The sequence below is a fragment of the Thalassospira sp. HJ genome, assembly GCF_000948415.1.
GTDB lineage: Bacteria > Pseudomonadota > Alphaproteobacteria > Rhodospirillales > Thalassospiraceae > Thalassospira.
The window spans coordinates 519,045-576,715 of record NZ_JYII01000010.1 but is presented as its reverse complement, the minus strand read 5'-3'; the positions used below and the strand labels follow the sequence as shown (position 1 = coordinate 576,715).

The 57,671-nt window shown below is 54.8% G+C and carries 47 protein-coding genes and 2 tRNA genes (2 of these 49 cut by a window edge); 16 read left to right on the top strand and 33 right to left on the bottom strand.

What is annotated here, in order from left to right:
* The 4 genes from ppdK to UF64_RS21055 all read right to left on the bottom strand — a co-directional run.
* Window positions 1-2,167: the 5' portion of a pyruvate, phosphate dikinase gene (gene ppdK, locus UF64_RS08025; RefSeq protein ID WP_044828054.1), read on the bottom strand. 494 nt of this gene lie to the left of the window's left edge; the window shows 2,167 of its 2,661 coding nt (coding positions 1-2,167); it begins with the start codon at window positions 2,165-2,167; the stop codon falls past the left edge of the window.
* Between the two features lie 75 nt (window positions 2,168-2,242).
* Window positions 2,243-4,306, bottom strand: a complete 2,064-nt coding sequence (gene glyS / locus UF64_RS08020) for a glycine--tRNA ligase subunit beta (RefSeq protein ID WP_044828053.1) — start codon at window positions 4,304-4,306, stop codon at window positions 2,243-2,245.
* 3 nt (window positions 4,307-4,309) lie between these two features.
* On the bottom strand, window positions 4,310-5,200 hold the full coding sequence (locus UF64_RS08015) for a glycine--tRNA ligase subunit alpha (protein WP_044828052.1): 891 nt from the start codon (window positions 5,198-5,200) through the stop codon (window positions 4,310-4,312).
* Window positions 5,201-5,394: 194 nt separating this feature from the next.
* Window positions 5,395-5,520, bottom strand: coding sequence for a hypothetical protein (locus UF64_RS21055; protein ID WP_255353090.1), 126 nt, complete (start codon window positions 5,518-5,520; stop codon window positions 5,395-5,397).
* On the opposite strand from UF64_RS21055, the gene UF64_RS20880 reads away from it, so the two are divergent.
* On the top strand, window positions 5,519-5,677 hold the full coding sequence (locus tag UF64_RS20880; protein WP_235285001.1) for a hypothetical protein: 159 nt from the start codon (window positions 5,519-5,521) through the stop codon (window positions 5,675-5,677). The genes UF64_RS21055 and UF64_RS20880 overlap by 2 nt on opposite strands.
* A 221-nt stretch (window positions 5,678-5,898) precedes the next feature.
* Here the strand turns inward: UF64_RS20880 and UF64_RS08005 are convergent, their stop codons facing one another.
* The 3 genes from UF64_RS08005 to UF64_RS07995 all read right to left on the bottom strand — a co-directional run bounded on the left by UF64_RS08005 (window position 5,899) and on the right by UF64_RS07995 (window position 9,085).
* Window positions 5,899-7,581 carry a methyl-accepting chemotaxis protein gene (locus UF64_RS08005; RefSeq protein ID WP_052657503.1) on the bottom strand — a complete coding sequence of 561 codons (1,683 nt, stop codon included), beginning with the start codon at window positions 7,579-7,581 and terminating at the stop codon, window positions 5,899-5,901.
* A 425-nt stretch (window positions 7,582-8,006) separates the two neighbouring features.
* Window positions 8,007-8,789 (bottom strand): tRNA1(Val) (adenine(37)-N6)-methyltransferase, encoded by a 783-nt coding sequence (locus UF64_RS08000; protein ID WP_044828050.1) that lies wholly within the window; start codon window positions 8,787-8,789, stop codon window positions 8,007-8,009.
* Window positions 8,790-8,827: 38 nt separating this feature from the next.
* The gene (locus UF64_RS07995; protein ID WP_044828245.1) at window positions 8,828-9,085 is read right to left on the bottom strand and encodes a DUF2007 domain-containing protein; all 258 of its coding nucleotides are present in this window, start codon (window positions 9,083-9,085) and stop codon (window positions 8,828-8,830) included.
* Window positions 9,086-9,338: 253 nt separating this feature from the next.
* Between UF64_RS07995 and UF64_RS07990 the strand changes: the two genes are divergently transcribed.
* The 3 genes from UF64_RS07990 to UF64_RS07980 all read left to right on the top strand — a co-directional run bounded on the left by UF64_RS07990 (window position 9,339) and on the right by UF64_RS07980 (window position 10,840).
* Window positions 9,339-10,376, top strand: a complete 1,038-nt coding sequence (locus UF64_RS07990; protein ID WP_152630639.1) for a polyprenyl synthetase family protein — start codon at window positions 9,339-9,341, stop codon at window positions 10,374-10,376.
* A gap of 99 nt (window positions 10,377-10,475) precedes the next feature.
* Window positions 10,476-10,552, top strand: a tRNA-Pro gene (locus UF64_RS07985).
* A 211-nt stretch (window positions 10,553-10,763) separates the two neighbouring features.
* Window positions 10,764-10,840: transfer RNA gene (locus UF64_RS07980), tRNA-Pro, on the top strand.
* A 199-nt stretch (window positions 10,841-11,039) separates the two neighbouring features.
* Here the strand turns inward: UF64_RS07980 and UF64_RS20875 are convergent.
* Window positions 11,040-11,216: a hypothetical protein gene (locus UF64_RS20875; RefSeq protein WP_235285000.1), complete on the bottom strand. Its 177-nt coding sequence runs from the start codon at window positions 11,214-11,216 to the stop codon at window positions 11,040-11,042.
* Window positions 11,217-11,349: 133 nt separating this feature from the next.
* On the opposite strand from UF64_RS20875, the gene UF64_RS07975 reads away from it, so the two are divergent.
* The 3 genes from UF64_RS07975 to UF64_RS07965 all read left to right on the top strand — a co-directional run bounded on the left by UF64_RS07975 (window position 11,350) and on the right by UF64_RS07965 (window position 14,519).
* On the top strand, window positions 11,350-12,411 hold the full coding sequence (locus tag UF64_RS07975) for a TRAP transporter substrate-binding protein (RefSeq protein ID WP_044828049.1): 1,062 nt from the start codon (window positions 11,350-11,352) through the stop codon (window positions 12,409-12,411).
* Window positions 12,412-12,521: 110 nt separating this feature from the next.
* Window positions 12,522-13,106: a TRAP transporter small permease subunit gene (locus UF64_RS07970; RefSeq protein WP_044828048.1), complete on the top strand. Its 585-nt coding sequence runs from the start codon at window positions 12,522-12,524 to the stop codon at window positions 13,104-13,106.
* A gap of 21 nt (window positions 13,107-13,127) precedes the next feature.
* Window positions 13,128-14,519, top strand: coding sequence for a TRAP transporter large permease subunit (locus UF64_RS07965; protein ID WP_044828047.1), 1,392 nt, complete (start codon window positions 13,128-13,130; stop codon window positions 14,517-14,519).
* 155 nt (window positions 14,520-14,674) lie between these two features.
* On the opposite strand, the gene UF64_RS07960 is transcribed toward UF64_RS07965, so the two are convergent.
* A complete protein-coding gene (locus UF64_RS07960) occupies window positions 14,675-15,811 on the bottom strand; it encodes a DUF2336 domain-containing protein (RefSeq protein WP_044828046.1) in 1,137 nt (378 codons plus the stop codon).
* Between the two features lie 472 nt (window positions 15,812-16,283).
* On the opposite strand from UF64_RS07960, the gene UF64_RS07950 reads away from it, so the two are divergent.
* Complete coding sequence (locus UF64_RS07950; RefSeq protein ID WP_044828044.1) at window positions 16,284-16,682, top strand: cytochrome c family protein; 399 nt, start codon at window positions 16,284-16,286, stop codon at window positions 16,680-16,682.
* A gap of 88 nt (window positions 16,683-16,770) precedes the next feature.
* Here the strand turns inward: UF64_RS07950 and UF64_RS07945 are convergent, their stop codons facing one another.
* From UF64_RS07945 to UF64_RS07905, 9 genes are all read right to left on the bottom strand, one after another.
* Window positions 16,771-17,511 (bottom strand): hypothetical protein, encoded by a 741-nt coding sequence (locus UF64_RS07945; RefSeq protein ID WP_044828243.1) that lies wholly within the window; start codon window positions 17,509-17,511, stop codon window positions 16,771-16,773.
* Window positions 17,512-17,645: 134 nt separating this feature from the next.
* Window positions 17,646-18,404, bottom strand: a complete 759-nt coding sequence (locus UF64_RS07940) for an SUMF1/EgtB/PvdO family nonheme iron enzyme (protein WP_235284999.1) — start codon at window positions 18,402-18,404, stop codon at window positions 17,646-17,648.
* A 414-nt stretch (window positions 18,405-18,818) separates the two neighbouring features.
* Window positions 18,819-19,205 carry a hypothetical protein gene (locus tag UF64_RS20870; RefSeq protein ID WP_235284998.1) on the bottom strand — a complete coding sequence of 129 codons (387 nt, stop codon included), beginning with the start codon at window positions 19,203-19,205 and terminating at the stop codon, window positions 18,819-18,821.
* A 44-nt stretch (window positions 19,206-19,249) separates the two neighbouring features.
* Entirely contained in the window at window positions 19,250-19,678 is a 429-nt protein-coding gene (locus UF64_RS07930) for a universal stress protein (protein ID WP_044828041.1), read from the bottom strand.
* A gap of 14 nt (window positions 19,679-19,692) precedes the next feature.
* Entirely contained in the window at window positions 19,693-22,296 is a 2,604-nt protein-coding gene (locus UF64_RS07925; RefSeq protein WP_044828040.1) for a TRAP transporter permease, read from the bottom strand.
* A gap of 198 nt (window positions 22,297-22,494) precedes the next feature.
* The gene (locus UF64_RS07920) at window positions 22,495-23,472 is read right to left on the bottom strand and encodes a TAXI family TRAP transporter solute-binding subunit (RefSeq protein WP_044828039.1); all 978 of its coding nucleotides are present in this window, start codon (window positions 23,470-23,472) and stop codon (window positions 22,495-22,497) included.
* Window positions 23,473-23,678: 206 nt separating this feature from the next.
* Window positions 23,679-24,509, bottom strand: a complete 831-nt coding sequence (locus tag UF64_RS07915; RefSeq protein ID WP_044828038.1) for a 3-keto-5-aminohexanoate cleavage protein — start codon at window positions 24,507-24,509, stop codon at window positions 23,679-23,681.
* Window positions 24,509-25,897, bottom strand: a complete 1,389-nt coding sequence (locus UF64_RS07910; RefSeq protein ID WP_044828037.1) for an aspartate aminotransferase family protein — start codon at window positions 25,895-25,897, stop codon at window positions 24,509-24,511. The genes UF64_RS07915 and UF64_RS07910 overlap by 1 nt, the downstream gene beginning before the upstream one ends.
* 22 nt (window positions 25,898-25,919) lie before the next feature.
* A complete protein-coding gene (locus UF64_RS07905) occupies window positions 25,920-26,795 on the bottom strand; it encodes a MurR/RpiR family transcriptional regulator (RefSeq protein ID WP_044828036.1) in 876 nt (291 codons plus the stop codon).
* A gap of 278 nt (window positions 26,796-27,073) precedes the next feature.
* Between UF64_RS07905 and UF64_RS07900 the strand changes: the two genes are divergently transcribed.
* The gene (locus UF64_RS07900) at window positions 27,074-28,153 is read left to right on the top strand and encodes a response regulator (RefSeq protein WP_044828035.1); all 1,080 of its coding nucleotides are present in this window, start codon (window positions 27,074-27,076) and stop codon (window positions 28,151-28,153) included.
* On the opposite strand, the gene asnB is transcribed toward UF64_RS07900, so the two are convergent.
* Both asnB and UF64_RS07890 read right to left on the bottom strand, forming a co-directional pair.
* Window positions 28,121-29,980, bottom strand: coding sequence for an asparagine synthase (glutamine-hydrolyzing) (gene asnB / locus UF64_RS07895; protein ID WP_044828034.1), 1,860 nt, complete (start codon window positions 29,978-29,980; stop codon window positions 28,121-28,123). The genes UF64_RS07900 and asnB overlap by 33 nt on opposite strands.
* An 11-nt stretch (window positions 29,981-29,991) precedes the next feature.
* Window positions 29,992-30,264, bottom strand: coding sequence for a ribbon-helix-helix domain-containing protein (locus tag UF64_RS07890; protein WP_044828033.1), 273 nt, complete (start codon window positions 30,262-30,264; stop codon window positions 29,992-29,994).
* 74 nt (window positions 30,265-30,338) lie between these two features.
* Between UF64_RS07890 and UF64_RS07885 the strand changes: the two genes are divergently transcribed.
* Window positions 30,339-31,118: a phosphodiesterase gene (locus UF64_RS07885; protein ID WP_044828032.1), complete on the top strand. Its 780-nt coding sequence runs from the start codon at window positions 30,339-30,341 to the stop codon at window positions 31,116-31,118.
* Between the two features lie 6 nt (window positions 31,119-31,124).
* Here UF64_RS07885 and queG read toward each other — a convergent pair whose 3' ends face one another.
* From queG to UF64_RS07850, 7 genes are all read right to left on the bottom strand, one after another.
* Window positions 31,125-32,279, bottom strand: coding sequence for a tRNA epoxyqueuosine(34) reductase QueG (queG, locus tag UF64_RS07880; RefSeq protein WP_044828031.1), 1,155 nt, complete (start codon window positions 32,277-32,279; stop codon window positions 31,125-31,127).
* Between the two features lie 123 nt (window positions 32,280-32,402).
* Window positions 32,403-32,870: a preQ(1) synthase gene (gene queF / locus UF64_RS07875; protein WP_044828030.1), complete on the bottom strand. Its 468-nt coding sequence runs from the start codon at window positions 32,868-32,870 to the stop codon at window positions 32,403-32,405.
* A 3-nt stretch (window positions 32,871-32,873) separates the two neighbouring features.
* Window positions 32,874-34,016, bottom strand: a complete 1,143-nt coding sequence (gene tgt, locus UF64_RS07870) for a tRNA guanosine(34) transglycosylase Tgt (protein ID WP_044828029.1) — start codon at window positions 34,014-34,016, stop codon at window positions 32,874-32,876.
* 6 nt (window positions 34,017-34,022) lie between these two features.
* Entirely contained in the window at window positions 34,023-35,075 is a 1,053-nt protein-coding gene (queA, locus tag UF64_RS07865; RefSeq protein WP_044828028.1) for a tRNA preQ1(34) S-adenosylmethionine ribosyltransferase-isomerase QueA, read from the bottom strand.
* Between the two features lie 133 nt (window positions 35,076-35,208).
* Window positions 35,209-35,754, bottom strand: a complete 546-nt coding sequence (locus UF64_RS07860) for a VUT family protein (RefSeq protein ID WP_044828027.1) — start codon at window positions 35,752-35,754, stop codon at window positions 35,209-35,211.
* Between the two features lie 232 nt (window positions 35,755-35,986).
* The gene (locus UF64_RS07855) at window positions 35,987-37,513 is read right to left on the bottom strand and encodes an inorganic phosphate transporter (protein ID WP_044828026.1); all 1,527 of its coding nucleotides are present in this window, start codon (window positions 37,511-37,513) and stop codon (window positions 35,987-35,989) included.
* Between the two features lie 171 nt (window positions 37,514-37,684).
* Window positions 37,685-41,251, bottom strand: coding sequence for an AsmA family protein (locus UF64_RS07850; RefSeq protein ID WP_044828025.1), 3,567 nt, complete (start codon window positions 41,249-41,251; stop codon window positions 37,685-37,687).
* Between the two features lie 460 nt (window positions 41,252-41,711).
* On the opposite strand from UF64_RS07850, the gene UF64_RS07845 reads away from it, so the two are divergent.
* The gene (locus tag UF64_RS07845; protein WP_044828024.1) at window positions 41,712-42,548 is read left to right on the top strand and encodes a DUF2189 domain-containing protein; all 837 of its coding nucleotides are present in this window, start codon (window positions 41,712-41,714) and stop codon (window positions 42,546-42,548) included.
* Window positions 42,549-42,820: 272 nt separating this feature from the next.
* Window positions 42,821-43,909, top strand: a complete 1,089-nt coding sequence (locus UF64_RS07840; RefSeq protein WP_044828023.1) for a lipid A deacylase LpxR family protein — start codon at window positions 42,821-42,823, stop codon at window positions 43,907-43,909.
* A 66-nt stretch (window positions 43,910-43,975) separates the two neighbouring features.
* Here UF64_RS07840 and UF64_RS07835 read toward each other — a convergent pair whose 3' ends face one another.
* Both UF64_RS07835 and UF64_RS07825 read right to left on the bottom strand, forming a co-directional pair.
* Window positions 43,976-45,379 (bottom strand): FAD-binding oxidoreductase, encoded by a 1,404-nt coding sequence (locus UF64_RS07835; protein ID WP_044828022.1) that lies wholly within the window; start codon window positions 45,377-45,379, stop codon window positions 43,976-43,978.
* Window positions 45,380-45,643: 264 nt separating this feature from the next.
* Complete coding sequence (locus UF64_RS07825) at window positions 45,644-46,351, bottom strand: TIGR00266 family protein (protein WP_044828020.1); 708 nt, start codon at window positions 46,349-46,351, stop codon at window positions 45,644-45,646.
* 331 nt (window positions 46,352-46,682) lie between these two features.
* On the opposite strand from UF64_RS07825, the gene UF64_RS07820 reads away from it, so the two are divergent.
* The 4 genes from UF64_RS07820 to UF64_RS07805 all read left to right on the top strand — a co-directional run bounded on the left by UF64_RS07820 (window position 46,683) and on the right by UF64_RS07805 (window position 50,319).
* Window positions 46,683-47,621, top strand: a complete 939-nt coding sequence (locus UF64_RS07820; protein ID WP_044828019.1) for a sensor domain-containing diguanylate cyclase — start codon at window positions 46,683-46,685, stop codon at window positions 47,619-47,621.
* A gap of 154 nt (window positions 47,622-47,775) precedes the next feature.
* Window positions 47,776-48,252, top strand: a complete 477-nt coding sequence (locus tag UF64_RS07815; protein ID WP_044828018.1) for a GNAT family N-acetyltransferase — start codon at window positions 47,776-47,778, stop codon at window positions 48,250-48,252.
* Between the two features lie 232 nt (window positions 48,253-48,484).
* A complete protein-coding gene (locus tag UF64_RS07810; RefSeq protein ID WP_044828017.1) occupies window positions 48,485-48,742 on the top strand; it encodes a YjhX family toxin in 258 nt (85 codons plus the stop codon).
* A gap of 143 nt (window positions 48,743-48,885) precedes the next feature.
* Window positions 48,886-50,319 (top strand): hypothetical protein, encoded by a 1,434-nt coding sequence (locus UF64_RS07805; protein WP_044828016.1) that lies wholly within the window; start codon window positions 48,886-48,888, stop codon window positions 50,317-50,319.
* A gap of 27 nt (window positions 50,320-50,346) precedes the next feature.
* On the opposite strand, the gene UF64_RS07800 is transcribed toward UF64_RS07805, so the two are convergent.
* The 4 genes from UF64_RS07800 to UF64_RS07785 all read right to left on the bottom strand — a co-directional run.
* Complete coding sequence (locus UF64_RS07800) at window positions 50,347-52,023, bottom strand: FMN-binding glutamate synthase family protein (protein ID WP_044828015.1); 1,677 nt, start codon at window positions 52,021-52,023, stop codon at window positions 50,347-50,349.
* A gap of 310 nt (window positions 52,024-52,333) precedes the next feature.
* Window positions 52,334-55,975, bottom strand: a complete 3,642-nt coding sequence (locus UF64_RS07795) for a hydantoinase B/oxoprolinase family protein (RefSeq protein WP_044828014.1) — start codon at window positions 55,973-55,975, stop codon at window positions 52,334-52,336.
* 68 nt (window positions 55,976-56,043) lie between these two features.
* The gene (locus UF64_RS07790; RefSeq protein WP_044828013.1) at window positions 56,044-57,345 is read right to left on the bottom strand and encodes a TRAP transporter large permease; all 1,302 of its coding nucleotides are present in this window, start codon (window positions 57,343-57,345) and stop codon (window positions 56,044-56,046) included.
* A 9-nt stretch (window positions 57,346-57,354) separates the two neighbouring features.
* Window positions 57,355-57,671, bottom strand: partial view of a TRAP transporter small permease gene (locus UF64_RS07785; RefSeq protein WP_044828012.1) — the 3' portion only. It continues 196 nt past the right edge of the window; 317 of the gene's 513 nt are visible here — the last part of the coding sequence; its start codon lies beyond the right edge, outside the window; it ends in the stop codon at window positions 57,355-57,357.

Genomic DNA, 57,671 nt, shown 5'->3' with positions numbered 1-57,671 from the left:
CAACAATCAGCGGAATCATGATTTCCGGAATAACCGGATCGCCACCATCCTTGGTCACCTCGATCGCGGCTTCAAAGATGGCACGTGCCTGCATCTCGTAGATTTCCGGATAGCTGATCCCCAGACGGCAGCCGCGATGACCCAGCATCGGGTTGGCTTCGGCAAGATCAAGCAACCGGCGCTTGACGATGGCTTCGGACACACCGGCAGCCTTGGCCACCTCGGCAATTTCGGCATCGCCATGCGGCAGGAATTCATGCAGCGGCGGGTCAAGCAAACGAATGGTGACCGGCAGCCCCTTCATGATGCGGAACAGATCGATGAAGTCCTGACGCTGATAGGGCAGAAGTTTTGCCAGCGCCGAACGACGGCCCTGCTCGGTTTCAGCCAGGATCATCTCGCGCATGGAGATAATCCGTTCCGGATCAAAGAACATGTGTTCCGTACGGCAAAGGCCAATGCCCTCTGCCCCGAAACCACGTGCAGTTTCAGCTTCTTCCGGGGTTTCGGCGTTGGTGCGGATTTTAAGGCGACGCAAAACATCCGCCCATTCCATCAACTGCGAGAAATCACCGGAAAGATCGGGTTTCAGGGTCGCAACTTCGCCCAGCATGACTTCACCGGTTGCGCCATCAAGGGTGATGACGTCCCCTTCCTTAAGGGTCACACCGCCCGACATCATGGTTTTGTTGGCGTAGTCAATTTTGACTGCACCGGCACCACAAACGCAAGGTGTGCCCATGCCACGTGCGACCACAGCAGCGTGGCTGGTCATGCCACCGCGTGACGTCAGAATGCCCTGGGCTGCATGCATGCCCGCGATGTCTTCGGGGCTTGTTTCGATACGCACCAGAATGACCTTGCGGCCCTTGCCTGCCCATTCTTCGGCAACCTCGGCCGAGAAAACGATCTGGCCGGACGCCGCACCGGGTGATGCCGGAAGGCCCATGCCAACGACCTTGCGGTCTGCTTCTGGATCAAGGGTCGGGTGCAGCAGCTGATCAAGCTGTGCCGGATTGACGCGCATGATGGCGTCTTTCTGCGAGATCACACCATCACGGCACATTTCAACAGCGATCCGCAATGCCGCCTTGGCCGTGCGTTTGCCCGCACGGGTCTGAAGCATGTAAAGCTTGCCGGACTCAACAGTGAATTCCATGTCCTGCATGTCGCGATAATGGGATTCAAGCTTTTCGCGGATATCACAGAGTTCCTTGAATACACGGGGCATCGCGGCTTCCATCGAAATCAGGTCCGAACCGGATTCCTGTTTTTCGATTTCGGTCAGCGGGGCTGGCGTACGGATACCGGCAACAACGTCTTCGCCCTGCGCATTGATCAGATATTCGCCATAGAAACGGTCTTCGCCGGTCGACGGATTGCGCGAGAAGCACACACCGGTCGCACAGTCATTGCCCATATTGCCAAAGACCATCGCCTGAACGTTGACCGCAGTCCCCCAGCTGGCCGGGATGTTGTGCAAACGGCGGTAGGTGTTGGCACGTGCGTTCATCCAGCTGCCAAAGACAGCACCAATGGCACCCCACAGCTGTTCACGCGGGTCTTGCGGGAACGGCTGCCCCAGTTCGCTTTGGACTTTTTTCTTGAACGCTTCGACGACTTCGGCCCAGTCATCGGCACTCATGTCGGTATCAAGGGTAACGCCCTTGTCTTCCTTGACGGTCTCAAGGATATCTTCGAAGTGATAGTGATCAACGCCCAGAACGACGTCGCCATACATCTGAATGAAGCGGCGGTAACTGTCATAGGCGAAACGACGGTCACCCGACACGCTTGCAAGCGCTTCGACCGTTTCGTCATTGAGACCAAGGTTGAGGACCGTATCCATCATGCCGGGCATGGATGCGCGGGCACCGGAGCGCACGGAAACAAGAAGCGGGTCCTTGGCGTCACCAAACGAACGACCGACGAGCTTTTCAACTGCCGCCAGCGCCGTTTCGACTTCGGCATTCAGACCATCCGGGTAAGCACGATCATTGTCATAAAACGCCGTGCAGACTTCGGTTGTAATGGTAAAGCCGGGCGGGACCGGAAGTCCGAGATTGCACATCTCGGCAAGGTTTGCGCCCTTGCCACCCAGAAGTTCACGCATATCCGAACGGCCCTCGGCGCTACCGCCACCGAAACCGTAAACCCATTTGGTCATCTTGCCTTTTCCTCATCTGGTCGAGGCCCCGATGGGCCTCCCCGGATGGGGAAAGCCCCGCAACCTTGACCGTATTTATGATTCGATCTTCGAGAAGTCGGCAATATCGTGCAATGCCGTGCGAATTTGTGCCAACAGCTTCAAGCGGTTGGCACGTTCATCAGCATTGTCGCTATTGACCGTAACCTTTTCGAAGAATGTATCGACCGGTTCACGCAACCGCGCAAATTCGGTCATAGCCGCGGCATAATCCTCGTCACGCAGAAGTGGCAAGGCCTTGTGCCGGACATCAATGAGCGCCTCATACAGTTTGCGTTCTTCTTCCAGGCTCAGAAGATCCGCGGAAACGTCCGCGTCATAGGACATATCGTCCTTTTTCTCTTCGATGCGCAGGATGTTGGACGCACGCTTGTATCCGGCCATAAGGTTGACGCCGCTTTCACCGGAGACAAAATCGGAAAGCGCTTCAACACGGGCCAACAGGCGGACAAGATCGTCCTCGCCATCAAGTGCAAACACGGCCGACACCAGATCATGGCGCACACCCTGTTCACGTAGATGGACTTTGAGACGGTCTGCAAAGAAGGCCAGAAGGTCTTCAACCGCCTCATCACGACGAATGGTTGCCGGGTACTGGGAAACCGCGAAAGCAAAGATGCGCCGCAGCGGCAAACGCAAACCGTTTTCCAGAACCAGACGAATGACACCCAGTGCCGCACGACGCAAAGCAAACGGGTCTTTTGAACCGGTCGGCTTTTCATCAATCGCAAAGAACCCGGCAAGGGTATCAAGTTTCTCAGCCAGAGCGAGGGCAACCGAAACCGGGGCGGTCGGGCACATGTCCGACGGGCCGGCCGGTGCATAATGCTCGGCAATTGCATTGGCGACTTCCGGGGCTTCGCCGTCATTCTCGGCGTAGTATTTACCCATCAGCCCCTGAAGTTCGGTGAATTCAAACACCATCTGCGACACCAGATCGGCCTTGCCGATTTCTGCTGCGCGGTCGGCCAGTTTGGTATCACAACCATCAATATCGGCAGAGACTTCACGCGCCAGACCGCGCAGGCGCAGAACCCGCTCTGCCAGCGAGCCAAGTTTGGCGTGGAAGACAATGTTATCAAGCTTCGGCAGACGCGATTGCAGCGTCACTTTCCGGTCCTGATCCCAGAAGAACTTGGCATCATGCAGACGCGCACGCAGAACACGCTCGTTCCCGGCGATGATCTTGGCGTTGTTGTCGGCGGTGATCATGTTCGAAACCGTGATGAAGCGCGCGGCAAGCTTGCCGGCCTTGTCTTCGACCACAAAATATTTCTGATGTTCACGCATCGAGGTTTCAAGAACCTCGCGCGGGATGTCCATGAACTGGTCATCAACCTTACCCATGACCGGCACCGGCCATTCCACCAGACCGCAAACTTCTTCAAGAAGTCCGTTGTCTTCAAGAAGTTCAAAGCCCTCGGACGCGGCAAGTTTCTTGGCACCGTCAAGGATGACTTGTTTGCGCTGTTCGCGATCAAGCATAACCTTGGCGGCAAGCATCTTTTCCTTGTAGTCGGCGGCATTCGTGACACTGAATTCTGCCGGGGCCATGAAACGATGCCCACGGGTGGTATCGCCCGCAGTGACCGGGCCATATGTGACCGGAATAACCTTGCCATCGAACAGGCACAGAATGCGGTCAAGCTGACGCACCCAGCGAATTTTCTGATCTGCCCAGCGCATCGATTTCGGCCAGGGCAGCTTGTTCATCGCATCTTCAATGATGTCCTTGATGACATCCGATGCCGCGCGGCCTTTCTGTTCGACAATCGCAAACAGGAAGACGCCCTTTGGCGTTTCGCGCTTTTCGCACTGATCAAGGGTGACACCATTGCCGGTCAGGAAGCCATTGATAGCCTTTTCCGGGGCATCGGCACGCGGACCACGGCGCTCTTCGCGCAAGTCAGGCTGTTTTTCCGGCAGACCATCAACAATCAAAGTCAGACGACGCGGGGTGACCAGCGCTTCCACCTTATCAAAGCCAAGGTCGGCGGCCTTCAGGCCATCGGTGACCAGTTTGGACAGGTCTTCAGCAGCACGCGCCTGCATGCGGGCCGGGATTTCTTCGGAAAACAGTTCAAGCAGCAATTCGGCCATGACTTAAGCCTCCTCGTTCAGATGGCCACGCGACCGCAGCCACGCTTCGCAGCAGGATTTCGACATGTCACGAACACGGCCGATATAGGCCGCACGTTCGGTCACGGAAATCACACCGCGCGCATCAAGGAGGTTAAACAGATGGGATGCCTTCATGGCCTGCTCATAAGCCGGCAGCGCCAGACCGCGTTCGATATTCACCGCACATTCGGCCTGCGCATCCTTGAAGTGCTGGAACAGCATGTCGGTGTTCGCGACTTCAAAGTTATAAGTCGACTGTTCGCGTTCGTTCTGCAGGAACACGTCGCCGTAACTTACGCCAGCGCCGTTGTAATCAAGATCGTAAACGTTCTCGACACCCTGAATGTACATCGCCAGACGTTCCAGACCATAGGTCAGCTCGACCGGAACCGGGTTGCATTCAAAACCACCAACCTGCTGGAAATAGGTGAACTGAGTGACTTCCATACCATCAAGCCACACTTCCCAGCCAAGGCCCCAGGCGCCCAGCGTCGGGCTTTCCCAGTCATCCTCGACAAAGCGGATGTCATGGGCCATCGGGTCAATGCCCAGATGCTTCAGCGAGCCAAGATACAGATCCTGTGAATTGGCCGGTGACGGCTTCATCAGAACCTGGAACTGGTAATAGTGCTGTAGACGGTTGGGGTTTTCGCCATAACGACCATCGGTCGGGCGACGGGACGGCTGCACATAGGCTGCATTCCAGGTTTCCGGACCCAGCGCGCGCAAGGTTGTCGCGGTGTGGAAGGTACCGGCACCGACTTCCAAGTCATAAGGCTGCAGGATGACACAACCCTGATCGGCCCAATAGCTTTGCAGTCGAAGAATGATTTCCTGGAATGAAGGGGGACGTTGCGACCCGTCGAGCGCCATGGCGCGAACTCTCTGTTACTGTTTCTGTAAATTTATGGCGGCAAGCTACCGCCCTGCCCCCACTTGGTCAAGAAGGCAAAACCCCTGAGATGCGCTGAATCTGCAACCCTTGTATCTGCCCGCACTTTGTTATGCCGCATTGCAGCGACATACATCTTCGATCCGCGGATGGATTCCAAGGGAAATAAGGCGACTTACATCCAAAGTCGTAAATGGCTGATCAGCGGGACCTGCGCGGCAAAGCCCTGATCAATCGTCGCAGCGATGGGCGTTGCCTTCGGCATGATAAACGCCGCAATCCGGGCATTTTTCCAACTCATGCGCAACCGGATTTGCTTTTTTGCTGGTTTTGCTTTGGTCTTTGGTTTGCTTTGGCTGCTCGTCGGCTGCGACCTGCTTGCTGCGGTTAAACAGCTTGAAGCCCTGCCAGACGACAACGAAGACCAAAGCGGTAAAGATGATTTTCGAAAAACTTAGCAAGATTTACTTTCCGGAGCAGAGGTCTGGGAAACGAAGCTGGATCAGCCCCTATTAATTCCACGTGCGCTGAATATAAGCAAGCTGTGTCGTAAAGCATTCAAATAGCAATAACGAGATGAGCCTCATATCAGCCTCGCCCCCCACAGAACCCCTGCAGCCAAGGCGCGGGAAAAGAGGTTTGTGTGGGGGGAAGCTGGTTCAAGATTAACGTCGGGCTTCTATGCTGCGCGAACCTCTTTGAGGAACGCTGTTATCAACTTCCTCATTTTTTCCGCCTCTTCAGACATAAGAGTTGAGGCGTCCTGAACGTCTCGTGCAACATCCCCAGACGAAAGAACGGCAGCTGAGACGTCTTTCATGTTGGACGTTACATCCTCTGTACCGACAGCAACCTGATCAATGTTTTGCGCGATTTCTTCGGTTGCGGATTTTTGTTGATCAACTGCAACCGAAATATTTGCGGCAATTTCATTAACGCGCTCAATCGTCGTTGAAATTTCTGAAATTGCGGACACCGCATCATCTGTTGCCTGACGGGTGCCATTAATCTGTGCAGCAATTTCTTCCGTCGCCCGGGCCGTTTGATCTGCCAGATTTTTGACCTCCGCGGCAACAACAGCAAATCCCTTACCTGCCGCACCCGCGCGTGCAGCCTCAATTGTCGCATTGAGCGCAAGTAAATTTGTTTGTCCGGCAATGTCGCTGATAAGCTCGACGATTTCGCCAATTCTTCCCGCAGCACCTTGTAAATTCTCGATGACTTTTCCCGTGCGTGCGGCCTGCGACACAGCCTCGCCAGAAACCCTCGTTGCCTCTGAAACATCACTCGTGATCTGGGAAATTGAAACCGATAATTCCTCAGCCGAAAAGGCGACTGTTTGAACATTGGATGAAGCTTGCTGCACCGCTGTGGTGACTTCTCCAGATCGTCTTTCCGCATGATCAACTGCTATCAAGAGCTTTTCGGACCCTTCTTGCATAGATACTGAAGCGCTCCGGACGCCCTCAAGAGACGAGGCCGCATCTTTGTCAAATTGCTTGGACAGGCTGTCGACACGTTCTGCCCGCTTCAGTTGCTCGGCCTGACGCTGTTCGCGTTGCGCTGCCAATTCATCCGCTTGGATCATGCTTTCTTTAAATACGGTGACCGCTTTTGCCATAAACCCGATTTCATCAGCACGCTGCTCACCGGGAACCTCGACGCTCTTGTCCCCACTGGCAAGTGTTCGCATAACAGCGGTAATTTCTTTTATGGGCTTCGAAATTGTTCCGGATAAATAGTAGGCAAGGAATATATTGAGCAAAAACACAATAGCCGTAACTACCAAGGTGGTATTTCGAGCGGAAATGTATTCGAGATATCCTCGCTGAGATTCCTCAGCCCCCATCCTCGCATTGACGGCAACCAGCTCATCCAGCAACGATCTAGCCTGGCCATTTAGAGCACCTAGCTCATTGACGATAATAGACCGATATTGGCTGTCATTTCCTTTGTCCCGCTCCAACACCACACTCAATAGTTGATTATTGTGTTGCGTCAAAAGTTCATGTGCGCGTTCCCAGATATCTGCAATTTCGGGGAAGGTCGCGTACTCCCGATAATCTCGTGACATCTCTTCAAGAGCGGCAATGTCACCCTGAATGTCTGATTTTAGTGTATCTAAAGTGGCCTCTTCGGTTGCACTAACGTACTCCAATGACCCAATACGAAGCGCACTGAACTTGTCATTTATTGCTGCAGACGTTGTAATCGCTGGAATCCACTTGGTCTCGATTGCCGTCGCCACATCGTTGATCTGTCTCTTTTTATGAACAGCAAAAAAGCCCAGAAAAAGGCCCAAAACCATCACAGCAGCAAATGAAACCATAAGCTTCTGTGATATCTGGATGTTTGTGTTCATCTCTTCCCCCAATGCTCGTTACACTTAATGCCCCCCTCTACGCTCCCAACTCAAAATAGAAGCGCTGTAAAGAAGAGAGTCACCCGACATTGGAAGTTTGCAAATGAAAACAGTTATCACGTCAAATGAAAAATTTGAAAACCTAATATAATCATATGAATATTACAAAAATGAGCTGAAAAGCAGTCTAATTCCCTCGCACAATCAATCCTGGGTTAATCCTCCAAATCAAACACAGGTTAAACTATAATTCGATTCGAGTTGTTCTCTTGGAAAAACAGGATGCCTTGGGAAAGCCAATCTTTTCATTCTGGGCATCAGATCGCTGCAAGTCCCCAAAGGCACAGCTCATAAGTGAATGTTCAGCGCAACTGCCAACCACACGTGTTAAGAGCTCCAATCGTTTGATAAGACAAACAATAACGTTAAAGCATCAGTGGCTGCGAATTTCGCAGAACCTCTTGGACCTGCGGTAAAAAATCTCCGACTTCATCATGCAAAACAATTCCGCGACGAAGTTTGAGTGGCGATGAAACGCCTTTGCGGCACGATACGATAACGCGCAAAGGCGTTTGGGAACTTTCTTTGCTCCAGATCGGATAGACCGTCATATCTCCGGCGCGCCCATGCAAAAGCCCAATGATCCGGTCCAGATGATCCGCGCGATGCACCAGCGTGATGCGCCCCTTTTGCCGGACCATCTTAAGGCAAAAGGCAATCCAGTCCTTAAGGTCGGCGGTGCCTTCCTGATGGGCCTTCGCACGGCTTTCATTACTCGGGCGCGTGCCACCGGCATAATAAGGCGGGTTGGAAATCACCTGATCAAAGCTTTCAGCGACCAGCGGCAAGCGACCACCATTGATATCACCGTGGATCGGCGTGACCCGCCCGGCGAAATCATTTTCCATCACATTGCGACAAAACAGCGCATAGAGATCATCTTGCAGCTCAACACCCGTGACCTTCGCCGTTTCAAGACGCCGGGCAACACACAGCCCGGCACTGCCAACAGCGGCCCCGACATCAAGGATCTTTTCATCACGACGGGAATTGATCGAAACCGATGCGGCCAGCAACACGGCATCGACCGCCGCCCGGTATCCGTCGACGGGTTGCTTGAGCACAACCGATCCGCCAAGAAGGTAATCATGACTGATCCGCTCTTCGGGGAAATCGGGCACTTCAATGCCTGTGGCTGCACTCACCATCAATGGTCCTGATCTGTCGTTCCGAGTTGTTTGCAATGTTATTCGGACGCCACGGCGTCCGAACCATCACTTTTGGCGTTATGCGCATCAAGCTCGCGTCTGGCAACATCAAGAACGTATTTCGCGCGACTTTCCTCTTCGCCATCGACCATCAATCGCCGTGGCAGCGCCCCGATGGATCCTTCGATGATGCTGGCATGATAGTCAAAGATATGACTGTCGATGCCTTCATCGGCCAAAACAGCCTGTGCCCAGCTCAGTTCGATCGGATCGTTACTGCGAAATAGTTCGATCATCGGCATTTTCCTTCAAACTGTGATCAGGCTTGTCATACGTTTTGAACTTTGAAGAAATCCAAAAAACAATAATATCTCTATAATGTAGGGGTTTGCAGTTGTGGTTTACAAAATCCTTTGCAAGAAACCCTGAATTATCTGAGGTTAAAGCAGGACTGGAACCGCATTTGTCCACTTGACCACAACAGCTTGGCCTATCTATGTTGAGGCCGCCTGCTGTTATTTGCAGTCTTCGCCCAAGCAGGCAGCGAAGATGCCATTTGAGAAGTCGGAATACAGCGTGACCAATACCGCACCGCAGCCAAAGACTCAGCCGAGCCTTGATTCACTGGTCAACCTCGTCGACGGCGACATGAAGCGCGTCAATCAGGTGATCATCGACAACATGCACAGCGAAGTCGCCCTGATTCCGCAATTGGCAACGCACCTTGTCGCTGCTGGCGGCAAACGCATGCGCCCGATGCTGACATTGGCATCTGCGCGGCTTTGTGGTTATGGCGATGGCCCGCATGCCGTTGATCTTGCAGCCTGTGTCGAGTTCATTCACACAGCCACCCTTCTGCATGATGACGTGGTTGATGAAAGCCAGCTGCGCCGGGGTCAGGCATCGGCCAACGCCCTGTTTGGCAACGAAGCCAGCGTTCTGGTCGGCGACTTCCTGTTTGCGCGCGCCTTTGTCGTCATGGTCAAAACCGGGTCGCTGCGCGTTCTTGATATTCTGGCACAGGCATCTGCCGTCATCGCCGAGGGCGAAGTCCTGCAGCTGTCGACCGCCAATGACATGGGCACCACCGAAGAGGCCTATCTCGAAGTGATCACTGCCAAAACCGCAGCCCTGTTTGGCGCAGCATCGCAGATTGGTGCGGTGATTGCCGAACGTTCGGCCGAGGATGAAGAAGCGCTTCGCCTTTACGGCATCTATCTTGGCACGGCCTTCCAGCTGATTGACGATGTTCTGGATTACTCCGCCCATCAGGCGACCCTTGGCAAAACGGTTGGCGATGACTTCCGCGATGGCAAGGTGACGCTTCCGGTGATCATTGCCTATGCCAATGGTGACGAAGACGAAAAGGCTTTCTGGCGCCGCTGCATGGAAGATCAGGACTTCCAGGAGGGCGATCTGGATCGGGCACAGGAACTGATCCGCAAATATGATGCGCTTGATGCATCGATGGATCGTGCACGCGAATTCGGGCAAATGGCCATCGATACACTGTCACGCTTTGATGATGGCGCGATTAAGGATGCGATGGTTGAGGCCGTCGAGTTCTGCATTTCGCGCCCATATTAATCGATATTCCCGTTGCGCATGTCCGGGTCGCATCGGCAGGGCGCAAAAATATCTTGCGTCGCCTGCGATAAACCATTATCACCCGGCTTCGCAGAATGACGGAGCGTAGCTCAGCCTGGTAGAGCACTGTCTTCGGGAGGCAGGGGTCGGAGGTTCGAATCCTCTCGCTCCGACCATCATTCAAAGGCCCTGAAACGGTTATTCGTTTCAGGGCCTTTTGCGTTTCCAGACGCAGTTTGCGGCCCATCCCCTCCCCGCAGGCGCAAGGTTTTCAATCGCTTGTTCAACTGCCCTTCCAACATGTCTCCGAACTGACATTTTTTCCGCCGGAACGTCCGGTTTATGCTTGATCCGCGCCGAAAGAAGGGCTAAACCTCCGCCCACTGACGGAGCGTAGCTCAGCCTGGTAGAGCACTGTCTTCGGGAGGCAGGGGTCGGAGGTTCGAATCCTCTCGCTCCGACCATCAGTCGGGCGGTCTTTCATTGAAAGGCCGCCCGTTTTCGTTTTCGCACATGAAAACCTTCGCTGGTGCCGAACTCTGCTGCATCTGCACGTTTGCAAGGCAGCACCAGACGGCCAGCATGCTCTTTCACGAATGACACGGCAGAACGCCCCTAAAGGATAGCGAATCCCCATAAAAAAAGTAGGGTGATGCGATCGCATCACCGTAAACGACGAAGATCATAGAGCTTTTTCGCATTCAACTTTCGGACAAGATTAAAGAGCACCAAATGCGCATTCCCATGCGGAATTCCTGCTTTTGCGCCCGACAGCAAGTTGCGATTTTGCACTGCAATAAAGATATTTTCTTTCGCAAACAAGGAAACAAACTTGCTCATCCTTGCGAAATACGCTTATGCTTCGCCCTGCAACATAAAAATCGGGGAGAAAACCGCCCAATAATAAAAGCAAAAGGCGGTGGTCGGCCTCACGTGGTATTACCAATTTCGGACTTCTTAGGGAGGAAGACGAATGACTTTTTCTAAAGTGCTTAAATCGGCAACTTGCGCTGCCGTTCTTGCTGCGGCTGCGTTCACGGCAGCCCCGTCTGATGCGGATGCCCAGGAGCGCGTTCGCTGGAAAATGGGCTCCACCTATCCGGGCAGCCTGACCCAGCTTGGTACGCTTGGCAAACGCGTTGACGACAAGATCGACGAAGTTTCCGGTGGCAACATCAACATCAAATTCTATGAGCCGGGCGCACTTGTGCCGGCACTGGAAGTTTTCGATGCCGTTTCGACCGGCTCGATTGATGCGGCTTTCTCCACCCCGGGTTACTGGGCAGGTAAAGTTCCGGCCCTGCAGCTGTTTGGTGCCGTTCCGTTCGGCCCGCAGGCTGGTGAATATCTGGCATGGGTCAAGTTTGGCGGCGGTCAGGAAATCTTTGACAAGCTTTATGCCGAACATGGCATCAAGTCGCTGTTCTGCGGCCTGATCGCACCGGAAGCATCGGGTTGGTTCTCCAAGGAGATCAATTCGCCGGAAGATCTTAAAGGTCTGAAGATGCGCTTCTTCGGTTTGGGCGCAAAAGTGATGGAAAAACTTGGCGTTTCCACCCAGCTTCTGGCTGGCGGCGATATCTATCCGGCACTTGAGCTTGGCACCATTGACGCCACCGAGTTCTCCATGCCGGCAATTGACCTGAAGCTCGGCTTCCACCAAGTCGCGAAATACTACTACTTCCCGGGCTGGCATCAGCAGTCGACCCTGTTCGATCTGATGATGAACAAGGAAAAGTGGGATGGTCTTTCCGACACCCAGCGGGCCCAGATCGAATCCGTATGTAACGACAACCTTGCATATGGTTTCGCTGAAGGTGAAGCAATCCAGTTCAATGCCCTGAAAGAACTTCAGGAAAAAGGCGTGAACATCAAAAAATGGTCGCCGGAAATGCTCGACGCCATGCGTGGCGCCTGGGAAGAAGTTGCAGCCGAGCTTTCGGCAGAAGATGCAAACTTCAAAATGGCTTACGAAAGCCTCCAGAGCTTCCGCGCAAACTACAAGATCTGGAAAGACATCGGATATCTCGATTAATCCAACAGGTCTGAACGACTGCTAAGCCAGTCGACAAAACAAGTCTCGGCAAGGCCGGGTGCTCCGTGCCCCGGCCTTGACCGCGATAAGAAGACCCCGGGAGACCTTCTATGGAAGCGCTACTGAAATTTAGTGACGGCATCGACGCCATCGTGACCCGTGTGGGAAAGTGGGCCAGCCTGCTTGCCATACCTTTGATGATCGTCATCCTTTATGACGTGATCCAGCGTAAATTCGGCGGACAGGGATCCATCAAGCTTCAAGAGCTTGAATGGCACCTGCATACCGGCCTGTTTATGCTGTGTTTCGGGTTCGCCTATATTCGCGACTCACACGTCCGCATCGAACTTATTCGCGATAACCTTCGCCCCCGCACCCGTGCAATCATCGAGATGATCGGCGGACTTGTTTGTGTCCTACCATTCTGTGCGCTGGTGCTTTATTTCGGTTTTGATTTTGTTGCCCGTTCCTTTGAGAGCAACGAGGTATCGGCCGCGACCACCGGCCTGACCCATCGCTGGATCATCAAATCAACCATTCCCATCGGCTTTGGCCTTCTCGCCATGGCGGGGCTTTCGATCTTCCTGAAATGCTTCGTCTTTGTCTTTGGCCCGATCAACCTGCACAAGCGCGCAGGTTATTATGTCGGCACCCACCATCTAGAAGACCTTGGCGCGGCCAAGATCGAAGACTGAGCGGAACAGGGATAAATCCAAATGGGTAACTTCTATATCGAAGACTGGTTTCCGCTGTTCATGTTTGCCTCGCTGGGCATTCTTGTCTTCACGGGACTTCCGGTTGCTTTCGTCATTTCCGGCATCGGGATTGCCTTTGGCTTCCTGGGCATGGCCTATGACGTTTTCTCCTTTATTGAATTTTTCAATATCGTCTCGCGCATCTGGGGCGGCATCTCCGAAAATATGGTGATGGTTGCTGTGCCCATGTTCATCTATATGGGCACGATGCTGGAAAAAAGTGGTGTTGCAGAAGACCTTCTGGAATGCCTCAACATGCTGCTGCGCAAGGTTCCTGGCGGTCTTGCCCTGTCGGTCACCCTGATGGGCACGATCATGGCAGCAACCACCGGCATTATTGGCGCATCGGTTGTCATGATGACGCTTTTGGCCCTGCCGGTCATGATGCGTCGTAATTATGATCCGTCGCTTGCCACCGGGACAATTGCCGCATCCGGGACGCTGGGTATTCTGATCCCGCCATCGATTATGCTGGTTCTGATGTCCGACCTTCTGTCGGTATCGGTTGGCAACCTGTTCCTGGCAGCCATCATTCCGGGCTTGATCCTGGCCGGTCTTTACACCGTCTATATCTTTGTGCGTTGTCAGATTAACCCGTCCCTTGCACCGCCCCTGCCGGAAGGCGAAGCGGTTCATGGCAAGGACCTCGCCATGATGGTGGTCCGCAGCTTTGTGCCGCCGGTCTTCCTGATTGTTCTGGTTCTGGGTTCGATCTTTGCCGGTTTTGCCACCCCGACCGAGGCTGCAGGCGTTGGCGCAGTTGGTGCGACCTTCCTTGCATTGGTCAAGGGTCGCCTGAAATGGCCGGTCCTTAAGGATGTTTGTGAACGTTCGGCGCTTACGGGCGCGATGCTGTTCTTCCTGTTTGCTGGCGCGACGGTGTTCTCTTATGTGTTCCGTTCGCTTGGCGGTGATGATCTGGTGATCGATCTGGTTGAGGGTGCCGGTCTGGGTCCGTGGGGCATTTTGCTTCTGCTGATGCTGATCATCTTTATCCTTGGCTTCTTCTTTGACTGGGTCGAGATCACCCTGATCGTGCTGCCGATCTTTGCACCGGTCATTGCCCAGCTTGATTTCGGTCATCACCTTGATATCGGTGGCCTTGAAGCAAGCGAAGCACAGGTTCTGACCTGGTTCGCAGTCCTTGTGGCGGTAAACCTGCAAACAAGCTTCTTAACCCCACCCTTTGGATTTGCGCTTTTCTATCTCAAGGGTGTGGCACCGAAATCGATCTCCATCCAGCAGATCTACAAGGGCATCATTCCTTTCGTCCTTCTGCAAGTTCTGGGTCTCCTGCTGGTGATGTATTTCCCGGAACTCGCACTCTGGATGCCAAATACGCTGCTTGAATAGCGTAGAGTTCAAAACCAATGACAAAGGGCGCTGTTTTATCAACGGCGCCCTTTTTTCGTTCTGGCGGTGATTGCCCCAAAGAAAACCGCCCGGATCATGGATCGGGCGGTTCTAACGTCTTTGTGACCTGAATCGGTCCAGATCGGCGCGTGCGATCAGTGATGCATCGGCCGTTCGCCGGGAAGCTGCAGCATGCGACCCATCAGATAATCGACATCGTCTGAATCAAACTCGACGCCCAGATCACCATACTGGGTCAGAACCCGTTCGATCATGCGGCGCGAATAGCGTTCCTTGTCGTGCTCTTCACCATCAAAGGTGGTTTCGCGCGCAACTTCGATCGCGGCACGGACACCCGGGAAGAAATGCTCCGGCATGCCAGCCTTGTTATAGATCGCTTCAAGGCCGAACGGACCGCTATCGTGAATAAGGATGCGGGTATTGATCAGCGAGACACCGGCACGTTTGGCAAGGGCTGCTTCAAAGAAGGACACATCGCCCATGCAAAGCGCGCGCAGGATCAAGCCACTGGTCAGGCGATTATTGTTGTGCAGATGTTCAACAAGCAGCTCGACATCGCGTTCTTCAACCCCGTCACCCAGCAGACCGATGGTCGCGCTTTCCTGTGACTGGGTCATCACCGCATTGACGATGCCTTCGGGGATGTGACCGCGTGAAATCAGCTGGGAACGCATGCGTTCAGACACCAGCGTCACCATGCGTTCGGCAATCGTGATCGGCAGATGGTTGCGCTCGATCATCGGTTTCTGGATGCGCTCATTGTCGCCGAAATCATCAACGACCTTCTGAAGCGACACCTCGCTGATCTCGGCCCCCTGGTTTGACATCAGATCGACCATCACGTCTTCATGGCCGATATCAACCAGCGTTGCCGAAACGACCTCGGACACATAGGCACGCGAGGCAATCGCGCGCTGCTTTTCGACACTGTCAGCGTTATCGCCAATGATATCGACAAGATCGTCGTCATTGAGAACTTCGGAAAATTCAAGAACCGGAAGTGCGACTTCATCGACGTCGCGCGCAAGCGTCGCTGCAACATCGTGGGGCACAAGCGGTGTCTGGGCGAGGTTTTTGGCAAGGGCCTTACGCACGCGGACTTCCGCGTCGCGGATCATCAGACGGAAAATATCTTCGGCCAGAACACGTTCGCTGTCCGTCAGGGTTTCGGTCGTGAATTCACGACTGATCTTTTCCGCCGTATCGGCACGGTTTGCGCCGGACGGGTCCTGAACCAGCTTGCTCAGATCTTCTTTGGTGATACGTGGCAATAGATATCTCCTGGCACGCTTCTCACATGGCTGCCAAATTTCTGCGCAAGATTATACTTCTGGCAGAGAATCGACAAACATATTTTCCTTAGTTGGGGCACAAGACCCTGATTTTCAACCATCCTGTCGATCAATTCTATACCGGGTATTTTCCCGATCAGAAAGGTTATCATCAGACCATCTGCCACCATGGCGCAAACACACTATTTCAGTCGCAATTCAGACGCCAGCAATCAGAGGCTGCGAAATCTGGCAAATTCCGACAGCAAAGGCGAAAAATTGACTAAACTCAAATTCTTCACCATCACATTATGATAAATCTGGTTACCAGTTTTTGAAGATCAAGCAATCTCGCACCATCTAAGACGATGACAAGAGACTGTTTTTGATCTTACGGTTACCCGCATATGCGCCGCGCAACGGTGCATCGTCCCGATCACCGGGCACTTCGAAATAAGAGAGAGGCTCCATAATGACGTTCTCGCGTAAACTGGTTCTCGTTGCCAGCTCCCTCGCCTTCCTGTCTGCGGCTCCTGCAATTGCCGGTGATGCGGCAAAGGGTGAAAAACTTTTCAAACGCTGCGCTGCCTGCCACAGCCTTGATGCTGGCGTAAACAAGGTCGGCCCGAGCCTTGCTGGCGCGTTCGGTCGCGAATGCGGCACGGTTGAAGGTTTCAAATACGGCAAAGGCTATCTTGCTGCCTGCGAAAAAGGTTTCGTTGCCGATGAAGCCTTCCTGACCGGCTACCTTGAAGATCCGTCTGCGAAACTCAGCGAGATCGCCGGCTCCAAGCAGCGCTCCAAAATGGCCTTCAAACTCAAAAAAGGCGACGATATCGCCGATATCATCGAGTTCCTGAAAGCGCAGTAACTGCTGCTGTGATCTGGAAATGCAAAATGGCCGGGGCATATTGCCACCGGCCATTTTTATGTCTGCTTTTACGATACGCAGGTGGGTATCAGGCCGCCTCACGCCGACGCAGGATTTCCTCGCCGATTGCGCGCATCTGCTCGACGCTCGCGACATCCAGTGTCGAGGTAACTTCAAGCTCGCGGTCTTCATAGACATCACGGTCGGGATGTTTACTCGCCCACTCGGCAACCGCCTGATCACGTTCCCCGATCAGCTTTTCGATCTGCGGGCGGAACAGGACCATCATGCCCGACACCCAGCGATTAACCGGCCAGGACGGCTGCGCATGGTCGATGACAAATCCGTCAAGCATGGCAATGACATCTTCGGCGTCGTACCAGACTTCACCGGTGACCCAGCGGTTGGTGGTAAACAGACGCTGGCAAAAGCCGAATTCATCCATCGAGAACGCAATCAGGTGTGACAGCGCATCATTGGGGCCTTCGGGATAGTCGAAACCATCAATCTGTTTGGGCTTGCAGCCATCGGGCATGCCACGCGGGCGCATGAAGGTATGGAAATGCCCGTGCTCATCCCAATCGCGGCGTTCTTCCTTGGGGTGCGCATGATAATAGAACTGCGCATGTGAATGGCGATCATAGACATCGCCTTCGGGGTAATGGTTCCATTCATAGAATGTCCCCGCACTTTTGATCAGTTCACCAACGATGTTATCGCCGGTCGCCGTCAGGACGCGGTGACATTCCATAACGTCACGCCCCGCAGCCAACATCTTTTCAAGCTGATCTGTCGGGATCGACGCCAAATCAAGTGTATCTTCAGTCATATCTTTACCAACATCGTTGCGATCCACCCGTTATTCCGTCTGAGCAGAATGGATGGTTTGCGACCGATCGCGCCAATAAACCCCTTTCAACAGTTAGTGATTTCAAGGCGCTTTGCAACAATCTTCGCAACAGCTCAGCGATCGCGCATCACGCGAAAGCCGATCAGGATATGTTTGAGATATTCCGGACGCCCGTGACGGGCCGCTGGCCGACAGACCCCGCACCCGCGATCATCCCATGATCCACCCTTAACGATGCGATAGCCCGGCTGGGAAGATGTCGCTGTCCATTCAAACACCTGGCCCGCACCGTCAAGCACACCATAGGGTCCCGGCTCGAACCGACCGACCGGCATGGTATCAAACGGGCCGTTATCGGCACTGTTCAACCGACCGGCGTCAAAAATATTGCCCCACGGATAGAATGTACCGTCCGGTCCGCGCGTGGCCTTTTCCCAATAAAGTTCATTGGGCAAGAGCCAAGTCTCACCGGTTTTTTCACTCAGCCACTGGGCATAGGCATTGGCATCCTGCCAGGATACCAGCACAACCGGATGGCGACCGCGCCCACGGGGTGGGCGACCATTTTTCCACAGGAACGGAATAATAGTGTCATAGGTATAAATCAGGCCCTGACGTTCCCAATCTTCCTGACTGATATCAGGTGCCGGGTGACCGGTTTCGTTGACGAAAACAGCGTATTGGTCATTGGTCACCGGTGTCTTGGCGATATCATAGGCCAGAAGGTGGACGTGCCACTTATCGGTTTCGAGATCGTACCAACGGTTACGACGACTGATATCGTGGCCATAGACCTGCTCGTCAATCTGATAGGCATATTGCCGTTCGACAGAATCGGACCCCTGCCAGAACCAACCAGAAGGAATGCGCACCACATCGGGGATTCCATCGCCTGCAGCCTGTGTGTGGGAAACTCCCGCAACGACCAAAAGGCATCCAACAGCGCAGAATTTCCAGATATCTGCGATACAGTCCCCGACTCTCATACAAACTTCCGTCCTGATGGGCAGCGTGGCTCACGCTTTATTCAAGCGCCACAACATATCCTGCCCCCTTGTTCCCTATCCACAAGATGCGGAAATTTCGCCGCACTTTCAATCGGTTTGACAGTTTTCGGCCCGGATTTATCACATCTTTTTTGTGAAACGGTCTTCTAATTAACTGTAGGCAAACAACTTTTTGAACACGCAGGGCTCACATAACAGTGAAACCATGTGACGCCGCAGCTATGAAAATTTGGACCATAGTGTCTTCACCGACGGGCGACAGAACGCCCCGGCTGAAACTTACCGGACATCCAGAGAGGCACTAATGACCAAGAAATCAATGACTTTCGCACATAAGGCACTGATCCCGGCAATGGCGATCGGCACCACCCTTGCCATGGCAACCCCGATGGCGATGGCAGCCCCGCTGCCGGCACCGACCGCCGAAGTCGCAAGCTGTGCGCCCTGCAGCCCCTGTGCAGCCAACCCGTGCGCGGCTAATCCCTGTGCCGCAAACCCGTGTGCTGCAAAGAAAGTCGTTAATCCCTGCAGCCCGTGTGCTGCGAACCCCTGCGCTGCGAACCCGTGCGCAGCAGCCAACCCGTGTGCTGCCAATCCGTGTGCTGCGAACCCGTGCGCGGCAAAGTGACCATTTGATCTGTTCCAACGGCAACGGGGGCGATGCATTTGCATCGCCCCCGTTTTTCTTTGTCGTTAAATTGCCTGATGATCTAGTCGCGAACGACCATGACCGAGCAATCCGCATGGCGGACAACGCGTGCCGCGTTCGGGCCCAAAAGATAATCCTTCAGCTCCGGGCGATGCGATCCGATCACGATCAGATCGCAATTGGTTTTCTTGGCCATCTGCAAGATGACCTCGTAAACCGTTCCCTGACCAACGATGTGCTGCACCTTGATGTCTGAGGGAATATGTTCAGACACAAACTGGTGCAGACGTTCGTTATAGGCATCAAGAACCTTGGTTTCGTAGCCCTTCGGGAAGAACTGACCGACCATCGACATTCCGACCGTGGGTACCACGGTCAGAACATGAAGGCGCGCGCCAAAGCTTTGCGCCTGTTTGGTGGCAACCGGTACGGCCTTCTTCCAGGAAGACTCATGATCAAGATCTACTGTGACCAGAATATCCTTGTACATGTTCACTCTCCCTGTCAGGCCGCACCAAGCGCGTCTTCACTGCGCTTGCGTCGGCGTTGAAGAACAATGATCCCACCCAGCAACAGGAAGGCCGGAATAAAGAAGACTTCCTTGGCCGGACGATCAGACTCAACTTTTACCGCAGTGATTTCAAAGTCGAAATCAAGACCGGCTTTTTCGGCCGGACCGGCAAAGACCAGATCATCGATATAGATACGACCATCTTCATCACGAATGCCGATACCCGCATGATACAGGCGATCCTCACCCGAACCTGCTGGCCCAAGTGGCAGCATCACGGATTTGGCAACTTCGTCACCTTCGATGCTGATCCCTTCGACATCCAAAAGGATGCTGGATTCAGGCGGCATGTTGGCAGCATCTTCGACAATGGTTGTCGCCGGCAGGTTTTCATAAGGCGGCGCAATCATGTCGAGCCAGAAACCCGGACGGAACAGGGTAAAGGCGATCAACAGCAATGCCGCACTTTCCCACAGCTTGGAACGGGCAAAGAAGTACCCCTGCGTTGCTGCGGCAAAGACCAGCATGGCTATTGTTGAAACAATCACCACGACCACCACATCCACCGGATGATCCAGACCGATCATCAGAAGCTGGGTGTTGAACAGGAACAGGAACGGCAGAACCGCGGTACGCATCGAATAGAAGAATGCGACCAGACCCGTCTTCATCGGATCAGATCCCGAAACGGCCGCCGCGGCAAAGGATGCCAAACCAACCGGCGGGGTCACATCGGCCATGATGCCGAAATAGAAGACGAACAGGTGAACCGCAATCAATGGCACGATCAGGCCATTTGCAGCGCCGAGTTCCACAATCACCGGCGCCATCAGGCTGGAGACCACAATGTAGTTCGCCGTGGTCGGAAGCCCCATGCCAAGGATCAGGCTGATCACGGCGGTAAAGATCAGGATCAGCATCAGATTGCCGCCTGAAATCAACTCGACGAATTCAACCATCACCTGACCGATACCGGTCAGTGAAACCGTGCCCACGATGATACCGGCAGCCGCAGTGGCAACACCGATACCGATCATGTTACGCGCACCCGTCGCAAAGCCGTCAATGACGTCAATGACACCAAGTTTCAGGTCATTGGCGAAATCGGGTTTCTTGCGGAAGAAACCCTTGGCAGCATGCTGGGTCAGCATGATGAAGATCATCAGAACCGTCGCCCAGAAGGCCGACAGCCCCGGTGATTTCAGCTCAATCATCAGGAACCAGACCAGAACCACGACCGGCAGCAGATAATGCAAGCCCGCCTTGGCGGTTTCACCCAGTGCCGGCAGTTCAACAACCGGCTGATTGGGATCATCCATTTCAAGGTCAGGATATTTGGCCGCGTAATACAGACCGGCCAGATAAATCACTGCACATTCAGCAGCAACAACCCAACCGACCGCGTCACCAAACAGCCCTTTCTGGAAGACAATCGCGTAATAGACGATGCCGGAAAGAACCACGAGCGACAGCACGAACAAAAGGGATCTGATCAGGGTCTGACCCAAGGTTGAGGTCACCCGTTTCGGCAGGCCCTGCATGTTCGCCTTAAGCGCTTCAAGGTGAACGATATAGATCAGCGCGATATAGGAAATCGTTGCTGGCAGGAAGGCATGCTTGATGACTTCCGGATACGGAATGCCGACATATTCCACCATCAGGAAGGCCGCAGCCCCCATGACAGGCGGCATGATCTGACCGTTAACCGAGGACGCCACTTCAACCGCACCGGCCTTTTCACCAGGGAAGCCAACACGCTTCATCAGCGGAATGGTAAAGGTACCGGTCGTCACAACGTTGGCAATCGACGAGCCGGAAATAAGGCCGGTCATTGCCGATGACAGAACGGCGGCCTTTGCCGGGCCGCCACGCATGTGACCAAGGGCTGCGAACGCCACCTTGATGAAATAGTTACCTGCACCGGCTTTATCGAGAAGCGAGCCAAACAGGACAAACAGGAACACAAAGCTTGTCGAAACGCCAAGCGCGATACCAAACACGCCCTCGGTGGTGATCCATTGATGTGACATTGCCTTGGAGAAGCTTGCACCACTCCACTGCAAAACATCCGGCACCCAGGCAGCATTGCCAAAGAAGACATAAGCCAGGAAGACCATGGCAACGATCATCAAGGGCGGGCCAAGGGCGCGACGGGTTGCTTCAAGCAACATGACAAGGCCAACACCAGCCGCAACCAGATCAGCCGTAATCGGCAGGCCCGGACGGTCTGAGAGGTCGCGATAGAAAATGTAAATATAGGCAGCACAGAACGCACCGATCAAAGCCAGCACCCAATCAAGGATCGGGATATAGCTGCGTGGTGAATTCTTGAAGGCAGGATAGGCCATGAAGGCCAGGAAAATTGCAAAAGCGAGATGGATCGACCTTGCTTCGGTCGAGTTCAAAACGCCAAAATTAAAGATAAATGGCAATGGTGAAGCCAGCCAAAGCTGGAACAGCGACCATGAAACCGCAAGCCAGAGTAATATTTTCGCCGTCAAACCGCTTGGCTGACGGGCCCCTGTATCATTTTCCGCAATCAGGTCCTGCAGCCCCTGATCGACGGACGGATTTTCCGTTTTTTGATCGTCAGTCATCACAAACTCCCGGTCACTACGAAAGCCAATTGAACTGGTGGTCCAGAAACAAAAAGCCTCCGTCGACACACACCCGGTCCCCTACGGAGTACTCCAACACCTAAGTTACGGCGTTATGTTTATTCAATTTTTGTGAGCAAACCCGTCGGGCGCAAAAGAAAAACGGAGGGCGAAAAACGCCCTCCGTCCCAAGGCTGATTACATCAGGCCTGCTTCTTTGTAGTACTTGGCTGCACCGTCATGCAGCGGAGCCGACAGACCGTCCTTGATCATTTCTTCTTTCTTCAGGACAGCAAATGCCGGGTGCAGTTTTTTGAAATCATCGAAGTTTTCAAAGACTGCTTTGACAACGTTGTAGACAACGTCCGCGTCGGTGTTGGTCGAGGACACGAAGGTCGCGCCAACGCCGAAGGTGACAACGTCATCCGGGTTACCACGATACATGCCGCCCGGAATGGTGGCTGCACGGTAGTACGGGTTGTCAGCGATCAGCTTGTCGATTGCCGGACCGGCAACTTCAACCAGAACCGAATCACAGGCAGTGGTTGCTTCCTGGATCGAACCGGACGGGTGACCAACGGTGTAGATCATCGCGTCGATCTTGTTGTCGCAAAGTGCCTGGGACTGTTCAGCCGGCTTCAGTTCGGATGCCAGCGAGAAGTCGTCCAGCGTCCAGCCTTTTGCAGCCAGAACGATGTCCATGGTGCCGCGCTGACCGGAACCCGGGTTACCAATGTTCACGCGCTTGCCTTTGAGGTCGTCAAAGGTCTTGATGCCGGCATCTGCACGAGCAACAACGGTGAACGGCTCCGGATGGACGGAGAATACAGCGCGCAGGTCTTCGAACGGACCCTGGTCTTCGAATTTAGAAGTACCGTTATAGGCATGGTACTGCCAGTCAGACTGGGCAACACCCATGTCCAGCTCGCCGGTACGAATGGTGTTGATGTTGTAGACCGAACCACCAGTGGATTCGACCGAGCAACGAATACCGTGCTCTTTGCGATCCTTGTTGACCAGACGGCAGATAGCGCCACCCGTCGGATAGTACACACCGGTCACACCACCGGTACCGATGGTGATGAAACGGTTTTCCTGTGCCGAGGCCTGACCGGCAAACAGCGAGGCGCCAGCAATTGCAGCGACTGCACCCGCTACAGCAATAAGTTTTTTCATAAGGATTCGCTCCCTTTTTACACCCTGTTATAAGGCTTTCCAGTGTTCGACATTGAACAGCTGAATTAAACGGAAACATCAGAAAAATCAGATGTTTCGACGATGGGGATTATAGTGTCCGCCTTAGCGGAATAAAACCCTATAACCCCGAAACCTCCTGACGAATTTACGCATTTTCGCGTATAGCCTGTTTCGTTTTGCCCCTCCTACCACATGGGTTGCATAATCTGGTGAGCCTGTTCGCCTGTTGCGATTGGCCGCCCCATCAAGATCGAACCATCATGTGCCTGGGCAATAAGCTCAGCATTGTTCGAAGCGGGCGATCCGTCAACCTTAAGGTGATTATTTTCAAACCCGATACGCGCATGTCCGCCAAGCCCCGCACCCGTCAGAATGCAGGCATTTTCATAAGCCCCAAAGGCACATAGCATCCATTCCGAGACATACGGACTGGACCCGATAAATGGCAAAAGATCAGATGGCTGCGACATCTGCCCTGCGGTGTAACGCCCCAACACAAACAAAACCGGGAACCTGTCCCCGGGCAGAACGCCGATTTCAACCAGCTGATTGAACCGCGCGACATCTTCTGGCGCATAGAGGATCAGTTGCGGTGCAATTTTGGCTTCGCGCATAAACTCGAAAAACGATTTCAGCGCATTAAGGTCCGCATCACCGGGCGCAATTTCGCGCACGGCAATCGACACGGCCTCTGGCACAAGGCTTCTGATCATCTCCATCTGCTGCTGGGCTGTGTAGATGCCCACCGCCTCGGTCGTGACCTGCAACAGCATATCGTCACCGACAGATGATCTGACCTCGGTCAGCATTTCACGATAGCGGCCAACATCAAGGCTGTGTTTCTGCTGATCATCACGAACATGCAGATGCATCATCGACGCCCCCGCCGCCTTGCATTCAAGGGCCGTTTTGGCGACCTCGGCCGGGGTGATCGGAATGCTTGGCAAATCGGCTTGCGTTTTGCGCGCGCCATTCGGGGCCGACGCAATCAGAAACGGCTTGTCACCATAATCCATTACGCCAGTCCCTCTGCCTTAAACACGTCATCAAGCGCACCCGCAAACAGATCGACGATCTTGGCGACATCACTTTCATCAATGATGAAAGCCGGGGCAAACAGCACATGGTCACCACGAACGCCATCAATCGTCCCCCCCATGGGATAAGCCATCAGACCACGGGCAAAAGCCGCCTTCTTGATCTTGGTATTGATTTTAAGCGCCGGGTCAAACGGGTCCTTGGTTTCACGATTGGCGACCAGTTCCACGCCGCGGAACAAACCGCGGCCACGGATATCGCCGACAAACGGATGTTGCCCCAGTTTTGCCTCAAGGGCACTGACAAGGTTTTCACCCTGCTTGACGACATTGGCAAGAAGGTTGCGTTCCTTGATCGCGCGTTGCGTCGCGAGGGCTGCAGCACAGGCGGTTGCATGCCCCTGATAGGTATGGCCGTGCTGGAAGAAACCCGATCCGTTGGCAATGGCATCGTTAATTTTCTTGGATACAAGCACCGCGCCAATTGGCTGATACCCTGCGCCAAGTCCCTTGGCGATGGTTTGCAGATCACCAGAAATGCCTTCCTGCTCAATCGCGTGCAGGGTGCCGGTGCGTCCCATACCACACATGACCTCGTCAAGGATCAGCAACACACCGTACTGATCGCAAATCTCGCGCACGCGTTTGAAATAGCCCGGCACCGGTGCCAGCGCCCCGGCCGTTGCCCCGACAACCGGTTCGGCAACGAATGCCGCGACGTTTTCAGATCCCAGCTCAAGGATCGCCGTTTCAAGTTCATTAGCAACGCGAAGGCCATATGCCTCTGGCGTTTCATCGTCGCGCTGATCGCGATACTGATAAACGGGAGCGATATGACTTGCAGTGATCAGAAGCGGTTCAAACTGCTTGCGCCGCCACATATTGCCCCCAACCGACAGCGCACCAAGGGTATTGCCGTGATAGGATTGGCGACGCGCAATCACATATTTGCGGTCCGGTTGACCGATTTCCAGAAAGTACTGGCGCGCCATCTTAAGGGCGGCTTCGGTGGCTTCTGACCCGCCAGACACGAAATAGACCTTATCAATGCCTTCGGGCGCGGATGCGACCAGCTCATCAGCCAGTTCTTCCATCGCATCGGATGAAAAGAACCCGGAATGGGCATAGGCGATCTGATCAATCTGGGCATGCATGGCAGCCCGGACATCCGGGTCGGAATGGCCAAGGCAAGACACCGCGGCACCACCGCAAGCATCGAGATAACTCTTGCCGTTCTGATCAAAGATATAGATCCCCTCACCCCGGACAGCACGCGGAGGCGTGGATGTGCTCGTACGGTGCAGAACACGGGTGCCTGCGTTCGGAACCGGGGCATTGGATTGGGCAGAGTTTGACGCTTTGGTCATGATCGGACGTTCCGTAAAGTGCCTAGTCTTCGAGATATGTATCAAAGACAGCGAGTTGTTCTTCTGCAGCGGCAATCCGTTGCAGGGCCTTCGGGCCACCGCGTGCGACCAACAGGGCCACAAGCGCCTGCATGACCGAAAGGGCGGCGGTAAAACTTTGGAAAAAGGATTGTGACGTATCGCGCACCACAAGCTTGCACAGCGCATCCATGGCGATTGGCGACACATCGGAATCTGTAAGCGCAATCACCAGGCAATGCTGGGATCGGGCAAACTCGACCGCGCGCACGGTGTCGCGGATATAGGGTTTGGCACCGACCGCAATCAAGAGGTCCCGTCGACCAATGCCGCGCAGCTCATCACCAAACGTGCCCGAATGGCCGTCGACCAAAACGCCATTGTCGCAAAACAGCCGATAGGCATAGGCAAACTGACATGCTGCCGGATAGGCCGCACCACGCCCGACGATGAAGACCTGCCGCGCATCTTCGATTGCCTCGCAGGCTTCGATCAGGCGGGACACAAGTTCAGGCGAAAAGGCAGCACTGATATTATCAATCTCTGTGCGGCAGATGCTTTCAAGAAGATGCTCATCACGGTTGGCATCATTCTCGGTCCGTTGGGTTTCGCGGGCGCGCTGGGCATAGCTTGCCGGCTGATCAAGCAACCGGTTCTGATAATGATCGCGAAACTCCTGCCAGGTTTCGACGCCAATCGCACTCATCAACCGGGTGATCGTGCTGGGGGGCACGTCTGCGGCACGGGCCAGCGCCCGCATCGAGCGCAGGGCGACATCACTTGGATGATCAAGGATATAGCGCGCAGCCTTTTGCATTTGCGGACTAAGCTTGGCGTAGTCCGATATCAGCTTTTCACGCAAATCAGTCTGCACACCCATCACCAAGATACCCGCGCCAAACCAAGGAAACCATGATTACGCCACAGGTGACGCATCGACACAACACATGTTTCAGAAGTTATAATTTTGAAACAGTTGTTTCGACATTCTGTTTCATCGCAAGGGCAGTTGGAAATTGCGTGAAGTCTAAAAAACATGGACTTATTAGAAAAAACTGTAAAAATACCGGAGTTCAAAGGTGAAACTCCTGCGTTTCATATCGGAAACGCAAAAGCGCCCAATGGTGGAAGTTGCAACACCGAATCGGTGGATGACCAATGGAAACAAAGATCATTGAGTCCCTTAATCAGGCACAGGCAGGCATCGCCCTGTTTGATGCAGAAGAACGGATTGTCTTTGCCAATCCGGCGTGGGAACAATTGATTTCGGGCGTTGCCGAGGAAGACCTGATCTTCAATGAAACCGAACTTGCCGATGGCGGCATGATCTCGGTCTGCTTTGTCAAACCACAGGTCCCGCAGTCCGAGCGGCTTGATCTTGCCAGTTCCGCCAATGACGCCAAGATCGGCACCATCATCATTGCCGATGACAGTGAAAGCAACCGTATGGTCGCACGGCGCATTCTTCAGGCCGAAGGATATGGCATTGTTGAAGCAAGCAATGGCCAGACTGTTCTGAACATGCTCAAACGCGGGGTGAATGCCGACCTGATCCTGATGGATGTCGAAATGCCCGATATGGACGGGCTGCATACGACGCGGCGCATCCGCCATATGAGCGGCCCGGTGGCGCGCACTCCGATCATTGCGCTTTCCGCCCATCAATCACGTGACTGGAATGTCATTGCCCGGCAGTCGGGCGTTGATGATTTCATCAACAAACCCATCCAGCGGCAAAAACTGATCGACACCATGCAGGAACTGATCACCCGGCGCAGCGGCACCAATGTTGATCCGAATGCCGCCCAGAAACGCAGCAAGGGCGCACGGATCGGACGTCCACCGCGCCCGGAATCCCTGACCAGCCCTGTTCTTGATGTCCGAATTCTTGAACAGCTTTACACAGATGCCGGCGATGAAGGTGCCGGATGCGGGATTGAGATCTTCATCAACGAAACGGAATCACGCCTGGTCAAGATCGACAAGGCGCTGTCTGAAGACGACATGACCACCGTGCGGAATGAGGTCCATGCCCTTAAAAGCACGTCGGGCACCTTTGGCCTTCGACAGCTTTCCGAGCTGTGCGAGACAACCCAGTCCGAATTCGAAGATAACGATCCCGATGAAAACCGCCTGCTATCGCTTTCGCGCCAGGTTGTGCAGCTCGCCCCCACGGCCCTGACCGCGCTCAACCTTTATCGCCGGTCACGCAATATCAGCAGTGCCCCGCACGTCTGATCCATCCAACCCGCACCAGATTTGCCAAACCATCAGCGCCCAGATACTAAGCGCCATATCAATATCATGGCCGGATACCGCGCGCTTCCAGTAGGCGGCTTTGACATCACGCGAAATCGCGACATCCGCAAACACCGTCTCAAGAATACGGTCCTCATCCCCCCACAGATATCGGACTACCTCGCCAAGCCATTTTGCCACCGGCGGATTAAACCCGATCTTCCGGTTCTGGACATGCCCGGCTGGCAGATAAGGCGAGATGGCCTGACGCCAGAGGGTCTTTGGACCGTGCTTGAGATGTTGCTTTGCCGGGACTGAGGCTGCAATACGCACAACGTCATGCCCCAGAAGCGGCAGGCGATATTCCAATCCATGTGCCATCCCGCACCGATCTGACATCAGCAACTGATTGCCCGGCAGTGTCACATCGCGATCAAAATTCATCATCGCGCCCACCAAGCCACGGTCCAGATCCGGTCGCCAAGCAATCCGGGCATCACATTCGGGAATGGCACTGCGGTTGTTCCAGACGTCAAAAGCATGATCGGGCCCACCCGATGTGCCCGACAAAAAGCGCTGCATTTCCCTGTCATTGCCAACCGCGGACAGGCTTGCCATCAAGCGCCGCACGGGCGCGGGCACATACCGCCAATAGTCCTCGTAAAGCTGCGCCGCCCGATATCGCGGATAGCCGCCAAACAACTCATCTCCGCCATCGCCTGACAGGCAAACTTTGACATCCGCGCTGACAGCCTGTGAAAGGCAGCGCATCAGAACAATGGACGGATTGGCAAATGGCCCGCCAACGCTCTGCATTCCTGCAACAAGCTCCTGATGGATTTCCTCTGGCGTGCTCGGGGCAGCAACAACGTTCAGGTCCTGCCCCAGATGCCGACACAAATTTTGGGCGGCAGCCGTTTCATCAATGGCCGGATCATCAAAACCCATGACAAACGCTGGCGGAGATGGCTCTCCACGTTCGCGGGCAATATCGCACGCCAATGCTGCAACCCCGGCGCTGTCCAGCCCGCCCGAAACCAGACACCCGACCGGGCAATCAGTATCCATCGCATCCGCAACCGATTGTCGAACAGCAGACAGCAATGCCTCAGGTGTCGCGACCTCTCCTGCTCCTCCCGCCTTCTCTGCCGGATGCACAATACGCTGCTCATCAACCTCTCCCGCCTGCCACCGCAAAACCGTCCCGGGCGAGAGAAGGGTTACGCCCTCTATCCCCGTATCCGGCGCGGGTACAAAGAGATGGGCGAGATATTTCGGTTTGATGCTCTCATCCCGCACGAGTTCCGCAATTGCAGAAAATGCCGATATCTCTGAGGCAAAGGCAAGCTGCCCGTCCGAGGGGAGCAGAACATAAAGCGGTTTGATCCCCAGCGGGTCACGCGCCAGCCACAGGCAGGATTGCGTCCTGTCCCACAAGGCAAGTGCATACTGCCCGGACAAGGTTTCAAGCACGCGGGCAGGTTCATCTCCACGCCCGATCGCCTGGGCCAGCAGTTGAAGGACAAGTTCCGCATCATTTCGGGTTTCGAAGGTTATCCCATCAACCCTTGCCAACTGCATCCTGCGCCGATGCCCTGCGATATAGCCGTTAAAGACCAGAACAAACCGATCATCTGACGTAACAAGCGGCTGGTTGGCCTGATCGGCTAGATCGGTGGTGGCAAGGCGCGTGCAGCCAAGGGCGATCTTTCTTTCTGGATCAGTCCAGACACCCGAGCCATCTGGCCCACGGTGGACAAGGCGCTGCAGCATGGCATTGATGGCATTCAGGTCGTCTGGTCGGGTTAAGCCTGCGATGCCACACATGGATGCCCTGCCTAAATCCGGTCGCTGCCGCTTTCGGGATCCGAAAACTCGGCATCTTCATCTTCGCCGACCAACCGGCCTTGCAGATCGCGCAGAACATACAGGCGCAAGGCGCTTGAAAGATTGCCTTCGCGGTCGGTATCGATTTCGACAACCAGTTCGGCCAGCGTCATGTCGCGACGCTCTGCAATGCCAACCAGTTCTTCCCAGAAAGCATCTTCGAGCGAAAAGCTCGTCCGGTGGCCGGCAATTGTCACTGATCTTTTACGAACGGCATCATCCATCGGTGTTTAGTCTTTAACTCCGGCACAAAAACGACCATGATTTCAAAAGCTTTCCGCCATGATAGGGCATCGACATGAAATTCATACATCTTTCCGACCTTCACATTCTGGCTAGAAATGACGTCTCGCGCCTGCCCGATGCGGCCGCGACGCTCCGCAAGGTCATTGCCGAGGTCAACACCTATCACGCGGATGCGGAAATCTGCATCATCACCGGTGACATCACCCATCGCGGCACACCGGAACAGTATGAAAATGCGGTCGAGATCCTCTCAGATCTTGCCATTCCCTATCTGATTATTCCGGGTAATCATGACATCCGTGAAGCGTTTCGCGATGCCTTTCCGACAACCGAAACCGACACCCATGGCTTTGTCAACTTCGGCCAGACTTTCAATGGCGTGCGCTTTGTGATGATGGACAGCATCGTGCCCGGCCACCATCACGGCACGCTGTGCGCACAACGGCTTGACTGGTTGCGCGATGAGCTGACAGCACATCGTGACACGCCGACCTACCTGTTCATGCACCATCCGCCTATGGAAATGGGCCTGCCCTTTATTGATTCGATCCGCCTTGATGCCGAGGCAGAACTTGGTGAAATCGTCACCGCCAACCCGCAGATCAAACACCTTTTCTTTGGCCATCTGCACCGCCCGGCAACCGGCACATGGCTTGGTGTACCGTTCGTTCTGGGCAATAGCACCCAGTCGGGTGAACCGCTTGACTTCCGTCACGAGAAAGAAGAAGAACTTCAGGACCCCAACCCGCTTGGACCGGGCTATGGCATTGCCTTTGCCGACGGGGATGGCGGGCTTCGCTATCACTTCAATTTCGTGAAGTTCGATATGTAAACTGGTTCAGGCTGCTTCTGCCGCCCGATCCCATTCTTCGCGAACGGTGGCGTCCGCTTCGGTCGCAAAATGTACCGCACGGGCTTTGGCAAATGCCGGAGGCTCCATCAATTGTGACAAGGCCCAGACTGCACTGGCCCGGATCAGCTCACTTTCATCTGTCAGCAGATTTTCGATACGCGGGATCAGACGCTGCGCCCCGCTATTGCCCGCAGCGATCAAAACGTTGCGCAGGAACTTTGGCCTGCCAATCCGCTTGATTGGCGATCCGGTGAAGAACGCGCGAAAACCCGCATCATCCAGATCAAGGAAATCGGCAAGTCGCGGCGCGGTCAATTCGACACGCGGGATAAAGGCCATTTCGGCCGTTCGGCTGGCAAACTTGTTCCACGGGCAGGCCGCCAGACAATCATCACAGCCATAGATGCGATTACCCATGGGCTTGCGGAACTCGACCGGGATCGGCCCGTCATGTTCGATCGTGAGGTAACTGATGCACTTGCGCGCATCAAGCTTATAGGGGGCCGGAAAGGCATCCGTCGGACAGGCTGACAGGCACTTCGAGCAGGACCCGCAATGATCGATTTCCGGTTCGTCTTCCGGCAGATCAAGGGTCGTGAAAATCTCGCCTAAAAACAACCAACTGCCAAATTCGCGAGAGACAAGATTGGTGTGCTTTCCCTGCCAACCAATGCCCGATGCCTGCCCCAAGGGTTTTTCAAGAACCGGGGCAGTGTCGACAAACACCTTGACCTGCTCCACCCCACCAGATTGTTCGACGACCCAGCGCGCCAGCTGCTTCAGGCGCTTTTTGATCAGATCGTGATAATCCTTGTTCTTGGCATAGACCGAAATCATCGCCCGATCGGGATGATCGAGCAACGCCATCGGGTTTTCCGCCGGGCCATAATTACTGCCCAGAACAATGACCGATTTCACATCCGGCCAGAGCATTTCCGGATCGCGTCGGCGCGGCAGACGTTCCGGATCATTCATCCAGCCCATGGAGCCGTATTCCCCACCGGCGACAAATTCATCAAGACGTTGCTGATTGCGCGCATCAATCTTTGGCCGCGCGACACCACAGACATCAAAGCCGACTTCTCGGGCTTTGGCATGAAGCATCTCAAACGTGATGTCTTGGCGCATTTTGGTCTTCATGGCGTGGTGCGGGTTTGTCTTGTTTCACGGCCTCTCTCTGCTGCCTTATATAATCATCCGCCCAAAACGCAAAAGGCCGCAGCATGAAGCTGCGGCCTTTTAACAAACTGATAAACCGTGGCCCTAGCCGCGCCCACGATACGGGGCAACGCCCTGCTCGGGGATCCAGACACCATCCGGGGCCGGGCCGGTCTGATAGAACACATCAATCGGAATGCCGCCGCGTGGATACCAGTATCCACCGATGCGCAGCCATTTCGGATCGAGGGTTTCGACAATGCGCTTGCCGACCTTGATCGTGCAATCTTCATGGAATGACCCATGATTGCGGAACGACGTCAGGAAAAGCTTCAGCGACTTGCTTTCCACCAGCCAGTCACCCGGAACATAATCAATCACCAGATGGGCAAAATCAGGCTGGCCGGTGATCGGGCAAAGGGACGTGAATTCTGGTGCGACAAACCGCACGCAGTAATCGGTTCCGGCCTGCGGGTTTGAAACGCGTTCCAGAACAGCTTCATCAGGCGATGCCGGCTGTTTGGTATCGCCGCCCAGCATGGTCAGGTTGTCGTAAATCGTTTGATCGGCCATGGCTTAGTCCTCGATAATCGGCACGGGATCAATGTCCCCGCCTTCCTGTCTGGCATGGAAATCGCGCGCAAAGGCGTCCATGCGTCCCTCGGAAATGGCTTCGCGCATGCCGCGCATCAGATCCTGATAATAGGCAAGGTTATGCCAGGTCAGCAGCACCGCACCGAGTATTTCCCCCGCCTTGATCAGGTGATGCAGATAGGCACGCGAATATTTCGTGCATGCCGGGCAACCGCACTGATCATCAAGCGGACGATCGTCATCGCGATGGCGGCCGTTTTTCAAGTTCAGCGTCCCGCGATGGGTAAAGGCCTGCGCGTTGCGCCCGGACCGGGTCGGCAGCACACAGTCAAACTGATCAATCCCGCGCATCACGGCACCGACAAGATCGGACGGCTTGCCAACCCCCATCAGGTAGCGCGGCTTGTTGGCAGGCAGCATATCAACGCAGAAATCAAGCGTATCAAACATGATCTGCTGGCCTTCGCCGACCGCAAGCCCCCCCACCGAATGGCCCGGAAGATCAAGCTCGGCAAGTTTCTCAGAACTCTCGCGACGCAGGTTTTCAAAAACACTGCCCTGCTGAATGCCATAAAGCGCATAGCCTTCGCGGTTAACAAACGCATCCTTGGACCGCTTTGCCCAGCGCATCGACATTTGCATGCTTTCGCGCGCCTGCTGTTCGGTCGCGGGGAACGGCGTGCATTCATCAAACGCCATGGTGATGGTCGATCCCAGCAGATGCTGGATTTCCATCGAACGTTCCGGCGTCAGGTTGAACTTGCGGCCGTCGATATGGCTTTTGAAGGTCACACCGTCTTCGGTGATCTTGCGCAGTTTCGCCAGCGACATGACCTGATACCCACCACTGTCGGTCAGGATCGGTTTGTCCCAATTCATGAATTTATGCAGACCACCCAGACGCGCGATACGTTCCGCGCCCGGACGCAGCATCAAATGGTACGTATTCCCCAGAAGGATCTGGGCGCCCGTATCAGCAACGTTTTCAGGCAGCATGCCCTTTACCGTGGCAGCCGTGCCGACCGGCATAAAGGTCGGCGTATCAATCACGCCGTGGGCTGTGTGGATGCGCCCCAAACGGGCCTTGCCATCCTGGGCAAGCAATTCATAGCGAAATTCGGTCATCGGTTTTTATGTCCGTGCATCAATTTTATTGGCGCATTCAAGCAGGCTGCAATCGCCATAGGAATAGAAGCGGTATTCATTTTCGATGGCGTGGCCATAGGCTGCCTTCATCCGATCAAACCCGGCAAAGGCCGAAACCAGCATAAACAGCGTCGAACGCGGCAGGTGGAAGTTGGTCAGAAGCATATCCACGGCGCGGAACTTGTAACCCGGCGTGATAAAGATGTCGGTCTCTGCCTCGAACGGTTCAACCACCCCGTCCTCGCGCGCGGCACTTTCAAGCAGACGCAGCGACGTGGTCCCGACTGCAATCACCCGGCCACCATTTGCGTGCGTCTCGTTGATCAGATCGGCGATTTCCTTGCTGATTGATCCCCATTCGGCATGCATTTTGTGGTCATCGGTATCATCGACCTTGACCGGCAGGAACGTCCCCGCCCCAACATGAAGCGTAATAGTGCGGCGATTGATCCCGCGCGCATCCAGATTGGCCAGAAGGTCCGGGGTAAAATGCAGACCTGCCGTCGGGGCCGCCACCGCGCCGTCCTTTTGCGCAAAGATGGTCTGATAATCGGACTTGTCCTGATCATCGCCACCGACCTCGCGGCGGATATAGGGCGGCAGTGGCATGACGCCGTACTTTTCAAGGGCTGCAATCAGATCTGCACCCGACTTGTTAAAGCGCAGCGTGACTTCACCACCGTCCTTCTTGGCAAGGACCTCGGCTTCGAATTCGTCATTGACCTTGAAGGTTTCGCCGATGCGCAGCTTCTTGGCCGGTTTGGCAAATGCCACCCAGGTGCCAAGGCCTTCCTGCTTATGCAGGGTGACTTCAACCTTGGCATCGCCGCGTTTACCAAAAAGGCGGGCCGGAATAACACGCGTATCATTGGAAATCAGCAAGTCACCGGGACGCAGGATATCGGGCAGTTCGCGCACGATACGGTCCACAGTTCCCGTACCGGAAAGATCAAGCATACGAGCAGCATCACGCGGATTGGCCGGATGTTCTGCAATGCGTTCGCGCGGCAATTCAAAATCGAACAGATCGACTTTCATGGATCAGGGCAATTCCGGGTCAATTGAAGAAGCAAATGAAGGGGCGTCTTATGCGCCCCTTCGTAAAAAATCACAAGGCTATGAGCGGCATATCTGACCCGCCCTTGCCTTGTATCAGCCCGACCTTAAGGCCTTAGCCGCGGGCCGGTTCCGCATTGACGCGCGGGGTAACCACGCTCATCAGCAGGCGGAACGGTGCAAGGCAAGTCAACGCCATGATCATCTTGGCGGCAAAGTCGCCCATCGCCCACGTATCCCACGGAAGACCGGTACCGGCAAACGCGATCGAGAAGAAAAGCGCGGTATCAACCGCCGAACCGATACCCGATGACACCAGCGGGGCCTTCCACCAGCTGGCGCGGCGCAGCTTGTCAAAAACGGTGACATCCAGCATCTGGGCAATCAGGAATGCCGAACCCGATGCGATGGCAATGCGCGTATCTGCAAAGATCAGCGACAAAACAACCGCCAGGGCAAAACCGGCCAGCACGACAACACGTGCCGCCGCCGCACCGCGTGCGCGGTTGGTCAGGTCGGTAACAAGAAAGGCGACCGGATAGGTAAAGGCACCATAGGTCAGCCAGTCGGCCAGAACGCCCGGCAGCGGGTATTCGACCAGAATGTTCGATGCGACAACGGTCACCGCCATGGCGAGAACACCGAAAATGATCGCTTTCATCTGTTAGCCTTTCTAATCAAATGAACCCACGCATAACAAATCTCGCGGCCCACCAAACTGGGCGACGATCTCGGACGGATTCTGTGTAACTTTGGTGCGGCTGTTTACGCGCAGACCAAAGCCCGGTCAAGGAAAAACGGCGATCAGGAAGAACCTGATCGCCGCTGCAGATCGCTGCATGTCGCCCCGGGGAAAATGGGGCGCCGCGCTGCGAAACTATATTCTTATGCGATTACAGCATGATGCCGCGAATGGTGAAGAACAGAAGCGCCCCAAGGAAGGCACCAGCCGGCACCGTCACCACCCACGCGGTTGCAATCGTCACCGCGTAGCGACGACGCACCAGAAGGCGTTTGCGGAATTTCTTCTCTGCCTTTTCGGCTTCGCTCGGATCGATTTGACGGAGCGCTTCGATATGCTCGTCCGCCTGCTCGTTCTCGCTGCGATCCACCAGCATCGGCGGTGCGATCTGGCGACGGCGATGTGACAGGCTTTCACGCAGGAAGCCAACCCCGAAGACCGCACCAACAGCAATGTGGGTCGAGCTGACCGGAAGGCCCAGCGCAGATGCGACAATCACCGTAAGGGCGGCTGACAATGCCACGGTATAGGCACGGATCGGATCAAGCTTGGTGATTTTCGAACCAACCGTCTTGATCAGTTTCGGACCAAACAGGATCAGACCGGCAGAGATACCAACCGCACCAATCACCATCACCCAGATCGGGATCGGGGCAGATGTCACGATCTGACCGCTATCAACACCCGAGACAATGGCCGCCAGCGGGCCAATCGCGTTGGCTACGTCGTTGGAGCCATGCGCAAAGGAAAGAAGGGCTGCCGATACCACCAGCGGAATACGAAACAGCGATGCGATTTCCTTGCGACGACCGGTCATGCTTGCCGATGCCCGGAAGACGGCCTTGCGCACCGGGATCACGGTCAGGAAGAAGGCGGCAATACCAATCGCGATGACGACCGGGGTGTCGGCCTTCCAGATTTTCTTTACACCCTTCATCATCAGGTACATCGAAAACGCGGAAACCATCACGCCCACCAGGATCGGAACCCATTTGCGCGCAGCCGTCACACGGTCTTCGGTGTAAAGAATGCGGAATTTGATGAAAGCCAGAAAGCCTGCTGCGATCAAACCGCCAAGCACCGGGGAAATCACCCAGCTTGCGGCGATCTTGCCCATGGTCGGCCAGTTTACCGCACCAATACCAACGGCGGCCATCCCAGCACCCATGACACCCCCGACGATGGAGTGCGTGGTTGAAACCGGTGCACCAAGCCAGGTTGCAAGGTTCAGCCAAAGGGCCGCTGCCAGAAGGGCCGCCATCATTGCCCAGACAAAGGTCTTGGCATCGGGCATCTGGGTCGGGTCGATAATGCCGTTCTTGATCGTGCCGACAACATCGCCACCGGCAATGATCGCACCGGCCGCTTCGAATATCGCGGCAATCAAAAGGGCGCCAACCATGGTTAGCGCCTTGGAGCCCACCGCAGGGCCAACATTGTTGGCAACGTCGTTCGCGCCGATATTGAGCGCCATATAGCCGCCAATAACAGCAGCCGCGATCAGAAAGCCACTTTGCGGCAGTCCGCCCATGTGAAAGGCGACAAACGCACTACAGGCAAGCAGGAAGACAAGTGCCAAACCAAGCTTTGCACTGATCGAAGCGGTTTCACCCAGCCCCGCATCCATGCGTTTTTGCCACTTGAGATCCTTATCCAGAGCAGTTTTCTTTACCGACATAATCAACCGTTACCATCAAAGGGAATCGACGGGCGGATCATGTCGAAGCCGGACCTCTTTGTTAAGGTTTTTTTGCTTATTTATGACAATCCAACATCAACTTATTGAACTGAAACAAAAACGGCCCCGCAAAGCAGGGCCGTTTTATCGAGATTGCAATGGTTTGACGGCTTATCGACCGAACTGATTGAGCAGTCCTTTCAGAAGCCCCTTGGCCGCATCCTCGGCAGAACCACCGCCAGATCCGGAAGAACTGGACGATCCGTCACCGCCGAGCGCCTTGTCGATCAGGTTATCAAGGACCTTGACGGCAACCTTGTCCATGCGACCGGTGATGACCGGATCGTCGATCTTGCCTTTGGCATAGACGCTAAACGCTGGCAGCTCTTCGATCTTTTCAGAGAAATCGAAATCAGCCTGCGTATCCATGACCCAGCGCGGCAGATCAAGGGTCGCATCCGCATCCGCCGTCCCGACACGTGAGACCGCCTCAACCCGGGTGGTTTTGGCAATACCGTTGGTGATCGTCATGTCTGCTTCGAGCGTCTGCAACAGATCGTTATTACCAACCCCTTCAACCACCATGGCCTGCGGCCCCTGACGCAACAACGCTTCGATATTCAGTTGCGGATCGGTCGAGCGATTGTCTGCATTGCTAAAGCGCACATTATTCAGAACCAGATTGGCCGTCCCATTCAGGGCCGATACCAGACGGCGGGATGTATTGCCCTGGGCATTGGCATCAAAGGTCAGGCCAACACCACCAAGGATGGTATCGTTTGCAACACGTATCGGGGCCAGGCTTTCAATCCGTGAACCATCAAGTTTCCCGGCAAGTGCCAGTTTGGGAACATCGGCACTGCGGGCATCAAAGGTGCCGTTTATGGCAAGGTCACCCTGCCCCAAAAGCCCGGTAAAGGACGGAATGGTCAGAAGACCATTGACCAGATTGGCTTTCAGGTCCGGATTGATCAGGCTGTAGGTATCAAAGTCCAGCTGATCCAACGCGATGGAGATATCCGCATCGATCGAACGCAGCGCCGATACATCAATCACATTGTCATCCCACGGCGTGCCATCACGTGCATCAACACGGGTAACATTTGTGGTTTTGGGCAGATTGAATGCCGCCTTGCGCGGACCACTGCCGATACCGGGCATCAGGCTTGCGCGTTCTGCGGCGGGCAGGAACGGATCAACCACAAGCTTGCCCCCCGAAAGGTCGACAGAAAGCTTGGGCTGTGCCTGTGAACCATCGAAACGAACGTTACCAGCTGTTTCAAACGCCCCAAGGATAAGCTTCAAGCCATCCAGTGCGACGTTCTGCGCATTGCCCTGAACATTGCCCGACACCGCCAAACGGCCAAGATTGCCTGATGGCGTATAGGTCGGGGCCAGAAGCTCAAGCGCACGGTTCAGGCTTGATGCCTGCACGGCAAGTTTGCCATCGATGCCCGGATTGCTGCCCAGCATTTCCGAGACAACACCATCAAGGGCGACCTGCAGAAGCGGGTTGGAAACATCAACCGCAACCGTCGGACCAGTCACCGGACCATTCAGGCCAAGATTGGCCTGAACACTCTTATAGCTGCTGGCCGGGGCCGGCAGGGTAATGCCGGTAAGCTTTGCCAGCGGCTCAAGCGTTTTGGCAGTCACGCGTACCGACAAATTATCAAATGCCGGAACATTGGCCGAACCGTTAAACACACCCTTTGCACTGGCCGAAAGACCGGCGGCATCAGCAACGGCAAAGTTGGTCAGGGTAATGTCAGGTCCGCTGATGCTGCCATCAATTGAAATGCCGCGTACCGAGACACCCGATGAAATGATTTCATCTGCCGCCAGTCGGTAATTGGCCGCAAGCCCTTCAAGCGGGGCCAACGCGTCCTTGATGACCTTGACCATATCGGGCTTCGTGGCAGACGCCGTGCCGCCACCCGAAGATGCCGTTCCGCCATCACCAGATGACGTAGAACCCGCATCCGAGGTCGCGGAAACAGAAACCTCTGCATCCGGGCTGGCGGCGAGATACTGATCAAGATTGATCCGATCAAGCTTCAGGCCGATGCCCAAGGCCGGCAGGCCCGACCCACTCAAATTGGCAACAACCGCACCACGAATGGCGGTGTCATCAACCCGAAGATCAAGATCGGAAATATTGAGCTGTTCACTCGTCCCCTTAATCCCGCCAGTCAGCGAGAAGCGACGCAGACGATCGGCACGAATGCCATCAACATCCGCACCCAACCAACGAATGACCGCACGAATGTTTTCCGAAGCGACTTCGTAGCTCAGTTCCGCACTCGGCGTTGGTGTTTCACCGGAAATGCTGCCAAACACGGCAACGTCCGTCCCGCCCGGCAAACCTGCGGACACTTCGTTAAGCGTCACCTTGCTGTTGGCAATTGCGGCATTGATCCGCGCGTTGTGGACCGGTGTCTGATTATAGATCAGGGTTTCGACTTCAAAATCGATTGAGGCCGTCAGATCGGCCGGAATGGCCGGGGCATTGGCCGTACCGCCTTTCTTGACCGAACTTTGCGACGGAATGGATTGCGCACCACCCGCGGCATCACCAGAAGCTGTCGATGCACTGTCAGCACTGTTTGCAGCAGGTGAAGACGTCGCATCGCCCATATCGGCCAGCACCAGAATGCTATCAAGATCAAGCTGGTTGAAGCGAAGCGCGACATCAGCACTGAGGCTTGGTTCCTGATCAATGGCAATCGCGCCCGACCCACGGGTTTCACCAAAGCGGATCGAAAGATCATTCAGCGTTACCGATTTGGCATTGGCCGTAATATGCCCGCCAAGATCAAGAGGCTTGGCAGCGATATCGGGGATATCGGCATGGTCACCGGCAATCCGAATGGCAGCTTCGCGCAGGTCGTCAAAGTCACTGTCAATTTCGCCGTCAAAACCGGGATTGTCAGATGAAAGGTCGACACGTCCGGCAACGGTGACACCGCCATCAACCTCATCAATGCCAAGCTTGAGGCTGACCGGGAACGGCGCGGTCTGGATGATCTCGCCAACATTAAGCGCAAAGGTCAGCGGGATACCGCGATAGAAGACATAACCTTCACCCTCGATCGGGCCATTCAGGGTCTGTGCGGAAACACCAAGGGTCAGGCCCTCAATACGTTCTTCGGAACCCGGCGCACGATAAATGATGGTCGCATTTTCGATTTCCAGACGGTCGACCTGAATGGTGCTGGCAAAATCGCTGCCGGCCTCTTCACCACTATCAGCGGCAGTATCCCCACCTTCGGTCGGGGTAGACGCGGTTTCGCTACCCGCACCCGGCGTTGTGATCATACCTGCATCCGGGCCGGATCGCGTTGCCTGATTGGGATCAAACACCAGGTTATTGCTGCCATCTTCAAAGGTTTCGATGGCAATCACCGGATTGATCAGGCTGACTTCGGTCACCTGCACATTGCCGGTCAGAAGCGGCATCAGGGCCACCGACACCCGGACTTCGCCGATCTCGACCATGTTGGCGTCCTGCGCGCCAGCCACATTGCCCAGACTGACATCGGTCGCAGTCAGTGACGGCGACGGGATCAGCGACATCGACAGATCACCGGCAAGGTTCAGTTCGCGGCCGGTAGCATCACGCACAGCCTGACTGATCTGTGCCTTGTAGCCATTCCAGTCGATCAGCGACGGAATGATCAGCAACGCGGCAACAAGAACCACGAGAAGTGCGCCAATTGCGGCAAGGATTTTTTTCAACAGTCAGGCTCCGCTAGATCGCAAGGTCATCCGCCGAATATGGCAGAAACCCACAAAGGTTTGATTTCATGTCCGAAAGCATAAGGCTCGTGATGACTCTCGCAACAGAAAATGGCCAAAGATTATAGCTAATTTCGGGCAAGCTTAATCACTGTGTAACCCGAACGGCGCCCCTTTGTTCCGAAGGCACCATCTTCATGTGTGTCAGCACAGCCCTCTGATCAAGCATCACCTTGATATTACGTTATTTTGAAGGATTAAAAACAAAACCGGAATCCACGGAAAGAAAACCTTTAACGCCATTTGCGAATTTACCAATTGGCGAAATACGTAGTTTAAAATCAATTGGATGGTGGAAATCGGCTTTCAAAATGATACATTTTATAAAACAAAAAATTCAATCCTGACTTTCATTCCATTCGGATGATCGTTGTACGCAATCGCGACAGGGAGGATTAAAATGACCGATACAACAATCGAAACGCCAGAAAAAGCGGTCGACCCCGGACAGCGCGGTATCGCTGTACGTACCATCACCACCGACCAATCGGGTGCCTGGCTGCAAGCCGGGTGGCGCGATTTCAAACGCACACCGGCCATTGGCCTGACCTATGGTGCGCTGTGTACCGTTGCCGGTTGGCTGATCATTCTCAGCATCTTCCGCTCCGGCCAACCCTATTTGACCTTACCACTTGCGGCTGGCTTCATGCTTTTGGCCCCGATCGTGGCGGTCGGGCTTTATGAAACCAGTCGCCGCCTAGAGATGGGCGAAAACGTTACCCTTTGGCACAGTTTGAATGGTTTTCGCCGCAATCCCGGTCAGATCGGGGCGATTGGTGTTCTGTTGATGCTGTTCTTCTTGGCCTGGACGCGCATTGCGATGCTGCTGTTTGCGCTGTTTTACAATGGCACCATGCCATCGCTTGATGTGCTGGTCTGGGAAACCTTCTTCTCTCGTGATGCGATAACCTTCCTGATCACCGGCGGCCTTCTTGGCGGTGTGCTTGCGATCATTGCCTTTGCGGTTTCGGTGGTATCGATCCCGCTTCTGGTAGATCGAGACGTTGATGTGATTACGGCTGTGATCATCAGTGTCTCGGCATTTCGCAAGAACTGGAAGGTTCTGGTCGGCTGGGGTGCAGTGATTGCCATCCTTTCGGCCTGCGGCATGGTTGTCTTCATGTTCGGACTGGCGATTACGATGCCGCTTCTTGGCTTCTCAAGCTGGCATGCCTATCGCGGGATCATTGATGAAAGTCAGGCCGACGTCGCCCGCCTGCGCCGTCAGGTTCCCTGAGCCTTTCCCGGCAATCGATTTTACAAACGCCGTCCTTGATCCAAGGGCGGCGTTTTTCATTGGTCGGACAAATCAACAAGAATGATCCAACGCGCGGGAACAAAACCCGCCCTTGGCAGTTTAAGCTTTGTGGCGATCAATCCGTGTATATGCGGTGAGACATCGTTCACGACCCCGCAAACTTCACTGGCATGCTTGCCATAAATTGTCCAAGATCAGTCGGCAACAGATCGCTATCTGGTAACCAACTGCTTTCACGAGTTCATTTGATCATGCTCAACGCCCGCGCGTCTCGTCGTGTTATCGCTGTCTCAGCCTCCCTGCTTGCCCTGTTTGCTGGCACGCAAGGGACCATGGCGCAAACCAACACGGCCGATGGACCGCAATCGACCCGCACCCCGGACGACAAATGGGGTGTGTCGCTGTCGGTTGAAAACGATCTGTTCACCCCGACAAATAGCGATCAGCACTACACCAACGGTGTACGCCTTGCCTTCATCTCGCCGGAAGATTCAGCGCCTGCAAGCTTTCTGAACGTTGCCAAACAGGTTCCGTTCTTTGCCTCCGAAGGCCGCATTCGCACCAGCTACTCGCTGGGCCAGACCATGTTCACGCCTGATGACATCACGATTGCGGAAAATCAGCCCGATGACCGCCCGTGGGCCGGGATGCTGTATGGTACTGCGGGACTTTTGTCCGATACCGGCCTGCAGAAAAAGGGATCAGACAGCAACTATTCGCGCATTGATACGCTGGAGCTGACCCTTGGCGTGGTTGGCCCGGCATCGCTTGCCGATGAAACGCAGTCCTTTGTCCATAAGCAGATCAACAGCCCTCATCCCGAAGGCTGGGACAATCAGATCAAAAACGAACCGGTCATTGGCCTGACCTATGAGCGGAAATATCGCGGCTGGTTTGAAGCCGATCTTCTGGGGGTCGAGTTCGATGCCACGCCGCACGGTGCAGTCACACTCGGGAATGCCTTTACCAATGCGGAGCTCGGCACGATGTTCCGTATGGGCTTTGACCTGCCGGCCGATTACGGCCCGCCGCGTATCCGTCCCAGCCTGCCGGGATCGGACTTCTTTGTGCCCGATACCGAGGGCTTCCCGCTGAGTGGCTATATCTTTGCAGGCTTTGCCGGGCGGTATGTTGCGCGTGACATCACCCTTGATGGCAATACCTTTACCGACAGCAACTCGGTCGATAAGGAGCCGTTGGTTGGTGATCTGCAGATCGGTCTCGCGGTGATTATCGGTCAGGCACGCCTGACCTACACCCATGTCTATCGCACCCCGGAATTCACCGCCCAAAGCGGGGCGGATCAGTTCGGGTCGCTATCGCTTTCCTTCCGCTTCTGAGCGAAAAACAAAAACGGGGCCAAATGGCCCCGTTTTCAATGCGATAGACCTATTGGTCTGATAATATCAAAGACCTGGGATCAGCTTGCCCGGATTCATCAGACCTTTGGGATCAAGGGCGGTTTTGATCGCGCGCATGACGGCGATGGTATCTTCGCCATGCTCCGTCACCATGAAATCAAGCTTGCCATAACCAATGCCGTGTTCACCGGTGCAAGTGCCACCGAGCTTAAGCGCGCGTTCGACCATGCGACGGTGCAGACGGTTGGCTTCTTCCATCTGGGCCGGATCTTCGGGATCAAGCAGGATCAGGGTGTGGAAGTTGCCATCGCCAACATGCCCAATGATCGTGCAGGTCAACGGGCTGGCATCGCAATCGGCACGGGTTTCCGAAATCGCCTCTGCCAGTTTTGAAATCGGCACACAGACATCGGTCGGCATGCCGGCCTTGCCCGGTTCAAGCTGAAGCGAGGCGTAATAGGCCTTGTGGCGAGCCGCCCAAAGCTTGTTGCGATCTTCCTGACGGGTCGCCCACTGGAATTCCTCGGCACCGAATTCCTCGGCGACCGATTGCACGAATTCTGCCTGTTCCTTAACCCCGGCCTCGGTGCCATGGAATTCAAAGAACAGCGTCGGTGCTTCCTTGTGGTCGAGCTTGGAATAGTTGTTCACCGCACGCACCTGCAACGGATCAAGGAACTCGATACGTGCGACCGGAATACCCGCCTGAATGGTCAGGATGACGGTGTTAACCGCATCTTCAACCGTCGGGAAGGCACAGACAGCCGCCGACATTGCTTCGGGGATGCCATAAAGCTTGAGGCCGATTTCGGTAATGACACCCAGTGTGCCTTCGGAGCCGACAAACAACCGGGTCAGGTCATAGCCCGCCGATGATTTACGCGCGCGGTTGGCGGTCTTGATGATTTTGCCATCCGGGGTGACAACCGTGAGGCTCAGGACGTTTTCACGCATGGTGCCATAACGCACCGCATTGGTGCCCGACGCACGGGTCGCGGTCATGCCCCCGATCGAGGCATTGGCACCCGGATCAATCGGGAAGAACAACCCGGTATCGCGAAGATGGTCATTCAGCTGTTCACGGGTCACACCGGCCTGGACACGGCAATCAAGATCCTCGTTATTGACCTCAAGGATCTGGTTCATCTGCGACACATCGATGCAGATACCACCGCGAAGTGCCGCCACGTGACCTTCAAGCGACGATCCCGTGCCAAACGGCACGATCGGCACATCGTGGGCCGCGCAAAGCTTGACCACCTCTGCCACTTCCTCGGTCGAGTTTGCAAACACCACCGCATCGGGCGGGGATGCTTCATGCCAGCTTTCATCCTTGCCATGCTGTTCAAGCACAGATGCGGAAGTCGAAAGACGATCGCCAAGCATCTCGCGAAGCGCGCTGATAAGACTTTCCGGGGTTTCGATACGTTCATACTCACGAACTGACATGATGTTTACTCTTTCGGCCTGTGTGGTCCTGATGGCGTTTGTCCGTGCTGTCTTGATACCGTGGGGAAGACAGCAGCGGACTGAAATTTGGCAGACACCCTACGCCGTGATGCCCGAAATTGGTATTACCTTTTACCAGAATTCGGCAAAAAATTATCACGGCATATCTCTGCGAGGAATATGGGGATAGCGCATGCTTCATGAAACCGCGCTATCCCCATCCATTTTCAAGACCCTTTCGGGTAAGCTTTACGTACGCAGCGCCTAGCCCTTGTTACGATCCTGCGGCAGGGCCGCAGCAATACGATCCGCCAGACGCGAGAATGGCAGGCTTTGCAGCCAGACCGTTCCCGGCCCTTCAAGGGTGGTGACAAACAGCCCCTCGCCGCCAAACAGCGCGTTGGTAAAGCCACCGACAAACTTGATGGAATAATCAATGGACGGGGTCATGGCCACCAGCGCCCCGGTATCCACCCGAAGCGTTTCGCCCGCCTGCAAATCCTTGCGAATGATCGTGCCGCCAGCATGCATAAAGGCCATGCCATCACCGCTCAGTCGCTGCAGGATGAAACCTTCACCGCCAAACAGGCCGGCACCGAGTTTCTTGGAAAAGGCGATGTCGATATCAATGCCGGCTGCCGCACACAAAAACGCATCCTTCTGACAGACGATCTCACCGCCATGTTCGGCCAGATTGAGCGGCACCACCTTGCCCGGATAGGGGGCAGCAAAGGCGACATGCCCCTTGCCCGATCCTTCATGGACAAAGCTTGTGATAAAGAAGCCCTCGCCGGTCAGCATGCGCTTGAAGCCGGAAAACAGGCCACCACCCGTGCCAGTCTGCATGGCAATGCCATCGCCCATATACATCATGGCCCCGGCCTCGGCCCGAACCCCTTCGCCGGGATCGAGTTCGATTTCAACCAGCTGCATCTCTTCGCCATGGATCGTATAGTCGATCACGTCTGCCATGTGGGCATCTCCTGTTTATCTGTTCGGATGTCGTCTTGCGCACAAGTTTGGAACCTGTCGGTTTCAATCGCAAGAAAAAGGGGCAAAAACACGACAGCTCCGCCAAAGATCAGCTCATCGACGTCCCATTTCCCGGATCTATACAAGGGATCAAAAAACCACCCTCAAGATGTTGAAGCGAAAGCATTTTGTTAAGAGGTTTCTTATACTTCCTTATAGTACTGTGCTATAATGTAATTTGAGCTGATCAGGCAGATTGATCGGCATGGGGTAAAGGCGCGCACGATGGTCTTGCTTAAAAAAAGTCGATTGGGTCACCCAGGACGAGGTCATGATGGCCTCGCTCGAAAAGTGGCAACGCGTTGTCGACCTGATGACACAGCTTCTGGGCGCAACGGCGGGCTACGTTGTTGAATACAATGAAAAGCTCGGCTTTCGCGCAGCCCTGACCAGCCAGAACCCGGAAAACCCGTCCCCCAAGGTTTCGGGCAAGCCGCAATCGCTTGATGCCAATCTTTATTGCCGTCGTGTCGTCGGGTCCAAGTCCGCCTTTTACGAACCTAATGCCAGCAACAAGCCCGAAGTGGTCGAAGATGGCTATATTTCCTATTTCGGGGTGCCGCTTATGTGGCCGAACGGCGTTGTTTTTGGAACGCTTTGCGTTTTCGATACCAAGGCAACGGCATATGAAAACACCCTGCAGGAATTGATGGAGGTCTTCCGCGACCTGATCGAGGCCGATCTGCGCCTGTATGAGCAGTATGAAATCATGCGCAACCTGTCGATGACCGATCCGCTGACCGGCATGAGCAACCGCGCAGGGTTTGAACTGCTTGCCCAGCAAAAGATCCGTATCGCCAAACGCTATCACCACAATATCGGGATCATCTTTATCGATCTTGATGACATGAAACACTGGAACGATGATTACGGCCATGCCGCTGGTGACGCAGCCCTTCGTGCCGTCGCCAAGGCGATCACCGACAGCATCCGCGAAGTTGATATTTGCGGCCGCATCGGCGGCGATGAGTTCGCCGTTCTGGGCTATGTGCGCAATCGCGGTGATCTGACCACGATCATCACCCGGGTACGCAATGCCCTTGATCACGCCAAACTGACGGTCCCGACCTCAAAATCGCCGATCCGCGAGACGCCAAAAATCAGTTCCGGGGCATCGGTCTTCTTCGATCCGCTTGATAAGAGCCTTGAGGACATGATGGCGATTGCCGATCTTGAGATGTATCGCGACAAGAAAAGCCGTCGCAAGTAACCCCTTGCTGCCTAATCCCGCACCGTTTGAAGTGATAACCGAAATGTCATCCCCGCTGTGGCGAGCACTGTGGCATTAACCTCCCGGTATTCTTTTTGGGAGAAACTCTTCCCAAAGGGTCCGCCCGAAAGAACAATGACTTAGAGTGCAAAACATGCAGATACGCAAAGGCACTGCAAACGATTTGCCAAACGTGCGTGCGATTTCGGAGCGCGCAACAGAGGCCTGCTGCCTTGTCGAGGAACTTGACGAAGCAACCAGCACCTTCGCCCACAGCCTGACCGAAGCAGCCATTGACGCATTTGTTGCGGGCATAGAATCTGACAATCATTCTGTGTATGTCGCCGCGCGTGATGAGGTTCTTCTGGGCTATGTCATTGCCATTCACGATGCACCTGAAATCCGCTGGATCGTTGTTGATCCGACGGCCCAAGGCAGTGGTGCGGGCAAGGCATTGATGATTGCCGCTCTTGATGTCCTAGCCGAAATCGGCGTGCGCAGCAATGTCCGCCTGACCGTTCCGGTGACCAATGAACGTGCCAAGGCGTTTTATCGCAAATTCGGCTTTATGGTGACCGGCCCGGTCAATGACCACAAGGTTCCCATGGTCGAAATGCAGCGCGCAGCTTGACAAATGCGCGCAATCGGACAACTTTGCGTCCGAACCTTAATCGGAGATTTTATGTCAGAGTCCCGGCACAGCCGCTGATCGCGGTTTGACAGCCTTGAGTCTTTCAACGCAAGACCGCTGATCAGCAGATCGGACCGCCTGCCCGACCTTAAAACCGGGTGCGCGTGACCGGTACTGTTGTGCCCGTCCCGATCGGAAACCGTTTTACCAACTGGTTTTCGGACTTTGACCGATGAATATTTCAAAAAATGAACAGCGCGTGCTTCATGCACTCGCTCAAGGCGGCCTGATCAAAGTGATCAAGGACGACAAAAACCATGTTCTCGAAGAAGATTGCATCACACGCGACGGATGGTTTCTGACCGCATGTACGCTTGATGTCTTCAAGAAATTGCGCAAACGCCGCCTGATCCGCTCACAAGGGGGTGCCCCCTATCGCATCACCCGTGACGGGCTCCTGGCAGTTCGCGCAGAACTATGTCAACGCTAACAGCAAAGCCCGGCTGCTTTAGCAGCCGGGCTTTGCATTCAACGAGAACACCCTCCACTAAAACGCAATCTTAGATTGACGCACCGTGACTTTAACAGCCAAAGTATATTAGAGGTTTTGGGTTATTCAGGGGCTTCAGAAGTATGATAGATCGCACTCACTGGGAGTATGAACCAGAAGTACCGATAGATAAGATCGTTCTGGATGTAGATAATCCACGGCTTGACGATTACGCAAAGAACAGTGACTTGCTTGCAATTTCCTATCTAGTTCAGTTTGAAGAAGTAATTGATCTAGCTAAAAAAATTCATGAAGTGGGCGGTCTATTCCCTGCCGAACAAATAATTTGCTTAAAGCAAGATGACGAATACGTAGTTCTAGAAGGTAATCGACGCGTCGCTGCCTGCAAAATTCTCTTGCGTCCATCTCTTGTCTCAAAAGAGCATCTTGCAAGGCAGATTCCTACGATTGATGAGAACCTACGAAAGAACATTCAGAAGCTTGAAGTTCAAACGGTTCCGACGAGACAAGTATCAAATCCAATTATCGCTAAACTTCATCTCTCAAAGTACAATCGCAAACACTGGAACCTACGCCGCCGAATCAATGCAGCTCAGAACTTCTTGAGCGAAAATGTGCCAATTGAAGAAGTATCTAGTTACTTCGAAGAAACAAACGACGATATCTACAAATATGTAAGATATTTCGCATGCATCAATCATACGCTAATGACACCGTTTCTGAGCGATTCTGAAAAAGAGATCCTAAGAGACGCGACTGTTGATATAGAACCTTACCTTGACGTGGTATTTAACAACAAAATCAAGGATCACTTCGGGCACAAGCTTTTTCTAGAAGATGGATCGATAAATGTTAAGTTCCCCAAAAATGAAGAGGTAATCACCGAAATTTGCCGTCACTGCATTGTGTCGCAAAAACGGAATACTGAGCACCGATTTCAGAAAGGATCGAGCGTTGGAAAGTATTTAAAAAACTGCTTTCCCATTAACGAGCACGCTGAAAACGAAAAGACTAGTGGAAAGTTCGATTTTTCCTTTAAGGATGGAACGATAAAATCATCAGTTGTTGAGTTTCCTCAGCAAGCATCCAAACTGTCGCAAACTAGTGAACCCGATCCGAATGATGGATCACCTCGATACTTACGTCCTGTCCTTTTGAACAACCTTAATTACAAGAACACAAAAGATAGCCGTTTATCGCACTTGGCTGCAGAAGCAAGAAGCCTAAGCAATCTATCAACTGTCCCCACACTATCTCTTTCTTTTCTTATTCGCGCACTCCTAGAGCGTGGGTTGATACTAACTTTCCCCGCCATCTCCCAAGGGGGCCGGAAAAAGAAAATAGGGCTTGGAGATCTTATCAACTTTTCCCAACAAAACCCCGACGCATTGCCTCATAAGATTGTTGAATCTCTTCAAAACCTACAAAGTCGCACTATGGTTCGCGACTTAGAAAATAATATTCATAACGACGCGGGCAACAGTACCCCAAGCAACCTTAAGGTAATCTGCGGAGCAACAAGCCATATAATTCAATACTTCTTAGACACATACTGAATCTTAGAGAGTCTTGTCTCTCTGCCTTTATTGAGCAGCCTTCTCTCCCGCAATGGCCTGTGCCCGTTTATAGGGGCCGGTAGGTATTTCCTTGGGATCAAAGGTTTCGGCTGAGGCGCGGCCCCAGCGGGAATGCCATTCGTGGAGTTCCGGAAGTTCGGTATCTTGCAACAGGAAGCCTTCGGGAAGGTAAGGATAGGCTTCGTTGCCATCAACGAATTCGTTGTCTTTCTGGCGCACCATGAAGTGATAGGGCATGAAATTGCGCGGATCGGTCAAACCGGCAGCCCCGGTGATTTCAGCCAGTGCATGCATGGTGTTTTTATGGAAGCGCGCAACGCGTTCGCTTTTGTCACCCGGATCAAGGGCGCGCTGGCGGATTTTATCCTGTGTCGCGATGCCGACAGGGCAGCAGTTGGTATGACAGCTTTGGGCCTGAATGCAGCCCAGTGCAAACATGAAGCCACGCGCGGCGTTACACCAGTCGGCCCCAAGCGCCAGCGTACGCGCGATATCAAAGGCAGAGACGATCTTGCCCGCAGCACCAATCTTGATCTGATCACGGATGCCAGCGCCACGGAGCGCATTATGGACAAAGGTCAGACCTTCTTGCATCGGCATGCCGACACGGTTGGCAAATTCGACCGGGGCCGCACCGGTGCCGCCCTCCTTGCCATCGACCACGATAAAGTCAGGCGTGATGCCGGTTTTAAGCATCGCCTTGATGATCGACATGAATTCGCGACGGTGGCCAATACACAGCTTGAAACCGACCGGTTTGCCACCCGAAAGATCGCGCAAGCGACCGATGAATTCCATCAGGCCAATTGGCGTATTAAAGACGCTGTGCGCAGCCGGAGACACACAATCCTGCCCCATCGGAATACCACGCGCCTCGGCGATTTCCGGGGTAATCTTGGCTGATGGCAACATGCCGCCATGGCCGGGTTTTGCGCCTTGGCTCAGCTTTACCTCGATCATTTTGACCTGCGGATCGGCAGCCGTGACGGCAAACTTTTCCTCGGAAAAGCTGCCATCTTCGTTGCGCGCGCCGAAATAGCCCGACGCCACCTGATAAATCAGATCGCCACCGCCTTCGCGGTGATAGCGTGAAATGCTGCCTTCGCCGGTGTCATGGGCAAAACCGCCTTTTTTCGCACCCTTGTTGAGCGCCAGGATCGCGTTGCCCGACAGCGCCCCAAAGCTCATGGCCGAGATGTTATAGAGGCTGCAATCATAGGGCTGCTTGCAATGCGGCCCGCCAACACGCACCCGGAAATCGGTGTCCGTGATGTGCTTGGGCGCGACGGAATGGGTGATCCAGGAATAGCCGGATTTATAGACTTCCTCGATCGTGCCGAACGGGCGTTTGTCTTCGACACCCTTGGCGCGCTGATAGACAAGACCGCGTGCCTGACGGCTGAACGGGATTTCGTCCTGATCGCTTTCAAGCAGGTATTGGCGGATTTCCGGACGGAAGCTTTCGAGGATGAAACGAATATGCGCACTGATCGGATAGTTGCGCAGGATGGAGTGCTTGTTCTGATAAAGGTCATGCAACCCCACCAGCACCAGCACACCGAAAATTGCAGCCGGCACCCAGAACCAGCTATCCATCGCCAGCGCAAGGACCACTGAGGCCAAAGCCAAAACCACAACACTCGCGATCACGAAATAGCGCTGGTTCAATATGAAGAATTTCACGGTGCTCTCTTCCTGTCCTGTTCAGGCCGATCTGATCCCCCGAAATACCGCCTGTGCGGGCAGGCATCTGGTATTTCGCATCCAAGATAGCAGCAACATCCATGATCATCGTTGATTTGACCACGGGCCTCAATGGCAATGTCGTTGATTTTTAATGAAACCCCACGTGAATTGCATGTAGGGACGATCTTTATAACATCAAGAAAAAGCCGCCTTGCAACAGGGAGCAAGGCGGCTTTGGGGACCGGAAACATCAGGTGTTTAAGGGGGGAACACATTCCCGGCCCGGGACATCTGGTTGGGTGGGCGGTCAGGCCTTGCCGTAACCGCCACCGCCCGGAGTTTCGATGACAAAGACATCGCCCGGATGCATTTCCGCACCGTCGGTGCCCTTGAGCTCGATCACCGTGCCGTCGATCCGTTCGATGGCATTACGGCCAAGCTGGCCGGGTTCCCCACCCTGGCATGCCTGAACCGGCACACGACGGTGGTTGGACAGGATCGATGCGGTCATGTCTTCAAGGAAACGAACACGACGGATCGCACCATCGCCGCCCTTGTGCTTGCCCGCACCGCCGGAACTCTTGCGGATTTCGAAGCTTTCGAGCAGGACCGGGAAGCGCCATTCAAGAACTTCCGGATCGGTCAGGCGCGAGTTGGTCATGTGCGAATGAACAGCTGCCGTACCATCAAAGTCAGGCCCGGCACCGGTACCGCCACAGATGGTTTCGTAATACTGGTGCGTATCATTGCCCCAGGTGAAGTTGTTCATCGTGCCCTGACCACCCGAAAGCACACCAAGGGCGGCATAAAGCGTATCGGTGACATGCATGCTGGTTTCGACGTTACCGGCAACGACGGCGGCCGGATAACGCGGATTAAGCATCGATCCTTCGGGCACGATCAGGTTGACCGGCTTCAGGCACCCGGCATTGAGCGGAATGTCATCATCAACAAGCGTTCTGAAGACATAGAGCACAGCCGCACGGGTCACCGCAGACGGCGCATTGAAGTTGTTATCGAGCTGATCGGACGTGCCGGTGAAATCGACCGTTGCCGAACGGGTAGCCTTGTCGATGGTGACCTTGACGCGGACGACCGCACCATTGTCCATCTCATAAGCGTATTCGCCGTCTTTCAGCACATCGATGACACGACGCACGCTTTCTTCGGCGTTGTCTTGAACGTGCTGCATATAGGCATGCACCACATCAAGGCCAAAGTGATCGACCATCTTGCGCAGTTCCTGCACACCCTTTTCATTGGCCGCGATCTGTGCGCGCAGATCGGCGATGTTCTGATAGGGGTTACGTGCCGGGTATTTTGCACCTTCGAGAAGATCGGTCAGACCTTTTTCATCAAACGCCCCCTGATCAACCAGTTTGAAGTTGTTGATCAGAACGCCTTCTTCTTCAAGAACGCGGGAATTCGGCGCCATGGAGCCTGGGGTGATGCCGCCAACATCGGCATGGTGACCACGCGATGCGACATAGAACAGTACTTCCTTACCATCATCACCAAAGACCGGCGTGATCAGGGTGATGTCGGGCAGGTGCGTGCCGCCGTTATACGGGTCATTGAGCATATAAACATCGCCCGGCTTCATCTTCCCGGCGTTGTTATTGATCACGGCCTGAACCGACTCACCCATCGATCCAAGGTGGACGGGCATATGCGGGGCGTTGGCAATCAGAAGACCTTCCTGATCAAACACCGCGCACGAGAAGTCCAGACGTTCCTTGATGTTGACCGAGTAGGAGGTGTTGGCAAGAGTGACACCCATCTGCTCGGCAATGTTCATGAACAGGTTGTTGAACACTTCAAGCATCACCGGATCGGCCTGGGTCCCAATTGCCTCGGTCCGTTTCATCGGCACAACACGGTTCAGGATCAAATGATCAAGGCCATTCACCTTGGCTTCCCAGCCCGGATCGATCACGGTGGTGCCAACCGGCTCGACGATAACCGCCGGACCACGAACGGTCGCACCCGGTTTCAGGTTTTCACGTTTGTAGAACGGGGTTTGTTCGGTTTTGCCATCAAACACGACCGGACGGGTCGCCAGCGGCTTGAGCATGACTTCCGCGCCACCCAGTTCAGCCATGGCAGACGGCAGGCTCTGGGTTTCGCCAATGGCTTCGACCGCGACGGCTTCAACGACCAGCGGCTTCTCGCTCATGACAAAACCATAGCGCTGCTTGTGCTGTTCTTCGAACTGGGCCTTGATGGCATCGACATCGCCGAAATCAACGATCAGCGGGGTGTCGGTACCGTCATAACGGAGATGCAGGCGTTTCAGCAGGCTGATTTTGTCATCAGAAATGCCCTGCTCTTTCAGCTCAGCCAGGGCGTCAACAGCCAACGCATCCAGCTGCTTATCAAGGTCGGCAAGGCCACTGGCGGCAAGCTGGCCTTCTACGGCCTGCTCACGCATGGCGCGGATATCGGCAAGGCCCATGCCATAGGCCGACAGAACGCCCGCGAACGGATGAACAAAGACCTTGGTCATGCCAAGGGTGTCGGCCACCTGACAGGCATGCTGACCACCGGCACCGCCAAAGCACTGCAGGATATAGTCGCTGACGTCGTAGCCGCGCTGTACCGAGATCTGCTTGATGGCGTTTGCCATGTTTTCAACGGCAATGCGCAGGAAGCCTTCGGCGACTTCTTCGGGGGTGCGGATCTGGCCGGTATTCTTTTCGATGTCAGCCGCCATTTCCTCGAAGCCCTTGCGGACGGCTTCGGCATTAAGCGGCTCGTCGCCTTCGGGACCAAACACATTCGGGAAGAAGTCCGGCTGAACCTTGCCCAGCATGACGTTGATGTCGGTAACCGCCAGCGGACCACCACGGCGATAGGCCGCCGGGCCCGGGTTTGCACCGGCACTGTCCGGGCCAACGCGGAAACGCGCACCGTCAAAATGCAGGATCGAGCCACCACCGGCGGCAACCGTGTGGATTTTCATCATCGGTGCACGCATGCGCACACCGGCAACCTGGGTTTCGAAATCGCGTTCGTATTCGCCGTCATAGTGCGAAACGTCGGTCGAAGTACCACCCATGTCGAAGCCGATAACCTGCTTGTAGCCATCCATTTCGGCCGTACGGACCATGCCGACCACACCACCAGCAGGACCGGACAGAATGGCGTCCTTGCCCTGGAACTTGGCCGCATCGGTCAGACCGCCGTTCGACTGCATGAACATCAGCTTCACGCCACCCAGCTCACCAGCAACCTGTTCGACATAACGACGCAGGATCGGCGACAGATAGGCATCAACCACGGTGGTATCACCGCGCGAAACCAGCTTCATCAGCGGGCTGACCTGGTGGCTGGTCGAAACCTGGGTAAAGCCGATGTCGCGGGCAACCTTTTCGGCTGCCAGTTCATGGGCGGTATAGCGATAACCATGCATGAAGACGATGGCACAGGCACGAATGCCGCTGTCATAGACCTTCTGCAGGTCAGCACGCAGCGCATCAAGGTCCATGCCTTCGAGCTCGTGACCCTGCGCGTTGAAGCGGCCCGCAGTCTCGATCACGGTTTCATAAAGCGTTTCCGGCAGAATGATGTTGCGATCAAACAGTCGCGGGCGGTTCTGATAGGCGAGACGCAGCGCATCGCGGAAGCCCTTGGTGGTAACCAGCACGGTGCGATCACCCTTACGCTCCAGCAGGGCGTTGGTTGCGACCGTGGTGCCCATCTTGACGGCTTCGATCTTCTCAGCCGGGATTTTCTCGCCCTCAGCAACCTCAAGCAGCTCGCGGATGCCCTGAATGGCAGCGTCCTTGTAGCGTTCGGGGTTTTCCGAAAGCAGCTTGTGGGTGACAAGCGTGCCATTGGGCTTGCGGGCAACGATATCGGTAAAGGTGCCGCCGCGATCAATCCAGAACTGCCATTTCGGCTGTCCGGTCGTCTGCGAGGTGGGCGAATTTTGGTCGAGCGGTGCCATGATGCGCACTCCTTAAGGCATCTGTAGTCAGAAAATTCGAATATTTAATTCAGTCCAGTCGATCGCCGTTAGCCACTCATCTGCGTTGGCAGCCAGGTCACGATCCCCGGGAAGACGGTGATCAGAAGGGCGGCAAACAACAGCAGGAAAAAGAATGGCAAGGCAGCAACTGCAATCTTGAACAGGTTCTTGCCTGTCAGGCCTTGCAGCACGAAAAGGTTAAAGCCGACCGGTGGCGTGATCTGTGACATTTCGACCACCAGCACCACATAGATGCCAAACCACAGAAGGTCGATGCCCGCGGCCTGCACCATCGGCAGGATCACCGAAGTGGTCAGAACCACCACCGAAATCCCGTCAAGGAAGCAGCCAAGGACGATGAAGAAAATGGTCAGTGCGCCAAGCAGTGCATAAGGCGACAATTCCATATGGGCGATCCAGGCCGCCAATTCGCGCGGCACACCGGTAAAGCCCATGGCAACCGTCAGTACCGCCGCCCCTGCAAGGATAAAGCAGATCATGCAGGATGTGCGGGTCGCCCCCATGATGCCATCAAGCAGACTTTCCTTGGAAAGCGAACCGCTAAGGCCTGAGAGGATCAACGCGCCAACCACACCGAATGCCGCAGCCTCGGTCGGGGTGGCAACCCCGCCATAGATCGAACCGATCACAGCAGAGATCAGAAGAATGACCGGGATCAGACGACCCGATGCATGGATTTTTTCGGCAAACGGGATGCTCGGTTCAGCTGCTGGCATCTTGTCCTTGTTGATCGTGGCCCAGATGCCAACGAAGCTCATGAACATGACGATCAGCATGGCACCAGGAATGACGCCGGCGATGAACAGACGGGCAATGGAAAGTTCGGCCGAGACACCATAAACAATCAGAATGATCGACGGTGGGATCAGAAGACCCAGCGTACCGGAACCGGCAAGCGTGCCAAGGATCAGGCTATCGGCATAGCCCTGTTTACGAAGTTCGGGGATCGACATGCGCCCGATGGTCGCAGCAGTCGCCGCGGACGAACCAGACACAGCCGCAAAGATACCACACCCCAGAATGTTCACATGCAACAACCGGCCCGGAAGCTTGTTCAGCCACGGGGCAAGCCCGGTGAACATGTCTTCTGAAAGGCGAGACCGGAACAGGATTTCACCCATCCAGATAAACAGCGGCAGCGGTGCCAATGACCAGGTCGCAAGGCTTGACCATGCTGTGGTGGCGATAATCGGACCGGTTTGGCCGCTTGTGAAAACATCAATGGCAAAAACACCAATGGCAAAAAGTGCAAGTGCAACCCACAGACCAGCGCCCAGAAACAGGAACAGCAGGCCCATCAGGATTAAACCGATTTGAAGTACGTCCATGACCGCCCCCTACTCGTTCAGTTCGTTTGCTTCGCCGCTGACGAAAGCGGGTTCGCGGCCAGCCAGAAGATCAACAAATGCTTCGAGCAGTGCGATGGTAAAGACAACAAGTCCAAACGCCATGGCGGTTTGCGGGATCCACAGCGGGAAGGCCAGAACGCCGGGCGACGTATCGCCATACGAAAAGCTTTCCTGGGCCAGAACCGCCATCCACCAGGCGAAGTAACCGGCAAGATAGATCGCAACCAGAAGGGTGATCGCTTCGACCAAACGGCGGACACCGCCTTTAAGGTGGGAAAGAACGATCATGACCCGGATATGGGTGC

Coding starts and splice junctions, on each gene's coding strand:
- glyS (WP_044828053.1), bottom strand. CDS start 4,306: ATGGCCGAATTGCTGCTTGAACTGTTTTCCGAAGAAATCCCGGCCCGC.
- UF64_RS07810 (WP_044828017.1), top strand. CDS start 48,485: ATGAATATTTCAAAAAATGAACAGCGCGTGCTTCATGCACTCGCTCAA.
- UF64_RS07965 (WP_044828047.1), top strand. CDS start 13,128: ATGGGTAACTTCTATATCGAAGACTGGTTTCCGCTGTTCATGTTTGCC.
- UF64_RS07890 (WP_044828033.1), bottom strand. CDS start 30,264: ATGGATGATGCCGTTCGTAAAAGATCAGTGACAATTGCCGGCCACCGG.
- UF64_RS07920 (WP_044828039.1), bottom strand. CDS start 23,472: ATGAAAAAACTTATTGCTGTAGCGGGTGCAGTCGCTGCAATTGCTGGC.
- UF64_RS07910 (WP_044828037.1), bottom strand. CDS start 25,897: ATGACCAAAGCGTCAAACTCTGCCCAATCCAATGCCCCGGTTCCGAAC.
- UF64_RS07840 (WP_044828023.1), top strand. CDS start 42,821: ATGCTCAACGCCCGCGCGTCTCGTCGTGTTATCGCTGTCTCAGCCTCC.
- UF64_RS07900 (WP_044828035.1), top strand. CDS start 27,074: ATGGAAACAAAGATCATTGAGTCCCTTAATCAGGCACAGGCAGGCATC.
- asnB (WP_044828034.1), bottom strand. CDS start 29,980: ATGTGTGGCATCGCAGGCTTAACCCGACCAGACGACCTGAATGCCATC.
- UF64_RS07930 (WP_044828041.1), bottom strand. CDS start 19,678: ATGTACAAGGATATTCTGGTCACAGTAGATCTTGATCATGAGTCTTCC.
- UF64_RS07945 (WP_044828243.1), bottom strand. CDS start 17,511: ATGACTGAAGATACACTTGATTTGGCGTCGATCCCGACAGATCAGCTT.
- UF64_RS07835 (WP_044828022.1), bottom strand. CDS start 45,379: ATGTCAGTTCGTGAGTATGAACGTATCGAAACCCCGGAAAGTCTTATC.
- UF64_RS07790 (WP_044828013.1), bottom strand. CDS start 57,345: ATGGACGTACTTCAAATCGGTTTAATCCTGATGGGCCTGCTGTTCCTG.
- UF64_RS07990 (WP_152630639.1), top strand. CDS start 9,339: ATGCCATTTGAGAAGTCGGAATACAGCGTGACCAATACCGCACCGCAG.
- UF64_RS07860 (WP_044828027.1), bottom strand. CDS start 35,754: ATGAAAGCGATCATTTTCGGTGTTCTCGCCATGGCGGTGACCGTTGTC.
- tgt (WP_044828029.1), bottom strand. CDS start 34,016: ATGACCGAATTTCGCTATGAATTGCTTGCCCAGGATGGCAAGGCCCGT.
- UF64_RS07905 (WP_044828036.1), bottom strand. CDS start 26,795: ATGGGTGTGCAGACTGATTTGCGTGAAAAGCTGATATCGGACTACGCC.
- UF64_RS07915 (WP_044828038.1), bottom strand. CDS start 24,509: ATGGATTATGGTGACAAGCCGTTTCTGATTGCGTCGGCCCCGAATGGC.
- queA (WP_044828028.1), bottom strand. CDS start 35,075: ATGAAAGTCGATCTGTTCGATTTTGAATTGCCGCGCGAACGCATTGCA.
- queF (WP_044828030.1), bottom strand. CDS start 32,870: ATGGCCGATCAAACGATTTACGACAACCTGACCATGCTGGGCGGCGAT.
- UF64_RS07855 (WP_044828026.1), bottom strand. CDS start 37,513: ATGTCGGTAAAGAAAACTGCTCTGGATAAGGATCTCAAGTGGCAAAAA.
- UF64_RS07885 (WP_044828032.1), top strand. CDS start 30,339: ATGAAATTCATACATCTTTCCGACCTTCACATTCTGGCTAGAAATGAC.
- UF64_RS20870 (WP_235284998.1), bottom strand. CDS start 19,205: ATGCATCGCCCCCGTTGCCGTTGGAACAGATCAAATGGTCACTTTGCC.
- UF64_RS07815 (WP_044828018.1), top strand. CDS start 47,776: ATGCAGATACGCAAAGGCACTGCAAACGATTTGCCAAACGTGCGTGCG.
- UF64_RS07925 (WP_044828040.1), bottom strand. CDS start 22,296: ATGACTGACGATCAAAAAACGGAAAATCCGTCCGTCGATCAGGGGCTG.
- queG (WP_044828031.1), bottom strand. CDS start 32,279: ATGAAGACCAAAATGCGCCAAGACATCACGTTTGAGATGCTTCATGCC.
- UF64_RS07820 (WP_044828019.1), top strand. CDS start 46,683: ATGATGGCCTCGCTCGAAAAGTGGCAACGCGTTGTCGACCTGATGACA.
- UF64_RS08005 (WP_052657503.1), bottom strand. CDS start 7,581: ATGAACACAAACATCCAGATATCACAGAAGCTTATGGTTTCATTTGCT.
- UF64_RS08000 (WP_044828050.1), bottom strand. CDS start 8,789: ATGGTGAGTGCAGCCACAGGCATTGAAGTGCCCGATTTCCCCGAAGAG.
- UF64_RS07970 (WP_044828048.1), top strand. CDS start 12,522: ATGGAAGCGCTACTGAAATTTAGTGACGGCATCGACGCCATCGTGACC.
- UF64_RS07995 (WP_044828245.1), bottom strand. CDS start 9,085: ATGATCGAACTATTTCGCAGTAACGATCCGATCGAACTGAGCTGGGCA.
- UF64_RS21055 (WP_255353090.1), bottom strand. CDS start 5,520: ATGAGTTGGAAAAATGCCCGGATTGCGGCGTTTATCATGCCGAAGGCA.
- UF64_RS07805 (WP_044828016.1), top strand. CDS start 48,886: ATGATAGATCGCACTCACTGGGAGTATGAACCAGAAGTACCGATAGAT.
- UF64_RS07975 (WP_044828049.1), top strand. CDS start 11,350: ATGACTTTTTCTAAAGTGCTTAAATCGGCAACTTGCGCTGCCGTTCTT.
- UF64_RS20880 (WP_235285001.1), top strand. CDS start 5,519: ATGCGCAACCGGATTTGCTTTTTTGCTGGTTTTGCTTTGGTCTTTGGT.
- UF64_RS07825 (WP_044828020.1), bottom strand. CDS start 46,351: ATGGCAGACGTGATCGACTATACGATCCATGGCGAAGAGATGCAGCTG.
- UF64_RS07950 (WP_044828044.1), top strand. CDS start 16,284: ATGACGTTCTCGCGTAAACTGGTTCTCGTTGCCAGCTCCCTCGCCTTC.
- UF64_RS07795 (WP_044828014.1), bottom strand. CDS start 55,975: ATGGCACCGCTCGACCAAAATTCGCCCACCTCGCAGACGACCGGACAG.
- UF64_RS08015 (WP_044828052.1), bottom strand. CDS start 5,200: ATGGCGCTCGACGGGTCGCAACGTCCCCCTTCATTCCAGGAAATCATT.
- UF64_RS20875 (WP_235285000.1), bottom strand. CDS start 11,216: ATGAGCAAGTTTGTTTCCTTGTTTGCGAAAGAAAATATCTTTATTGCA.
- UF64_RS07845 (WP_044828024.1), top strand. CDS start 41,712: ATGACCGATACAACAATCGAAACGCCAGAAAAAGCGGTCGACCCCGGA.